Origin of the sequence: Burkholderia sp. Tr-20355 (assembly GCF_017104685.1) — a bacterium.
Classification (GTDB): domain Bacteria; phylum Pseudomonadota; class Gammaproteobacteria; order Burkholderiales; family Burkholderiaceae; genus Burkholderia; species Burkholderia seminalis.
The window spans coordinates 1-42,162 of record NZ_JAAGPK010000066.1 but is presented as its reverse complement, the minus strand read 5'-3'; the positions used below and the strand labels follow the sequence as shown (position 1 = coordinate 42,162).

At 67.8% G+C, this 42,162-nt stretch carries 44 protein-coding genes and 4 pseudogenes; 21 read left to right on the top strand and 27 right to left on the bottom strand.

Annotated elements, in window-relative coordinates; genetic code table 11:
• From G3N62_RS18670 to G3N62_RS18645, 6 genes are all read right to left on the bottom strand, one after another.
• Positions 1 to 475: alpha/beta fold hydrolase (locus G3N62_RS18670; protein WP_206141277.1), on the bottom strand; the 475-nt coding region annotated here is incomplete at its 3' end.
• Positions 476 to 493: 18 nt separating this feature from the next.
• A complete protein-coding gene (locus G3N62_RS18665; RefSeq protein ID WP_034189947.1) occupies positions 494 to 1,021 on the bottom strand; it encodes a cupin domain-containing protein in 528 nt (175 codons plus the stop codon).
• A 29-nt stretch (positions 1,022 to 1,050) separates the two neighbouring features.
• Positions 1,051 to 1,821 (bottom strand): SDR family oxidoreductase, encoded by a 771-nt coding sequence (locus G3N62_RS18660; RefSeq protein ID WP_034189897.1) that lies wholly within the window; start codon positions 1,819 to 1,821, stop codon positions 1,051 to 1,053.
• The gene (locus G3N62_RS18655; protein ID WP_034189898.1) at positions 1,814 to 2,884 is read right to left on the bottom strand and encodes an aromatic ring-hydroxylating dioxygenase subunit alpha; all 1,071 of its coding nucleotides are present in this window, start codon (positions 2,882 to 2,884) and stop codon (positions 1,814 to 1,816) included. Before G3N62_RS18655 ends, G3N62_RS18660 begins: the two co-directional genes overlap by 8 nt.
• Positions 2,885 to 2,938: 54 nt before the next feature.
• Positions 2,939 to 3,250 carry a recombinase-like helix-turn-helix domain-containing protein gene (locus G3N62_RS18650; protein WP_034189899.1) on the bottom strand — a complete coding sequence of 104 codons (312 nt, stop codon included), beginning with the start codon at positions 3,248 to 3,250 and terminating at the stop codon, positions 2,939 to 2,941.
• A 1-nt stretch (position 3,251) separates the two neighbouring features.
• Positions 3,252 to 3,569, bottom strand: coding sequence for a non-heme iron oxygenase ferredoxin subunit (locus tag G3N62_RS18645; RefSeq protein ID WP_006489883.1), 318 nt, complete (start codon positions 3,567 to 3,569; stop codon positions 3,252 to 3,254).
• A gap of 446 nt (positions 3,570 to 4,015) precedes the next feature.
• On the opposite strand from G3N62_RS18645, the gene G3N62_RS18640 reads away from it, so the two are divergent.
• Positions 4,016 to 5,095, top strand: a complete 1,080-nt coding sequence (locus tag G3N62_RS18640) for a porin (protein WP_034189900.1) — start codon at positions 4,016 to 4,018, stop codon at positions 5,093 to 5,095.
• Between the two features lie 101 nt (positions 5,096 to 5,196).
• Here the strand turns inward: G3N62_RS18640 and G3N62_RS18635 are convergent, their stop codons facing one another.
• From G3N62_RS18635 to G3N62_RS18615, 5 genes are all read right to left on the bottom strand, one after another.
• Positions 5,197 to 6,090, bottom strand: coding sequence for an IclR family transcriptional regulator (locus tag G3N62_RS18635; RefSeq protein ID WP_034189901.1), 894 nt, complete (start codon positions 6,088 to 6,090; stop codon positions 5,197 to 5,199).
• Positions 6,091 to 6,359: 269 nt separating this feature from the next.
• On the bottom strand, positions 6,360 to 6,839 hold the full coding sequence (tecA, locus tag G3N62_RS18630; RefSeq protein WP_049035372.1) for a type 6 secretion system effector deamidase TecA: 480 nt from the start codon (positions 6,837 to 6,839) through the stop codon (positions 6,360 to 6,362).
• Positions 6,840 to 6,938: 99 nt separating this feature from the next.
• A complete protein-coding gene (locus G3N62_RS18625; RefSeq protein ID WP_059557587.1) occupies positions 6,939 to 7,124 on the bottom strand; it encodes a hypothetical protein in 186 nt (61 codons plus the stop codon).
• Positions 7,125 to 7,259: 135 nt separating this feature from the next.
• Positions 7,260 to 7,466, bottom strand: a complete 207-nt coding sequence (locus tag G3N62_RS18620; RefSeq protein ID WP_034189904.1) for a hypothetical protein — start codon at positions 7,464 to 7,466, stop codon at positions 7,260 to 7,262.
• Positions 7,467 to 7,769: 303 nt separating this feature from the next.
• Positions 7,770 to 8,366 carry an alpha-ketoglutarate-dependent dioxygenase AlkB gene (locus G3N62_RS18615; RefSeq protein ID WP_034189905.1) on the bottom strand — a complete coding sequence of 199 codons (597 nt, stop codon included), beginning with the start codon at positions 8,364 to 8,366 and terminating at the stop codon, positions 7,770 to 7,772.
• A gap of 237 nt (positions 8,367 to 8,603) precedes the next feature.
• On the opposite strand from G3N62_RS18615, the gene G3N62_RS18610 reads away from it, so the two are divergent.
• The gene (locus tag G3N62_RS18610) at positions 8,604 to 9,191 is read left to right on the top strand and encodes a malonic semialdehyde reductase (protein ID WP_059557610.1); all 588 of its coding nucleotides are present in this window, start codon (positions 8,604 to 8,606) and stop codon (positions 9,189 to 9,191) included.
• 49 nt (positions 9,192 to 9,240) lie between these two features.
• Here G3N62_RS18610 and G3N62_RS18605 read toward each other — a convergent pair whose 3' ends face one another.
• A complete protein-coding gene (locus G3N62_RS18605; protein WP_124610030.1) occupies positions 9,241 to 10,386 on the bottom strand; it encodes a metallophosphoesterase in 1,146 nt (381 codons plus the stop codon).
• Positions 10,387 to 10,920: 534 nt separating this feature from the next.
• Between G3N62_RS18605 and G3N62_RS18600 the strand changes: the two genes are divergently transcribed.
• The 5 genes from G3N62_RS18600 (at position 10,921) to G3N62_RS18580 (ending at position 16,817) form a co-directional block, all read left to right on the top strand.
• The gene (locus G3N62_RS18600) at positions 10,921 to 11,214 is read left to right on the top strand and encodes a hypothetical protein (protein WP_034189907.1); all 294 of its coding nucleotides are present in this window, start codon (positions 10,921 to 10,923) and stop codon (positions 11,212 to 11,214) included.
• A complete protein-coding gene (mdtN, locus tag G3N62_RS18595; RefSeq protein WP_034189908.1) occupies positions 11,211 to 12,260 on the top strand; it encodes a multidrug transporter subunit MdtN in 1,050 nt (349 codons plus the stop codon). Before G3N62_RS18600 ends, mdtN begins: the two co-directional genes overlap by 4 nt.
• Positions 12,241 to 14,271, top strand: coding sequence for an FUSC family protein (locus tag G3N62_RS18590; protein WP_124671087.1), 2,031 nt, complete (start codon positions 12,241 to 12,243; stop codon positions 14,269 to 14,271). Before mdtN ends, G3N62_RS18590 begins: the two co-directional genes overlap by 20 nt.
• Positions 14,258 to 15,802 (top strand): TolC family protein, encoded by a 1,545-nt coding sequence (locus G3N62_RS18585; RefSeq protein ID WP_034189910.1) that lies wholly within the window; start codon positions 14,258 to 14,260, stop codon positions 15,800 to 15,802. Before G3N62_RS18590 ends, G3N62_RS18585 begins: the two co-directional genes overlap by 14 nt.
• A gap of 307 nt (positions 15,803 to 16,109) precedes the next feature.
• A complete protein-coding gene (locus G3N62_RS18580; RefSeq protein WP_006483946.1) occupies positions 16,110 to 16,817 on the top strand; it encodes an MgtC/SapB family protein in 708 nt (235 codons plus the stop codon).
• 42 nt (positions 16,818 to 16,859) lie between these two features.
• On the opposite strand, the gene G3N62_RS18575 is transcribed toward G3N62_RS18580, so the two are convergent.
• Complete coding sequence (locus tag G3N62_RS18575; RefSeq protein ID WP_034189911.1) at positions 16,860 to 17,579, bottom strand: autoinducer binding domain-containing protein; 720 nt, start codon at positions 17,577 to 17,579, stop codon at positions 16,860 to 16,862.
• 73 nt (positions 17,580 to 17,652) lie between these two features.
• Between G3N62_RS18575 and G3N62_RS18570 the strand changes: the two genes are divergently transcribed.
• From G3N62_RS18570 to G3N62_RS18560, 3 genes are all read left to right on the top strand, one after another.
• Positions 17,653 to 18,096: a DUF4902 domain-containing protein gene (locus G3N62_RS18570; RefSeq protein WP_124610025.1), complete on the top strand. Its 444-nt coding sequence runs from the start codon at positions 17,653 to 17,655 to the stop codon at positions 18,094 to 18,096.
• A gap of 209 nt (positions 18,097 to 18,305) precedes the next feature.
• Entirely contained in the window at positions 18,306 to 18,914 is a 609-nt protein-coding gene (locus tag G3N62_RS18565; RefSeq protein WP_049035377.1) for an acyl-homoserine-lactone synthase, read from the top strand.
• A gap of 51 nt (positions 18,915 to 18,965) precedes the next feature.
• Positions 18,966 to 19,730, top strand: a complete 765-nt coding sequence (locus G3N62_RS18560) for a hypothetical protein (protein ID WP_206141276.1) — start codon at positions 18,966 to 18,968, stop codon at positions 19,728 to 19,730.
• 175 nt (positions 19,731 to 19,905) lie between these two features.
• Here the strand turns inward: G3N62_RS18560 and G3N62_RS18555 are convergent, their stop codons facing one another.
• The gene (locus G3N62_RS18555; RefSeq protein WP_124671086.1) at positions 19,906 to 20,196 is read right to left on the bottom strand and encodes a hypothetical protein; all 291 of its coding nucleotides are present in this window, start codon (positions 20,194 to 20,196) and stop codon (positions 19,906 to 19,908) included.
• 296 nt (positions 20,197 to 20,492) lie between these two features.
• Between G3N62_RS18555 and G3N62_RS18550 the strand changes: the two genes are divergently transcribed.
• On the top strand, positions 20,493 to 20,879 hold the full coding sequence (locus G3N62_RS18550) for a VOC family protein (RefSeq protein WP_124671085.1): 387 nt from the start codon (positions 20,493 to 20,495) through the stop codon (positions 20,877 to 20,879).
• A gap of 21 nt (positions 20,880 to 20,900) precedes the next feature.
• Here G3N62_RS18550 and G3N62_RS18545 read toward each other — a convergent pair whose 3' ends face one another.
• Both G3N62_RS18545 and ribA read right to left on the bottom strand, forming a co-directional pair.
• A complete protein-coding gene (locus G3N62_RS18545; RefSeq protein ID WP_124671084.1) occupies positions 20,901 to 21,467 on the bottom strand; it encodes a GNAT family N-acetyltransferase in 567 nt (188 codons plus the stop codon).
• A gap of 156 nt (positions 21,468 to 21,623) precedes the next feature.
• Entirely contained in the window at positions 21,624 to 22,274 is a 651-nt protein-coding gene (gene ribA, locus G3N62_RS18540) for a GTP cyclohydrolase II (RefSeq protein WP_034189918.1), read from the bottom strand.
• A 178-nt stretch (positions 22,275 to 22,452) separates the two neighbouring features.
• Here ribA and G3N62_RS18535 point away from each other — a divergent pair, with 178 nt between their 5' ends.
• Positions 22,453 to 22,911, top strand: a complete 459-nt coding sequence (locus tag G3N62_RS18535; RefSeq protein WP_034189919.1) for a CBS domain-containing protein — start codon at positions 22,453 to 22,455, stop codon at positions 22,909 to 22,911.
• A 156-nt stretch (positions 22,912 to 23,067) separates the two neighbouring features.
• Here the strand turns inward: G3N62_RS18535 and G3N62_RS18530 are convergent, their stop codons facing one another.
• Positions 23,068 to 23,397 carry a DUF4148 domain-containing protein gene (locus tag G3N62_RS18530; protein ID WP_034189920.1) on the bottom strand — a complete coding sequence of 110 codons (330 nt, stop codon included), beginning with the start codon at positions 23,395 to 23,397 and terminating at the stop codon, positions 23,068 to 23,070.
• A gap of 514 nt (positions 23,398 to 23,911) precedes the next feature.
• On the opposite strand from G3N62_RS18530, the gene G3N62_RS18525 reads away from it, so the two are divergent.
• Positions 23,912 to 24,310 carry a GreA/GreB family elongation factor gene (locus G3N62_RS18525; RefSeq protein ID WP_034189921.1) on the top strand — a complete coding sequence of 133 codons (399 nt, stop codon included), beginning with the start codon at positions 23,912 to 23,914 and terminating at the stop codon, positions 24,308 to 24,310.
• Positions 24,311 to 24,488: 178 nt separating this feature from the next.
• On the opposite strand, the gene G3N62_RS18520 is transcribed toward G3N62_RS18525, so the two are convergent.
• Positions 24,489 to 25,604, bottom strand: a complete 1,116-nt coding sequence (locus G3N62_RS18520) for a porin (protein ID WP_034189922.1) — start codon at positions 25,602 to 25,604, stop codon at positions 24,489 to 24,491.
• 587 nt (positions 25,605 to 26,191) lie between these two features.
• Between G3N62_RS18520 and G3N62_RS18515 the strand changes: the two genes are divergently transcribed.
• Complete coding sequence (locus G3N62_RS18515) at positions 26,192 to 26,563, top strand: YXWGXW repeat-containing protein (protein ID WP_049036644.1); 372 nt, start codon at positions 26,192 to 26,194, stop codon at positions 26,561 to 26,563.
• 293 nt (positions 26,564 to 26,856) lie between these two features.
• Here the strand turns inward: G3N62_RS18515 and G3N62_RS18510 are convergent, their stop codons facing one another.
• The gene (locus G3N62_RS18510; RefSeq protein ID WP_124671083.1) at positions 26,857 to 27,243 is read right to left on the bottom strand and encodes a helix-turn-helix domain-containing protein; all 387 of its coding nucleotides are present in this window, start codon (positions 27,241 to 27,243) and stop codon (positions 26,857 to 26,859) included.
• Between the two features lie 332 nt (positions 27,244 to 27,575).
• Here G3N62_RS18510 and G3N62_RS18505 point away from each other — a divergent pair, with 332 nt between their 5' ends.
• The 3 genes from G3N62_RS18505 (at position 27,576) to G3N62_RS18495 (ending at position 31,001) form a co-directional block, all read left to right on the top strand.
• Positions 27,576 to 28,052 carry a nuclear transport factor 2 family protein gene (locus tag G3N62_RS18505; RefSeq protein WP_049036643.1) on the top strand — a complete coding sequence of 159 codons (477 nt, stop codon included), beginning with the start codon at positions 27,576 to 27,578 and terminating at the stop codon, positions 28,050 to 28,052.
• A 128-nt stretch (positions 28,053 to 28,180) separates the two neighbouring features.
• The gene (locus G3N62_RS18500; RefSeq protein WP_226104071.1) at positions 28,181 to 28,996 is read left to right on the top strand and encodes a helix-turn-helix transcriptional regulator; all 816 of its coding nucleotides are present in this window, start codon (positions 28,181 to 28,183) and stop codon (positions 28,994 to 28,996) included.
• 379 nt (positions 28,997 to 29,375) lie between these two features.
• Complete coding sequence (locus G3N62_RS18495) at positions 29,376 to 31,001, top strand: amidohydrolase (protein WP_124671082.1); 1,626 nt, start codon at positions 29,376 to 29,378, stop codon at positions 30,999 to 31,001.
• A gap of 19 nt (positions 31,002 to 31,020) precedes the next feature.
• Here the strand turns inward: G3N62_RS18495 and G3N62_RS18490 are convergent, their stop codons facing one another.
• From G3N62_RS18490 to G3N62_RS18480, 3 genes and pseudogenes are all read right to left on the bottom strand, one after another.
• Entirely contained in the window at positions 31,021 to 31,632 is a 612-nt protein-coding gene (locus tag G3N62_RS18490) for a cysteine hydrolase family protein (RefSeq protein WP_034189928.1), read from the bottom strand.
• A 175-nt stretch (positions 31,633 to 31,807) separates the two neighbouring features.
• On the bottom strand, positions 31,808 to 33,058 hold the full coding sequence (locus G3N62_RS18485) for an MFS transporter (RefSeq protein WP_059557560.1): 1,251 nt from the start codon (positions 33,056 to 33,058) through the stop codon (positions 31,808 to 31,810).
• 151 nt (positions 33,059 to 33,209) lie between these two features.
• Positions 33,210 to 33,353 (bottom strand): annotated as a pseudogene (locus G3N62_RS18480) (MFS transporter); the annotation flags it as partial.
• Between G3N62_RS18480 and G3N62_RS18475 the strand changes: the two are divergent.
• Complete coding sequence (locus G3N62_RS18475) at positions 33,354 to 33,515, top strand: hypothetical protein (RefSeq protein WP_226194291.1); 162 nt, start codon at positions 33,354 to 33,356, stop codon at positions 33,513 to 33,515.
• Positions 33,516 to 33,542: 27 nt separating this feature from the next.
• A pseudogene (locus tag G3N62_RS18470) lies at positions 33,543 to 33,671 on the top strand (SDR family oxidoreductase); the annotation flags it as partial.
• 99 nt (positions 33,672 to 33,770) lie between these two features.
• Here the strand turns inward: G3N62_RS18470 and G3N62_RS18465 are convergent.
• The 5 genes and pseudogenes from G3N62_RS18465 to G3N62_RS18450 form a co-directional block, all read right to left on the bottom strand.
• Complete coding sequence (locus tag G3N62_RS18465) at positions 33,771 to 35,288, bottom strand: cytosine permease (RefSeq protein WP_124610017.1); 1,518 nt, start codon at positions 35,286 to 35,288, stop codon at positions 33,771 to 33,773.
• 197 nt (positions 35,289 to 35,485) lie between these two features.
• Positions 35,486 to 35,641: pseudogene (locus G3N62_RS36425) on the bottom strand (glutathione S-transferase); the annotation flags it as partial.
• 15 nt (positions 35,642 to 35,656) lie between these two features.
• Positions 35,657 to 37,168, bottom strand: coding sequence for an efflux transporter outer membrane subunit (locus tag G3N62_RS18460; RefSeq protein WP_124671080.1), 1,512 nt, complete (start codon positions 37,166 to 37,168; stop codon positions 35,657 to 35,659).
• A complete protein-coding gene (locus tag G3N62_RS18455; RefSeq protein WP_124671079.1) occupies positions 37,165 to 40,338 on the bottom strand; it encodes a multidrug efflux RND transporter permease subunit in 3,174 nt (1,057 codons plus the stop codon). The genes G3N62_RS18460 and G3N62_RS18455 overlap by 4 nt, the downstream gene beginning before the upstream one ends.
• Before the next feature lie 13 nt (positions 40,339 to 40,351).
• Positions 40,352 to 41,548 (bottom strand): efflux RND transporter periplasmic adaptor subunit, encoded by a 1,197-nt coding sequence (locus tag G3N62_RS18450; RefSeq protein WP_049036575.1) that lies wholly within the window; start codon positions 41,546 to 41,548, stop codon positions 40,352 to 40,354.
• 79 nt (positions 41,549 to 41,627) lie between these two features.
• Between G3N62_RS18450 and G3N62_RS18445 the strand changes: the two are divergent.
• Both G3N62_RS18445 and G3N62_RS18440 read left to right on the top strand, forming a co-directional pair.
• Positions 41,628 to 41,978, top strand: a pseudogene (locus tag G3N62_RS18445) (MerR family transcriptional regulator); the annotation flags it as partial.
• A 2-nt stretch (positions 41,979 to 41,980) separates the two neighbouring features.
• The coding region (locus G3N62_RS18440; protein WP_206141275.1) for a hypothetical protein at positions 41,981 to 42,162 on the top strand (182 nt) is incomplete at its 3' end.

Here is a 42,162-nt window from a genome sequence, read left to right as displayed (position 1 = left end):
TATCGGCCGGCGCGCTGCCGTAACCGCCCGCGGGCGATACCAGCAGCAGGCCGGCGATCCGCGCGGGCATCGCGCGGGCGAGACCGCCCGCGACGATCGCGCCGAGCGAATGACCGACCAGCACGCAGCGTTCGATGCCGAGTGCCTCGAGCCACGCGTTCAGCGATGCCGCGTAATCGGCGGCATCCGGCGACGCGCCGTGCACGGGCGTCGACACGCCGTAACCGGGCGCATCCCATGCGAGCACGCGCCGCGACGCGCCGAGCGTGTCGAGCTGGCGAACCCACGATGCGGCGCCCGAGCCGATCCCGTGCAGCAGCACGACGGGCAGCGCGCGGCCCGCATGCTGCGCGCCGGCCTCGCGGTAACCGATCGTGCCCGCCGCGCCGGCCGCGCAACGCTGCTCGGGAAACTGCCCGAGCAGCGCGGCGAACGCCGCGGTGCGGTCGCGTTCACGTTTGTCGATGACACTCATTGCTTCACCGGCTCCGTCTCAACGCTTGATCTTCGCGAGCGGCGAATCGGGCGGATACGTCGGCGTGATCGGTTTCGGCGAACCGAGCATCACGCACATCAGCGCATCTTCCTCGCCAACGTTGATTTCCGTGCGATACACGCCCGGCGGCACCGAGATCAGGTCGCGCTCCCCAAGGATCGCTTCCCATGTCTCGCCGTCGCGCTCGCAGATGACCTTCATCTTGCCGCGCAGCACGAAGAAGATTTCCTCGACGTCGGTGTGGATGTGGCTCGGGCCGATGTTGCCGGCCGGAATGACCATCGTCGAGAACGTGAAGCCGCCGGCCGGCACCGTGTTGACGTCCTTCGCGACGCCCGTGCCGCCCGTGCCGACGTAGCGCATCTGCGCGCGGCGGTACTTCGGGTCGTAGTCGGCCTGGAACTTCAGCGCGTCCCAGTCGTAGCGCCGCGTCGCGTAACGCGCGACACGCCCTTCCATCCAGTCGTTGAAGCTTGCGCCTTCCGGCTGGTCCCACGACTTGCGTTCGAGATCGGCGTCCGCCATCGTCCACTCCTTCATTCAGTGTGAAAACATCAATTCATTACGAAGCCGCCGTTCACCGGCAGCAATTGACCCGTCACGAAGCGCGCGCCGTCCGACAGCAGGAACAGCACGGGGCCCGTCACGTCGTCGGGCACCTGCGCGCGCGTCAGCGCGCGGCCCTGCAGGTAGAACGCGTGACGCTCGGCCGGCACGTAGGCGGTCGCCTCGACTTCGGTGAGCCCAGGCGCAATCGCGTTGACCGTCACGCCGTGCGCACCGAACTCGCGTGCCTGCGCATGCGTCATCGCGATCACCGCGCCCTTGCTCGCGACGTACGCGAGCAGCTTCGGCGCGCCCCACAGCGCGGTGTCCGATGCGAGGTTCACGATCGCGCCGCGGCCCGACTGCGCGAGGTGCGGCAGCGCTGCATTGCTGACGAGCCACACGCCGCGCACGTTCACGTTCATCACGGCGTCCCACGTCGACACGTCGAGCTCCGTCGACAGCTTGCCGCCCGAGTTCGTGATCGCCGCGTTGTTGATCAGCGCATCGATGCCGCCGAGCGCCGCGGCACCTTGCGCGACGAACGCGTCGATGCTCGCCGGATCGGCCAGGTCGAGCGCGAGGAAATGCGCGGCGTGGCCCGCTTGCGCGAGTTCCGCGGCCAGCGCGCGGCCCTCTTCGACGAGCACGTCGCCGAACGCGACCTGCGCGCCCGCGGCGGCGAGCGCCCTCACGAACGCCGCACCGAGACCGCGTGCGCCGCCCGTGACGAGCACGCGGCGCCCCGGCAGCGGCACGACCGGAGCGAGCTCAGCCATTCGCGGGCTCCGAAGCGGCGTGTGCCGCGCGATGCGCATCGAGTGCGGACAGGTGTTCCTGCGCACGCTGGCGCAGCATCCGGCGCACGCGCGTGATGCCGACGTCGTGCTGGTACAGGTATTCGTGATCGCGCGCGTGCGGCGCGAGGCTTTCGAGGACGTAGCGGTCCTGCTCGAGCACGTCCCAGTGCAGGCCCTCGAGACGGTTGCGGTACATGAAGCGCCACACGTCGCGCTGCCAGCCGCCGACCTTGCGCGTCCGCCAGAAATAGACCTGGCAGTTGTCGCCGTCGACCGGCGTCGCGAAGCCGATGATCCCGAAGTTGCCGCCCGGGCCGAACTTCTGCTTGTACGGAATCGCGAGGCGCATCCACAGGCAACCCGTTTCGCCGAGCTCGACCCAGTCGAAGTTCACGTCTCGCTGGCCGGTCTTCTCGAACATCAGGCCCGTTTCCGTCTTGCGCACGCGCATGTCGGCCTGCTTGTCGCCTTCGGCCATCGAGTGCGACGTCGCGTGCAGGTACGCGCCGTGCATCGGGTCCATCACGTTGTCGATCGCGTACTGGTAATTGCACTTCCAGTTCGACACGCACAGGAAATGGGCGTACTCGTCGGCGACCAGTTCCTCGGGCAGGTTCAGCGGCGCCGGCTCGCCGTGCGCTTCGTCGCCGAACCACAGAAAAATCGCGCCGGCCTTCTCTTCCACCGGGTACGACTTCACGCACTTCGTGCCTTCGAGCGGACAGTTCGATACAGCCGGCACGCGGTTGACGGTGCCGCCGCCGTCGACTTCGATGCCGTGATACCAGCACGCGATGCTGCCGCCGAGGTTCCAGCCGAGCGACAGGCGCGCGCCGCGGTGCGGGCAGCGATCCTCGAGCGCGTGGACCTTGCCGTCGTGATCGCGCCACAGCACGATCTGCTCGGACAGGCGCGTGAGGCCGACGGGTGCATTCGACACCTGCCAACTGGGTGCAACGGGATACCAGTAGTTCTTGATGCCGCGGTCGAGATAGTCACGGACCGGGTCGTGTTGGACTGCGTGTTGTACGGGGGACGTCATCAGTGTGCTCCGGATGCGGTTGTCGTCGGGTCGGCGTTCACGCGCGCGGCGCGCTCATTCCGCCAGCGCGGCCATTTCGGCGCGGAAACGTTCGGCGGTCCACGCAGTGCCGTCCGGTGCGCGGAAGCCGATGCGGTTCAGGCCCGCGACGACGTCGTCCAGCTCGGTCGCGCCGGCCTCGAACACGCGCTCGAGCGCATCGCCGAGATCGTTCTCGTACTGCGTCGGCGCGGCCTTGCGGTTCTGCCAGACCTGGTTCTCGACCTGGCCGGGGATCTCGATCTGCCCCTTGCCCGCGACGTTGTTCGGCTGCGGCGCCACCCACGGCTTCAGGAAGGGATTGAAGTTGACGGTCGCTTCTTTCATGTCATTCCACCTTGATCTGGATTTCCTCGCCGGCGAGGCGCACCGCGTACTGCTTCAGCGCGCGCCCGCCCGGACCCTTCAGGCATTCGCCCGTCTTGATGTCGAACACGGCCTCGTGCAGCGGGCATTCGACCGTGCCTTCGTCGACGAACCCCTGCGTCAGCAGCGCGTACGCATGCGGGCACACGTTTTCGAGCGCATACACGTCGTCGCCGACGCGATAGATCCCGATTTCGACGCCGTCGGTCCGCTTGAACTCGATCGGCGTGTCTTCCGACAGCGCGCCGGCGTGACCGGCGCAAATCCATTGCTCTGACATCTCACACCCTTCCTTCTGATCGACTCTCGGTTTGTTCCGATTTGTTCCATATCAGGAACATCAGTTTATGGATGGTGATTATAGGAGCGACCTTCCGTGAGTAAAATAAAAAGCTGCATGTCCTAGGGAAAACACTGACCGTGCGATCGACGATCGCCTTCGATCACCTTGTCAAATGTAATTTTTTGTTGTGTGACGGGCATTTATCGTCATTTTCGGGGCATCACGCACCGATGCCGGGCATCTTCGGAAAACCCTTCCGGCCCGAAAAATTTATTTTTGATACGGTGCTTGACGACTCTATACTCCATTCCATCAGAGGCACATCGTTCCTTCTATGGAACATAAAAATGCCCACCAAATGGCGAACCCCTGTGCGACGGCCGGCCGTCCCCGCACATGCCGCCATGGCACGTTTTCATCAGGTTGGAGATTCAGGAGATCAAATGGTCAAGCATGCGGTAGCAGCAGCAGTGGTCGGATTGGGCGCCGCGTCGGGCGCGTGGGCACAGAGCAGCGTGACGCTGTACGGCAGCCTGGATGCGGGCGTCGCATACGTGAACAACGTCGGCGGCCATGCAAAGTGGGCGATGATCCAGGGCAACACCCAGCCCGACCGGTGGGGCCTGAAGGGCAAGGAAGATCTCGGCGGCGGCCTGTCGGCGATCTTTCAGCTCGAAAACGGCTTCTATACGAACAACGGCCAGTTCGCGACCGCGAACACGATCTGGAACCGCGCGGCATTCGTCGGCCTGAGCTCCGACCGCTACGGCACGCTGACGCTCGGCCGCCAGACGCCGCTGTCGTTCGACTATCTCGATCCGCTCAGCACGGCCTACCTCGCGTTGAGCTGGTACGCGTTCCACCCGGGCAACATCGACGGGCTCGCCGCGACCGGCAACGTGCCGTACAACAACGCGGTCAAGTACCGCTCGCCGACCTTCGCGGGCTTCTCGGCCGCGGCCACGCTGGCGCTCGGCAACACGACGAACTTCTCGACCGGCAAGTCGGTCGGCGTCGCGCTGAACTATGCGAACGGGCCGTTCAAGGCGTCGGCCGTGTACTCGAACGAGCACGACCGCTCGATCCTGATCAGCCAGACCGGCATTACGTCGTTCCAGGGGCAGAACACCGCGAACGGCTATCTCGCGAACAAGGTCGAGAACATCGGCGCGGGCGCGTCCTACCAGTTCGGCGACTTCCTCGTGCATGGCCTCTACACGCGCACGAAGATGCAGTCGAACGGCTATTCGGATACGTTCCAGAGCTACGACGCGGGCGTGAACTACCGCAGCAGCGCGTTCAACACGATCGCGGGCGGTGCGGCGACCACGACGCTGGCCGGCCGCCGCTGGACGCAGGTCGAGCTCGGCGACATCTATGCGCTGTCGAAGCGCACGCAGCTCTATGCGAACGTGCTCTACGAACACGGGTCGGGCGGCGCGAAGGCCGCGTTCTTCACGGCCGGCGTGTCGAGCACCGCGAACCAGGTGATCGTCCTGACCGGGATCCATCACTCGTTCTGAGCGGTGCCGGGCGTCCGGCGCCTGAAACGAAAAGAGCGGCCCGCGGGCCGCTCTTTCTTCTGTGCGCGGCCGCGTGCGGCGGCCTGCCCGAAGCGTCGATGTCAGAACATCGCGACCTTGTGGCGCGCGTGCGCGAACGTCGGATCGCTTTCGAGCGGACGATAGTTCAGCCGCTGCGACAGGTCGACCGCCGCGCCGCACACGGCTTCGACGAGCCGTTCCTTCTCGCCGGCCTCGCCGATCTCCGAACGCGGCACCGTCGCGGTGATCGCCGCGACGATCGAGCCCGACTGATCGCGCACGGGCGCGGTCACCGCCGAAATGCCGCTCTCGAACGCCGCCTCGCTGACCGCGTAGCCGAGCCGCGCGTAGTGGCGCACGCGTTCGTACAGCTCGTCGACGCTGCCCGGCGTGCGCTCGGTGAACTGCTCGAGTTTTTTCTCCGGATAGAGCTGACGCAACGCGTCGCGCGTGAGGTCGCCCATCAGCACGTGGCCGTGCACGGTGGCGTGCGCGGGCAAGCGCGTGCCGACGTGTACCTTCACCGAACCGAACATCGACGTATTGCTCTGCGCCTTCGCGACGAACACGACGTCGCGCTGGTCGCGGATCAGCAGATGCGTCGACAGGCCGGTCGCATCGCGCAGCCGTTCGAGCACGGGCGTACCGAGATCGGTCAATTCAAGCGAGTTCAGGTATTCGAAACCGAGCCGCAGCACGCCGACGCCAAGCCGGAAATAACGGTCGCCGTTCACGCGCTCGAGGAAGCCGAGCGCCTCGAGCGTCTGCAGCAGGCGGAACGTGGTCGTGCGCGGAATGCCGATGCGCTTCGACAGTTCCGGCGCGCCGAGCACGGGCTCGCGCGCGGAGAATTCGGCCAGGATCCGCAGCCCGCGTTCGAGCCCCGGCACCAGGTAGGACGACGCGCCGCCGGACGATTCGTCGTCGCCGGGCGTCGCCGGATCGGGTGCACCGCTCATCGTTGTCTTGACCATGTGGACATGGACGAAAGGAAATCAGTCACGAAACAGGTCATGGATCATCGTGGATATTCAGTCATGCTACCTCAGCGCGCGCGCCGGATCGCACCGGCACGCACGCCGTGACGCAACATGCGCATCCACACCGCGATGCGGTGTCATTCAAGGTCGAGAGGATAGCAGCGTTGGACGGCGCGACGCCATGCGGGAATCGCCGAACGGCGGGCAGCCGGCCGCACCGCCGAGGTGCGGCCGCCCGTGTCCGGCGTGGCGCGCCGGATCGCCTACAGGCGCGACAGGTAGACGCGAATGTTCGCGCGGTCGTAGGTGAAGCCGCCGGCCGGATCCGGCTCCAGCACCCGCGCGAGATCGACCGCATACATCCAGCCGCTGCCCAGCAGGCCGCCGTTGATCGCGCGGATCCGGCTGCCGCCGACGGCGATCGCCGCATGAAACACGTTACCGTTTCTGGAGAAGCCGACCGCGGTGCCCGCCGGAATGCTCGCGCGTCCGTCCCATTGATCGCCGGTCTCGAAGTTGAACCGAGACTTCCACAGCTGGCCGATCGTGTCGAGCAGCGCACCGGGCGCGATCAGCGCGTCGGCACGCAGCAGATACCGGACATAGGCCGCGGCGTCGTAGCAGACGCCGCCGGACACGTACTCGTTGATGTTGGCCATCCCGAACATCAGCGCCTGCGCGTGTTTTTGCCTTTCGCCGAGGCCGGATTGGGCGACATGCCCGCCTAGCTGGGTCAGTTGCATGGATAGCTCCTTGTGAGGAAAACGGACGCCGTCGTCCCGCCGGCGCGATAACCTCATATCTTATTACGATATCCGCCGGCGCCGACCCTGCTCCCGGTGTCACGGCGTGCGCGCCGCCGCCAACGTGTCGGGATTCGGCGCGAGCCGCGGGCGCACCCGCAACGGCTGCGGCATGTCGGGCCGCGGCTCCGCCAGCGGGCCGGTCATGAGCAGTTGCCGCAGCGTCGCATCGGCACCGGGATCGCCGAGCGACACGAACTCGACGCGCGTGACGACGTCCCGCATGCGGTGTCGCGCGATGCGCGCCGCGCGGCGGACAAAAAGCTGAAAACGGAAAGGAATCGGGCAAGCACCGCCCGGCAGCGGGCGGCGAAAGGGGGACGGCGAGAGGCGATCCTCGGGCGGACCGCCGCGACGGCGTCAGGCCGTCACGGCTGCGTCATATTCGGCGCGGGCAAGCTGGCCGGCGGCGTACGCCTCGGCCTCGCCGCGAAAGCCTTCCTGGCTGAACGCAACGACTTTCACACCGACGCCGGTCGCCCGCTTCACCGTCAGCGCCCATTGCCATCCGCCGTCTTGCTCGAAGACGTGCAGCGAGGGTTCGAAGGAAGGGTCGAGTACGGTCACGCGTTTTGCTCCTGCCCCTTGCGCGCCGCATAGGCCACACTCGAGGCATGTCGAAAGGGTCGCGCCGGTGTGCCGACGCGCTTCTGCCATTCGACAGTCTAGTCAATAATTGTTGCGACGCACCATCAGAGGTTTCACTCATCTATCGGAACCGGCCGGTCGATCGAAACTGACTGAAACCCATACGGCACGGGCTTCCGCACCGCGCCGGGCGATGCGGCATCGCATTCGTGCGGCAACGTGCCGCACACGCGAACGATTGCTTGCGTCGGCCATTCGTGGATCGCATAAACGGGGCGCGACCTATCCGGCGGACATCACGCGCCGAAAAGTCAGGTTGACGCGCTCGCCCTGCACACCCGGCGCCTTCGGCACGCGGTGCTGCCATTCCGCCTGCGTGCGCCCGCGCATCACGAGCAGGCTGCCGTGCACGAGGCGATACGCATGCGTGATGCCGGTCGCGCGGTGGCGCAGATCGAACACGCGCATCGCCCCGAGGCTCACCGATGCGATCACCGGTTCATCCCCGAGCGCCGGCTCGTTGTCCGCATGCCAGCCGAGGCCGTCCAGCCCGTTCCGATAGCGATTGAGCAGCACGCTGTTGAAGCGCGTACCGCACGTCGCCTCGACCGCCTGCTTCAGGTCGAGCACGGCCGGCGTCCACGGCGCGGGCACGTTGCGGATCCCCGAGTACACGTAGACGGCATCCGGTTCGCCCTGCCACGCGGTCAGCCTCGGCAACGGAATGCGGCCGCGCGGCGTGCGGATCGTGTCCTGCCGCCAGGCGACCTCGCCGATCAGCGCGGCCAGCGCGCGATCGGCATCGGGTTGCGCGAGCCAGTCGGGATACCAGTCCACGTCGGGCACGGGCGTGTCAGCGAAGAAATCGGGGGTCGACATGTCGGAAGGAACGGGCGAGAAACGGAACGAACGAGGCCTGTCTGCATACTAGCCAACGGCGCCCCGGCCCGCCATGCGCTGTCATTCGCCGATGAAAGGAAGCGGCCGCGTGCCGCGATGCGCATTCGCGCATCACGCTATCATCGCGGCGTGTCGCGGCACGCCCCGCCGAGGGCCGCCGCTTTTCTCCGCCATGCCGGCCGGCGCGACCCGGCCGCATTCTTCCCGGATCCCATCATGACGACGCTCTCCGATTCCGCCCTCGATCAACTGTTTCGCTCCGCCCGCACGCACAACGCGTGGCAGGACAAACCCGTCGACGACGCGCTGCTGCACCGCCTGATCGACCTGACGAAATTCGGCCCGACGTCGGCGAACTCGAGCCCCGCGCGCTTCGTGTTCGTCAAGTCGCCCGAAGCGAAGGCGCGCCTGAAACCCGCGCTGTCCGACGGCAACCTCGCGAAAACGATGGCCGCGCCCGTCACCGTGATCGTCGGGATGGACTACGCGTTCTACGAGCACCTGCCGCGCCTGTTCCCGCACGCCGACGCACGCAGTTGGTTTGCCGGCAACGATGCGCTGATCGAGGCCACCACGTTCCGCAACGCGTCGCTGCAAGGCGCTTACCTGATCCTGGCCGCACGCGCGCTCGGCCTCGACGCGGGCCCGATGTCGGGCTTCGACGGCGCGAAGGTCGATGCCGAATTCTTCGCGGGCACCGCGATCAAGAGCAACTTCCTCGTGAATCTCGGCTACGGCGATCCGGCCGGCCTGTTCCCGCGCAGCCCGCGCTTCGATTTCGACGACATCGCCCGCATCGAATAACGGTTGCGAGCGCGGGCCCGTTCACGCCGATAACGGGCTTGCGCCGGCCTCAACCACGCGTCAAGCGGATCAGCGCGATCTCGGACGGCACGCCGAAGCGGTTCGGCGGCCCCCAGTATCCGGTGCCGCGGCTCGTATAAAGCCACATGTCGCCGAAGCGGTTCAGCCCGCCGATCACCGGCTGCTGCATCCGTACGAACGGCGGCCACGGCAGGAACTGGCCGCCGTGCGTATGGCCCGACAGCTGCACGGTGTAACCCGCGCGATTCGCCGCTTCCGCGCTGCGCGGCTGATGCGCGAGCAGGATCTTCGTGCCGACGTCGCGCGGTGCACCCGCCAGCGCCTGCTCGGGGTCGCTGCGATGCGCGGGATCGAACCCGCCGGCCGTGAAATCGGTCACGCCCGCGAGCACCGCGCGCGCGCCGTCATGCTCGATCAGCACGTGCTCGTTCAGCAGCACCGTCAGCCCGATGCGGCGGAATTCGTCGATCCACTCATGCGCGCCCGCGTAATACTCATGGTTGCCGGTCACGAGGAAGCTGCCGTGCCGCGACCGCATCTGGCCGAGCGGCGCCGTGTGGTCGCGCAGGCGCTTGACCGAACCGTCCACCACGTCGCCGGTCACGACCACCAGGTCGGCGTCGAGCGCATTGACCGCACGCACGATCCGTTCGATGTACGGCCGCTTGATCGTCGGCCCGACGTGGATGTCGGACAGCTGGACGATCGTCAGCCCGTCGAGCGCCGCCGGCAGCCCCGCCACCGGAATCGACACGCGCTTGACCGCCGCCGTGCGGCGCGCGCCGACGAACCCGATCGCGGTGACGAGCACCGCGGCCGCCAGCACGCCGAGCGCCGTGTCGGTCGCGGCGCCGCGCCACGCGCCGTCGTGCCCGAGATACCGCCACGCGACCACGCCGAGCAGCACGAACTCGCGCAGCAACGTCAGCACCAGCAGCGACGAAAAAAAACCCATCACGAGCGCGCCGGCCCAGCCGACCAGCGTCGCCGCCCAGCCTTCGTCGAAGCGGCGCGAGAACATGCCGACCGGAATCAGCACGACGAAGCTCGCCAGCACGAGCGCCGCGATCGTGCGCGCGACCGGCGACGCGAATGCATCGGGAATGATCCGCATCCCGACGTACAGATGGAACAGCACGCCGATTGCAATGAACCGGACAAAGAAACTTCGCATGGAACACTCACCTTCGTTGCGATACCGCTTCCGCGACGCGCGGCACGGGGTTGTCATGTCCGGTACCGCGCTTCGCGCCATACGCACGATGGTACACAGATCCCGGCCGTGACGACCGGTCGCGGCCGCGGGTGGAGGGCCGCGCGGCTTCACGCGATAGCCGGCCGGATTCGCGCACGGTCAGGCAGCAATCGATCGTTTCCACCGTCATTGCACTGCGTCGGCATGGCAAAAGCCGCCTCCCTTCTTTCATCTGACGATCCTTTACAGTCCGTTAGCAACCCTACGCGAGCGTGCACTGGCAGAATCGCGGCGGGCCAGCCGTCGTTGCGGAAACGCGCGGCCGGACGGACCGGCACGACCGTCGGCGCGTCCGCGAGCGCGCACCGCCCGTGCCGTGCACGCGCGCCGGATAGCTGGCGATCCGCATCGCGCTGATTTATGATCGGCTCCGTACCCTGGAATCGTCGTCGCGGCGACGATCCGCATTGCGCCGCGCCCGGCATCCACCCCCAACGTCGAGCTCGTCACACCATGAGAAAAACAATGCCGCGCGCGCCCCTGCGCGTTGCCGCCGCCCTGGCGCCCGCCCTGCCGCTCGCGGGCTGCGCGTCGCGAGGCGCCCCGTCGTACGTGCTGTTCGGCGCGTATTTCCCGCTCTGGCTCGTCAGCGCGATCGTCGGCGTCATCGGCGCGATCGTCGCGCACCGCGTGTTCGTCGCGACCGGCTGGGCCGCCACCGTGCCTTACCAGCTCGCCGTCTGCACCGCGATCGGGCTCGTGGTCGCCGTGATCGTCTGGCTCACCGGCACGGGGCCGTTCGCATGAAGGCCGCCGGACTCCCCCGCCCGTCCGTGAAAGGCCGCGTGATCGCGCTCGCGATCGTCGCGCTCGGCATCGCCGCGCTCGTGTATGCGTACTACCGCACGACGGCCTACCCGTCCACCGACGACGCGTCGATCGACGCGGACGTCGTGCACGTCGCATCGCCGGTCGGCGGCCGCATCGTGCAACTCGCGGTGCACGAGAACCAGCGCGTCGCGAAGGGCGACCTGCTGTACGAGATCGATCCCGTGCCGTACCGGCTGTCGGTCGCGCAGGCGCAGGCCGACGTCGAACTCGCGCGCGCATCGCTCGACACGCGCCGCCGCTCGCTGATCGGCGAGCGTTCGAACGCGGCGGTCGCCGCCGAGCAGGTCAAGCGCGCGACGCAAAACTACGATCTCGCGACGCGCGACGTGAACCGCCTCGCGCCGCTTGCCGCGCAGGGCTACGTCAGCGCGCAGCAGTTCGACCAGGCGAAGGTCCGCCAGCGCGACGCGTCCGTGTCGCTCGCGCAGGCGCAGGAACAGCAGCACGCATCGGCCCGGACGATCGGCGACGAAGCCGACGCGATCGCGACGCTGCATGCGCGCGAAGCCGCGCTCGCCCGCGCGCAGCATGCACTCGACGATACGGTCGTGCGCGCGCCGCACGACGGGCTCGTGACGGGCCTGACCGTGCTCGCCGGCGAAACCCTCGCGCCGAACCAGTCGATCTTCACGCTGATCGACGCGCGCGAATGGTTCGCCGTCGGCAACTTCCGCGAGACGGCGCTGAGCCGCATCGCGGTCGGCGATTGCGCCACCGTCTATTCGATGATCGACCGCAGCCGCCCGCTGACGGGCAAGGTCGTCGGCATCGGCGCCGGCATTGCGGACAGCGCGCGCATCAACCTGCCGCGCTCGCTGCCGATCGTGCAGAACTCGGTGAACTGGGTGCACGTCGCGCAGCGCTTCCCGGTGCGCGTGAAGCTCGACGAGCCCGACGCCGCGCTCGTACGCGTCGGCGCCAGCGCGATCGTCGAGGTCCGGCATGGCACTGCCTGCCGCTGACGTTCGCGCGCCGGGCCCGCGCGAAGTCCTGCGACTGCTCGCGCCGTTTCCGGGGCGCACGGCCATCGCCGTGCGCGTCGCGCTCATCTGCGCGCTGACCGCGCTCGTGACGGCCGCGAATGGCACGCCAGAAGCCGCGCTGTCCGCGTACGTCGTGTTCTTCATGATCCGCGCCGACCGCGTGACGAGCATCGTGCTCGCGGCCGCGCTGCTGCTGATCGTCACGATCGTGATCGGGCTCGTGCTCGGCATCGCGATCTTCAGCATCGACTATTCGATCCTGCGGGTCGCCTGCATGGCCGTGCTGTCGGTCGCCCTCCTGTATCTGACTTCCGCCAGCAAGCTGCGCCCGGTGGGCGCGATCCTCGCGATGATCGTCGGCTTCGGGCTCGACCAGCTCGGCCTCGCGCCGTTCGGCGAGGCCGCGACGCGCGCGTTGCTCTACATCTGGCTGACGATCGCGATCCCCGTCGGCGTGGCGATCGTCGTCAACCTGCTGATCGCGCCGTCGCCGCGCAAGCTCCTGCACGCGCAACTCGCGAAGCGGCTGCGGCTCGCCGCGCGACGACTGCGCGGCGGCGACGATGCACGCGCCGCGTTCGACGCGAGCCTGCGCGAAGGCGACAAGCAGTTGCTCACGTGGCTCAAGCTGTCGAAACTCGAAGGCTCGTCGAGCGCCGCCGACGTCGCGGCGCTGCGGCAGGCCATCGCGTCGAGCACCGCGCTGATGGTCGGCGTCGCGCTGGCCGATCGCGAACCGGACGCACGGCTGCCCGATGCGTTCGCCGCGCCGATCGCCGCGACGCTCGACGACATGGCCACCATTCTCGAACGCGGCGGCTACCCGGTCGACGTGACGCTCGCGCTGCCGCCCGCCGACGCGCTGCCGCCGCTCGCGCGCATCGCCGCGACCGACCTCCATGCCGCGATCACGCGTTTCGCGGAGCCGGGCGCGACGGCCGATGCCACGCCCGCCGCCCCTGCCGCCATACCCGAAGCCCCCGCGCCGGCCGCACGCGGCGGCTTCTTCCTGCCCGACGCCCGCACCAATCCCGACCACATCCGTTATGCGCTGAAGACGACCGCCGCGGCGATCTTCTGCTACCTGCTGTACTCGCAACTCGACTGGTCGGGCATCCATACCTGCGTCGTCACCTGCTACATCGTGTCGCTCGGCTCGACGGCCGAGACGGTCGAGAAGCTCACGCTGCGGATCGTCGGCTGCATGGTCGGCGCGCTGCTCGGTACCGCCGCGCTCGTGTTCGTCGTGCCGGTGCTGTCGTCGGTCGGCCACCTGATGGCGCTGGTATTCGCCGGCGCATGGCTGTCCGCGTGGATCGCATTCGGCTCGCCGCGCATCGCGTATGCGGGTTTCCAGATCGCGTTCGCGTTTTTCCTGTGCGTGATCCAGGGCGCCGGCCCCGGCTTCGACCTGACGATCGCGCGCGACCGCACGATCGGCATCCTGCTCGGCAACGTCGTCGTGTATCTCGTGTTCACGCGCATCTGGCCCGTCAGCATCGGCAAGCAGATCGACGTCGCGCTCGCCGCGCTGCTCGACCAGTGGCGGCGGATCGCGCGGATCGCGCAGCCGGCCGAGCGGCGCACGCTCGCGGCCGAAGCGTTCGCGCGCCATGGCGCGATCACGCAGGAGCTCGGCCTGGTCCATTACGAACCGTCGTGGGTCCGACCGGCCGCGACGTGGCTGGCCACGCGGCGGCGCGCGCTCGCGGAACTCGGCGCGCTCGAAGGCCCGCTGTTCCTGCTCGCCGAACGCCAACCCGGCGACATCGCGATCGACTCGCAACTCGCGCGCGTGACCGAACCGGGCGGCGACAACGCCGTGCCCCGTCCGGACGCCCGCGCACCCTCGGCCGCGCCGCCGGGCGCCGCCCCCACCGACCCCGCACGCGACGCGCTGCTGAACCTGATCGACACGCGGCTCGCGCAGATCGCCGACGCCGCCCGTCCAGCCACACCGAAGGAGCCTGCCCCCCATGCGTCGACCTGAACCGCCGGCCGCCTCGATCGCCGTAGCCGCCCTCGCGACCGCCGTCGCACTGGCCGGTTGCGCGACGTCGTCGATCGACCTGGCGCCGGAGGCATCCGACCGCCCGTGGCAGCCGCAAACGTCGGCCGCGGGCGACATCGTGCCGGGCCCGCCGCGCGCGTCCGCGCCAGGCGCGCACGACTACACGCTGCCCGCGTCGCCGGCGCTCGCGTCGGTCTCGCCGCCGGCCGTGCTCGATGCCGCGCATCCGTACACGCTGCCCGAGCTGATCGATCTCGCCGAATCGGCGAACCCGCTCACCCGCATCGCATGGAACGACGCACGCAATGCGGCGCTCGCGGTCGGCCTCGCCAAGGCCGCCTACCTGCCGCGCCTGTCGGCGACCGCGATGGGCGCGTACCAGACGAGCCACGGCTCGACGTCCACGATCCTCGGCGATTCGTCGAGCGACACCACCGTGCACGGCACGATTTCGGCGCTGTCGCTGCAATGGCTGCTGTTCGATTTCGGCGGCCGCGCGGCGCGCGTCGAAGCGGCCGAACAGGCCTCGATCGCGTCGAACGTCGCGTTCACGGCCGTGCACCAGCAGGTGATCCACGACGTGACGGTCTCGTACTACCGTTACGAAGCCGCACGCTCGCGCGCCGTCAGCGCCCAGCAGGGTCTCGCGAACGCGGACGCGATCCTCGCGGCGTCGCGCGCGCGGCTCAAGCACGGCGTCGGCACGGTCGTCGAGCTCGCGCAGGCGACGCAGAACCGCGCGCAGGCGAACCTCGCGCTCGTCCAGGCAAACGGCGCGGAAAGCGACAGCTACCTCGCGCTCGTCTCCGCGCTCGGCATCTCGCCGCTGTCGAAGCCGACGATCGCCGCGCTGCCGAAGCGGCCGCTGCCACCCGCGCTCGGCTCGTCGGTCGATGCGATCGTGTCGGATGCGATCGCGCGCCGCCCCGACCTGCAGGGCGCGTTCGCGCTCGAAAAGGCCAATCGCGCGAAGATCAAGGCCGCCGAAGCCGCGTTCATGCCGAAGATCTTCCTGTCCGCGTCGACGTCATACGCGAGTGGCGGCACGGCCATTTCCGCATTACCCGCGATCGGCGACCAGGCGCCGACCGTCAACCTGAACGGCAGCCGCTACGGCGGCGGCGTGTTTCTCGGCGTGACGATTCCGCTGTACGACGGCGGCCTGCGCTCGGCCGTGCTGATGCAGGCGCGCAACGATGCGGAAAGCGCGTCCGCGCGCCTCACGCGGACCAAGGAGGAAGCCGTGCGGCAGGTCGTCGCCGCGCAGAACGCGGTGCAGACGAGCCTCGCGTCGCACGACGCGGCCAAGGCGCTCGTCGATGCCGCGCAGACGAGCTACGACGCGGCGCTGACCGCGTACCGCAACGGCGTCGGCTCGGTCACCGACGCGACGATCGCGCAGAGCCAGCTGCTCGCGGCCCGAAACGCGGAGGTCGACAGCTATGCCGGCGCGCTGTCGGCCGCCGCCGCGCTCGCGCTCGCGACGGGCACGATCGGCGCCGCGCAGTAGCACGGCCGCCGCAAGGCGGTTGACGCCTGCGCGCGCCGCCCACTAGAATGCCGCCCATTCTTCCTTCAGGAACCATCGTGGACAGTAGCAGCACTCCGTTGCGTGCGCCGCTTGCCGCCTGAACGCCTGTCCGACGCAGTTCTCCTGCCCCGGCTCGCGTTCCGCGAGCCCGCACGCCCCCCGTTACACACTGAATGACGCATTCGCGCGGTACAGTACCGCGCGATGACGGCCGTCCATGCGTCGCCCATGGCCTTGCGCCGCGGCGACGACGGCCGGCGCGCGCTTCTTGCACGGCAGGACAACCATGACTTTCGATTTCGCACTCCGTCTTTTCACCGCGTTCGCCTGCGGCGTCGCCATCGGCCTCGAGCGCCAGATGCGCCAGCGCACGGCCGGCCTGCGCACCATCACGCTCGTCGCCAGCGGCGCGTGCCTGTTCGTCACGCTCGGCGTACTGACCGGCAATGGCGTCGCGGGCGTCACGCAGATCGCCGCGTACGTCGTGTCGGGCGTCGGCTTTCTCGGCGGCGGCGTGATCATGCGCGACAAGGGCTCGATCCAGGGCATCAACACGGCCGCGACGCTGTGGTGCTCGGCCGCCGTCGGTGTGCTGGCCGGCTCCGGCCATTACGTGCCCGCACTGGCCGGCACCGGCGTCGTGCTGCTCACCAATACCGTGCTGCGCGGTGTCAGCCAGGCGATCAACGCGACGCCCGTCTCGAACGCCGATCTCGTGCGCGAATACCAGATCACGGTGATCTGCCTGGCCGCCGACGAAGTGCACATCCGCACGCTGCTGTCGAACGCGATGTACGCGAAGCCGCTGTCGTTCCAGAGCCTGACGAGCGAGGACGTACCCGATCAGCCGGACCGGCTGAAGGTGACCGCGACGTTGAAGCTGCATCCGAAGGATCAGCAGAAGCTCGAACAGATCGCGAGCCGGATGAGCATGGAGAAGAGCATTTCCAGCGTGAGCTGGACCGCGAAGGAAGCGGAACCGATGATGGAGTGAGCGGCGTGGCGGCCGCCGCATCCGGCGCCGCCCTCGCCTGCGTCACGGCGCGTCGATGAGCCCGGCCGAAATCGCCTTCACGACCGCCTGCACCTTGTTGGTCGCGCCGAGCTTCTCGAGGATGTTGTTGACGTGGAAGTTGACCGTCCGCTCCGAGATGCTGAGGATCTGGCCGATTTCGCACGCGGTCTTGCCCTCGGCCGTCCAGCACAGCACCTCGCGCTCGCGCGCGGTCAGCGTGACGCCCGCCGCGGGCGACAGCTTCGGCACCATGAAGCGGCTCATCAGCGAATGCGACAGGTTCGCGAGCCAGTTCGTCTGCAGCGTCAGCATGTTGATTTCGGCAGGCGTCAGCCGGTCGGCATGGCGTGCGATGCTCAGCAGGCCGAACGCGCCGCGGGCCGCCCAGCTCGACTGCGCGACGCCCACCGACAGCCCGAAATCGCGCGCGTCCTGCCACAGCGGGCACGGGTCGATCCGGTCGACATCCGGCCAGACGATCATGTTGGTGCTCAGCGCGCCGTCGCGAACCGTCGAATCGATCTCGATGTAGTTTTGCGCCTGGTAGTGCGCCATCCAGCCGTCGGGATAGGTATTGAAGATGGCGACCGACGGCTTCGATACAGGCAGCGGTACGCGAATGCCGTAGCAGCAGTATTCGAATCCCAGCCGCCTCGAATAGGCGGCGATCCGCTGGAAGAGCTGCTGCTCGTCTTCCGCGGCGCTGAATTGTTGATAGGCATCCTGCCAGCGCAGTTCCATTCGTTCTCCGACAACGTCACGCTGTCATACTTGTCAGGTTCCAGCACCCGTTCGAGGCTGATACATTCCGCGCATGACCTCACCTTTGCTGCACCCGGTCCCCGGCCCGTCCCCGGACGGCTACGTACGCCTGTCAAAAGACGCACTGGCCGTGCTTGCACTCGACCATGTCTCGAGCGGCCTCGACGCATCCTTGCTGGCCGAACTGCGCGACAGCGCGATCGACGCACGCCTCGCCGGCTACACCGAATGGCACCGCGCGGCCAGTGCCGGCGCCCCTTACGTGACGGTCGGCTGGGACTGGTACCTCGAACGCGCGACGGGCACGTTCGTGATCGCGGGCGGCGACGTCCGCAGCAACGTGATGGTCGTCGATGCCACCGGCGCCGACATCGGCATGGTCCGCACGGCCGCCGCGCTCGCCGCGCGACTTGCCGGCATGGACTGGCCCGCCGCGGTCGCGTCGGCCGTGCTCGGTCGCAACGACGCCTATCATGCCGGTCCCACGCTCCAGTGACAACCTGCCGCGCATTCCTCTGATCATTTCGCAAGACTGGCGCTCTTTATAAGCAAAAGCCGTCCAGTTTTCAATCCCGTCGATCAAGAAACCGTTACCACGCCGCAAATGGCGCCTTTGGGCCGCCACCCTGTAAGAGTTACCAGTTACAGCTCCCTCGTGCCGCGCGATGTAATGCACGCATACAAAAGCACAGATCCGAGGACACCATGCGGACCTTCGTTCACGAGGAAGGGCGGTTGCCACACGAACTTGCAGCGGATCTAGGGCGCTATCGGCGCCGCGTATTCGTCGAACAGCTCGGTTGGGCGCTTCCGTCGGCGAACGAAAGCTTCGAGCGCGACCAGTTCGATCGCGACGATACCGTCTACGTGTTCGCGAGGAACGCCGGCGGCGACATGTGCGGATGCGCGCGCCTGCTGCCCACTACGCGCCCGTACCTGCTGAAGTCGCTGTTCGCCGACCTGATCGCCGAAGACATGCCGCTGCCGCAATCGGCCGCCGTCTGGGAGTTGTCCAGGTTCGCGGCGACCGACGACGAAGGCGGCCCGGGCAACGCCGAGTGGGCCGTGCGCCCGATGCTGGCCGCGGTCGTCGAATGCGCGGCGCAGCTCGGCGCGCGCCAACTGATCGGCGTGACGTTCGCGAGCATGGAGCGGCTGTTCCGCCGGATCGGCATTCACGCGCACCGCGCAGGCCCGCCGAAACAGGTGGACGGTCGTCTGGTGGTCGCGTGCTGGATCGACATCGATCCGCAAACGTTTGCCGCGCTAGGAATCGAGCCGGGGCAGGCAACCCGGCAAGCCATCGCCGCCTGAGCCGGAACGCGCGTGTCCGTCCGGGCGGCATCGTAACGAAGGAGAACCAACGTGGACCAGTCTCAGGTCTTTCGCGCGATGATGCCCGGCTTGACGAGCGCCGGCGGCGCCCGCATTGCGGTCGCCTATCCGTCGTTTCCCAGGCCGCTGCCGCTCGTGCGGCTCGACCGCCGCGGGCTCGTGTTTCGCGCCGCCGGCGCCGCGCCGCTCGTCTGCGGGCTGCCGCGCGCAGCGACGCTGCTGGTCGCGGACGAGCCGCTCTGCTCGCTGCGCCTCATGATTCGCGGCACCGCTCCGGCCGGAGGCGGCCAGCACGACCTGACGATGCAGCCGTCCGGCGCCGCCGGCGACGAGCTGCTGTGGCATGCGCTGCGCGATCGCGCACCGTACCGGCACATTCGGCACCCGCTGGCGCCCGTCGATACGGCCCGCGCCGCCGACAGCGCGCCGCTCGCACCGGCCGGCGAGGCCGCCCCGCGCCCGTCGCGCAGCACGGCCTTTCGCCTGCCGTGCCACAGCGACGCGCTGTTCTTTGCCGACTGGCTCGAATATCACTTCGACGAGCTGCGTGCGCTGTCGCAGCAGCACGGACCGCAACTGCAGCTCAATCAGCTCGAGCGCCAGGTGGCCGACGACGAGGTCGGCGTACGCTTCGTCTACGACATCGACGGCCATGCGACGCGGCATGCGCTGACCGACTGCGCACGCGAGGCCTGTGCATGGATCGAGACGGAAATGCGCGACAAGTACGCGCTGCCCGTCGCGCAGGAGCGGTTCGGCGCGTTTGCGGCACATGCGCGGGCCGGCGGCATGTGAATGGATCACGCGGCTGCCAGTTGCATGGATACAACTAGCGCTTGCAAACGTCCGGGTTTTCCCTTAAATTGACGTCTGTCTCCTCCATGTCTCCAAACATGGATTCAGCCCGCTCAAGCAGCGGGCTTTTTTATTGCCTGCGCGGATCTCGGGGCCACATCATTTTCCGCTCCGGCTAACCCGCCGGACGTGCGCCGGCCGGGTGCAGCCAGTAGTGATGCACCACGAATATCAGCGCGAGCGCCACGACCAGGATCAACAGCAGGGATAGCCAACCCTTCCTGGTCGACGGCAGGTCCGTCACGACGCCGACGTCACCCGTCAGTGCCATCAACGCGACCATCGCCAGCCCGGCCAGTACCAACGTGCCCTTGGCCACCCATCCAAAGGCGGCCTCCAGTCCGGCCGCCCATCGCGATTGGCGATAAGGTCCGGCAACCGGCCGACGCAGATCGGGCTTACTCATTCCTCATCTCCCGTCCGACCTGCACGAATCCGCACGTCGAACAGCAGGCTGCTGCGGAAGGCCGGGATTTGGCAGACATGCGCCGGCGGCGGCCGCAGTGCACACACTGAATCTGAAGCGTCATGTTTGTTGTATCTTGAGCGAGTCGGGAGTCGCCCCTCCGCTTCGTTTGGCCGAAACGAATCGATATCGTTCGACACGACGAGCATGCGCCGCGACACGATCCGCTCGCCTCACGCCATCCTGATCGGTCCGCTTATCATTGACCGGGCCCGCCACTCTTCGCCGAGGTCATCTTGCACGCCCACTTGCGTATTGCCCGCCCGGTCAGCAACCTCGCCCGCACCGAGCGCATGTATCGCGACGCCCTCGACCTGTCGGTCCTCGCGCGCTTCGACGATCACGACGGCTTTTCCGGCGTGATGCTCGGACGCGAAGGCCTCGACTATCACTTCGAATTCACGCACTGCCCGGATCATCCGATCGCGCCGTCGCCCACACCCGAAGACCTGATCGTCTTCTACCTGCCCGATCGACCGGAATGGGAAGCCGCGTGCGAGCGCGCCGCCGCACATGGCTTCATGCCCGTGACGTCGTTCAATCCGTACTGGGAAATATCCGGCCAGACCTTCGAGGATGCCGACGGCTACCGAATCGTGCTGCAGAACGGCACGTGGCGCTGACACGCGCAGACGCGTGAGCCGTTACGCGCCGGCAACGCCGCCGGCGCGCGCGACATACACGACGTGCGGCCGCAGCGGATGCCCGTCCGGCAACGCGGGATGATCGAAGTCGCGCGCGGATTGGCGCAGCATGCCGAGCTGCTCCATCACACGCCGCGACCGCACGTTGGTGTCGGCCGTCCACGCGAAGATTTCGCCGAGCCCGGCCCGGCCGAACCCGTCGGCCAACGCGGCGGCAGCCGCTTCGAGCGCGTAGCCCTGCCCCCACGCGTGGCGCGCCTGCCGCCACATGATCTCGACGCTCGGCGCCATCGGATGGGTTGCACGCGCTTCATGCGACAGACCGCAAAGCCCGATCAGCGTCGCGTCGGCACGACGTTCGACCGCCCACACGCCGAAGCCGTGTGCATCGAAATGCGCATCGAAGCGCGCGATGAGGTCGCTCGCCTCGTCGACGGACATCGGGCCGCGCGCGAGCCACGCGATCACGTCCGAATCGGCATGCATCGCCGAAAGCGCACCCGCATCCGACGCACGCCAGCGACGCAGCATCAGGCGTTCGGTTTCGATCTTCGAGAGGGTGGACATGGGTGACGAGGATCGCACGGGCGGCAGCGGAACGCTGGTGACATCACGAACCCGAAGGCGGGGCGGCTGACGAAGGAGGAAGCTCGATCGTCGCGTCCGGGCGCGACGATCGATGGAACAAACAACGAGAAACGGGCACGGGTGCGCCCATCGCGATTACTCGTTTTCCTCGAAGTAATGCCCGAACTTCGTCTGCTTCGTGCGGATATAACGCTCGTTTTCCTCGCGCACGGGCACCGCCAGCGCCACGCGCTCGCAGACCGGAATGCCGTGCTTCGCGAGCGTGTCGAACTTCTCCGGGTTGTTGCTCATCAGCCGCACCGACGTCACGCCGAGGATCCGCAGGATCGCGGCGGCCGAATCGTATTCGCGGGCATCGTCGGGCAGGCCGAGGTCGAGATTCGCCTCGACGGTGTCGCGCCCCTGCTCCTGCAGCGCGTACGCGCGGATCTTGTTGCTCAGGCCGATCCCGCGCCCTTCATGACCGCGCAGGTACAACAGCACGCCGCGGTCTTCCGCCGCGATATAGCGCAACGCGAGGTCGAGCTGCTCGCCGCAATCGCAGCGATACGAGCCGAACACGTCGCCGGTCAGGCATTCGGAGTGCAGCCGCGTCAGCACCGACTGCTCGCCGGCCACGTCGCCCATCACGAGCGCTAGATGTTCGGCATCGCTGCCCGATACGCGAAACGCGTATGACTTGAACGTACCGTAACGCGTAGGCAGCGACGCGGTGGCGACGAGTGTCACGCACTCGTCGGCCTGGTCATTGCCCGGCGCGGGCGATTGGGGACGCGAAGACATCATGAATTGAATCGAAACGTTCAGGAATGTAGGAGTTGTGTGGATAGTGCGTGACGGGAGTTTACCGCTAATCTGGAAACGTCACGCGACTGCCACTGCGCGCCCGGCTATACTGGGCTCAACGGGTGTCGCGCACCAACGCCCTGCCTTCCCTGTATCGACCTGCACACGGAGAAAGCGAATGAGCACGACTGTCGCGCAGATTCTCAAGGCCAAGCCTGATTCGGGCCGCACGATCTACACCGTCACGAAGACCGATTTCGTCTACGACGCCATCAAGCTGATGGCGGAAAAGGGGATCGGCGCGTTGCTGGTCGTGGACGGCGACGACATCGCGGGTATCGTCACCGAGCGCGATTACGCGCGCAAGGTCGTCCTGCAGGACCGTTCATCGAAAGCGACCCGCGTCGAGGAAATCATGACGGCGAAGGTACGCTACGTCGAACCGTCGCAATCCACCGACGAGTGCATGGCGCTGATGACCGAGCACCGGATGCGCCACCTGCCCGTCCTCGACGGCGGCAAGCTGGTCGGCCTCATCTCGATCGGCGACCTCGTGAAGAGCGTGATCGCCGATCAGCAGTTCACGATCAGCCAGCTCGAACACTACATTCACGGCACGCCGGTCGCTTCGACCTGATCCGCGCAGCAAAAAAGGCCCAAACGCGTCAGCGTCTGGGCGGAAAGCCGCCGACATGCGGCGACGGAGGTTCTGCTCCAGCGGGCGAACGACGCGCGCAAACGGCGCGCGTCTCGTCGATTGAATGGTGCGCTCGGGCAGACCGGGGACGTTCGATTAGTTGCCGAAGTAGACCGAATTCACCGGATTCGGTGCTTCCCGCGTCACGCGGCGGCCGGCTTGGCCCGCGCCCGTCGCGACGGCGCCGTAGCCGCTCGTATCGGCCTGCGCGAGCATCGGCTGGTTCGGCTGGATCCGTTGTTCGGCTGCCTGGATGTTGCTCGGGTACTGCGCATCGCTCGCCAGCGGCTTGTAGCCGTTCTGTTCGAGTTGCACGAGTTCGGCCTTGACCTGGTCGCGCGTCAGCCCCTGTTCGGACTGTGCAAACGATGCGATCGGTGCGGCAAGGACGGATGCGGCGATGGCTGCGTAGATGATCGACTTCATGATTTACCTCCGGAATATGTTCTCTTTTGACGTCGCCTCGGCAGGACCCTGTCTGAAGCGAATGAATCCAGTGTAGTGCGCGTCACTCCAAGGGGAAACCCTTAGTTGGAACATACAGCGTTGCAATTTTGGAAAAAATCACCAAATATTTCCGCACACAGCCCGCGCAACTTGCGTTATGTGCACAACAATCGCTGACGAAACGCCAACAGCCGGATCACATATCCCGAAGGTTGTGTTGTAGAATCGTAAGGTTTTAATCGCCAGCCGATATTCCATCCACCATGTACGCGCTCACGCTCCTTTCGGTTTCGCCGTCCGGCCCGGCCGGCGTGCGCGCGCACGCCGGCCATCCGGCGCATCCCCTCGCTCGACGCACGGCCCAGGCACCGCTCGCCCCTGCCCGGCGCCTGATCTGACGGCTTGGTCTCCTCCCGGAGCCAGGTCAGACAGGCTCCGGGCGATCCCCATAGGCACGCCACGCCTGCCCTTGCCGATCATTTGGAGAACTGCCATGAAACAACGCCTTTACCAGTTGACCGAACTCGACGTTGCTCGCCTCGAGAAGCACGCCGAACAGAACCCGCGCTTCCAGACCATGCTCGACACGCTGCTCGAGCGTGCCGACATCGTGCAGCCCGACGCCATCAAGGCCAATGTCGTCACGATGAACTCGCAGATCACGCTGCTCGACGAAGCGACCCAGGAACAGGCGACCTGGACGATTGTTTATCCGGACGCCGCCAATCTCGAACTCGGCCGCCTGAACGTCTTCTCGCCCGTCGGCATGGCGCTGCTGGGCACGCAGCGTGGCCAGATGGTCAAGGTGATGCAGCCGAGCGGCGCCGAAAAGCAGATGAAAGTCTCCGCGATCGTGTTCCAGCCGGAAGCCAACGGCGAGTACACGCGCTGACGTCACCGGCGGCCAGTGCCGCGCGCAACACCGACGCACAACGAAAAAAGCGAGGCACGCGCCTCGCTTTTTTGCATCCGGACGACGCGAATCGTCGACATCACATTCCGCAGACAAAAAAAAGGCGCCCGAAGGCGCCTTTTTTGATGCTGCGAAGCGGGTTACCCCGCCGTCACGCTTAGAAGCGGTGACGCAGACCAACCGTTGCTGCGGTTTGGTTGATCGACGAGCTCGGCAGCGTGCTGACGTCGCCGTTGTAGATCGATGCGCCGATGCCGTTCTTCGCTGCACGCTGGTACACAGCTTGTGCGTAGACGTCCGTACGCTTCGACAGTGCGTAGTCAGCTTGCAGACCGAACTGGTTCCAGTGCGTGCTGCCGTTGTTGATCTTCGCGTTCGTGTACGTGTAAGCAGCACCCAGGCCGAGAGCCGGCGTCAGGTTGTACTTTGCGTTGACTTCGTAGTTGTCGGTGCGCAGCGTGCTCACACCAACAGCATTGTTGTCGAGACGCGCTTGCGTCCACGCTGCGCCGACTTGCGCCGGGCCGAATGCGTAACCAGCAGCAGCGCCGTACGTACGGACGCGGCCTTGGCTAGCGATGCCACCGATCGCCGACGACGTTGCGCCGTTTGCGTTCGTGCCGTCACCCAGGTTCGCTTGCGAGTATGCAGCTGCGAGCTTCAGACCTTGGAACTGGTATGCAGCGCCCGCGCTGTATGCACGGTTGTTGCCGAAGTTCGTGTTGTTCGAGAACGAGTACGTACCGCCGAATTGCAGGCCAGCGTAGTTCGCGCTCGTGTACTTGATCGTGTTGTTCTGTGCGACGTCACCGTTCGTGCTCAGACGGTCGAGGTTCAGCGGGTGCGCGAAGTACGTGCCGCCCCACGAGCCCGTTGCCGTCAGCGGCGCCAGGTAGTCTTGCGTTGCGTCATACTGCTTGCCCAGCGTGACCGTGCCGTACTGGCTCGACAGGCCGACGAAAGCCTGGCGGTTGAACATGCCGCCGTTGCCGTTCGCGAAGCGGCCGTTACCGATGTTGAAGCCGCTTTCCAACGTGAAGATTGCCTTCAGGCCGCCACCGAGGTCTTCCGAACCACGCAGGCCGAAACGGCTCTGGTCAATGCCCGAACCCATCGACCAACGCGACTTGCCAGCTTGGCCCAGTGCCGGTTGGACGTTGCTTTGGTAGGTGATGCCTGCGTCCAGCACGCCGTACAGCGTGACGCTGCTTTGCGCGTGAGCGACGGTAGCGAACGATGCTGCAGCTGCTGCAACGATCAGAGTCTTGTTCATTCGTGGAGCTCCCTTCTAAAAAGAGGCAGGTCTCGCGACCTTGTTCATAAACGGTCTTCAACCGCCCGGGAGTGCCATCGGTCCTGCTGGCCACGCCCGGATAGTTGCCCGTTTGGGAACCGTGAGTTTAGGGGTGTACCCTAGGGGAGCGATCCGCAAATAAAGAAATAAGCTTTTCCAGAACTAGAAATAATGAAAGTGGGGACTAGTCATAAGTATTTGTTTTAACGCTTGTTTTTGACCTCTTGACGACAGCATTTTGGAGGCCTTCATCGCACCATTCTTACATGTCATCGTCTTGACGGTTGCATAGAAACAACAAACGGATCCGGCCAAGCGCCCCAAAACAGTAATTTTTACCTGCTTTGATCTCGATCTTCAGGCGTCGGGCGCCTAAAACACGGGCAACCATCGGTAAACAGAATGCGGCGGCCGCGTCGCGGGCGACATCCCCGTCAGCCGGCAGAAAGGAACAGGCGGTTTGCGCCTGCCGTGACACGCAGTAACAGCCTTAACCGCTCACGTAACCCGGCGGGCGTACCGGCAGGCTAATGTAAGGCAGCCTTCAATACTGCACAGGACACGCCATGAATCGACGCTCGTTGTTGCGCGCCATCGGATTGACCGCCGCGGTTGCCGGGACCGGCTGGCTGCGCGCCGCCTCGGCCCAGCCCGCACCGCCCGTGTATCGGCCGTCCGGCCCGAACCGCGTACCCGGCGGGCCGCCGTACGACGATCGCCCGCATCTCGCGCCGCCGGCGGCCCGGCACGACCGCCGGCCGCCGCCGCCCCGGCCGCACGGCTATATATGGACGGATGGCTACTGGCGCTGGCAGCGCGGCCGCTATATATGGGTGTCCGGCCGCTGGGTCGCACGACGCCCCGGACGTCGCTGGGTACCCGGCTACTGGCGCCGCCAGGGGCCGGTATGGGTCTACGTCGACGGCTCGTGGCGATAGGCCGCCGCGCGGCGCCGGGCGACGACGGTCCGGCGCCGGACGGCATGCGGGAAGCGGCACCGTTCGCGCCGTCGCATCAGGACGCGTGGCCCGCCATCAACGCACCGTCCCGCCCACGCCCGGGCACCTTCGCGACGCATACATCGACGCATCGTCCCGGTTATTCATCCTGACGGCACCGTTCGGATAACGAAATCAATCGATGCCGATGCAAACGCATCCGGCCGTGCGTCACCCCATCGCGCACCTTCCGCGGCACGCCGTGCATCGACGCAACGGTCCGTGCATTCCGCTCAACGCCCGCTACCGTCCAGTTCTCGCGCACGACGGCGCGCCGCGCAGATCGCGCGATGATGTTCGTCGGCCCACCGGATCATCGCCTGCATCGGCGTCAGGAACGAGCGCCCGAGCTCGGTCAGCGCATATTCGACGCGCGGCGGCACTTCGGCGAACAGCGTGCGGCTGACGAAGCCGTCCTGCTCGAGCCGCTTCAACGTACGCGACAGCATCTGGTTCGACACATCGCCGATCGCGCGGCCGAGTTCGTTGAAACGCATCGTTCCGCCGGACAGCGCCTCGAGCACGAGCAGGCTCCACTGGTCGCCGATGCGATCGAGGACATCGCGGATCGGGCACGGCTGATCGAGTTCGACGGATTCGTCGGCGGACGGCAACGGCATGACTGGACTCTCTTTCACGGGCAACGCATGGTCATCGCGGTGTGACCTGTTCACACCGCGATGACTTCTTGTGACGGGTTCGCGGCAACTGTACCATTCGATCGCCCCGACAACTGCCGGGATTCGCCAGTTCAACGAAACATGACGATGGCGCGGCGCCGCCGTATCGGCCGCAGTAACGATGCATGCGTTGCGTCCGATCGCCGCGCATCGGCCGGCATGCGTGCCGGCGGTTTCGCGCGACCGACCGTCGTCGATCGTCACGAGCGTCGCCCCCGCAGTCGCGTATCACATGCGCGCATCCACGAACCGTCAGACAAGGAAACCGCTACATGTCATCGTTCCGCTCCCCCGCTCGCGTCGTTGCCGCATGCGTGTTGCTGGCCGCATCGGCGGCCGCGCTGGCTGCCGCCCCGGCTCCCCGCGACCTGGCCGCTGAGGAGGCCAACCGCCAGCTCGTGCTGACGTTCTACGACCGCTTCTTCAACAAGCATGAAGCGGTCGAGGCCGCCACCGTCGTCGCGGACGACTACAAACAGCACAACCCGCACGTGCCCGACGGCAAGAAACCGTTCGTGTCGTATTTCGTCGGCGCATTCCAGAAGAACCCCGCCTCGCGCGCACGCATCGTCCGCAGCGCGACCGACGGCGACCTGGTGTACCTGCACGTGCACGCGACCGAGCGTCCGGGCGATCGCGGCGAAGCGGTGGTCGACATCTTCCGCGTGAAGGACGGCAGGATCGTCGAGCACTGGGACGTGATCCAGCCGGTGCCCGAAACGGCCGCGAACCGGAACACGATGTTCTGACGCGCGGGCGGCGGGCAAGCGCGGGTGCCCTGCGCGCGCGAAGTCCCCTACAATCGTGCTTCGCCGCCGCTCCGGTGCAGGCGAAGCACGGCCCGCCAAGGCGGCCGTTCGCGAAGACGGTGTCAACGATGAACCCCGCCCACATCTCCCTGAGCAACGCCGGCGACCTGGTCGCCAGCCTCGGCAGTCCGCAGTTTCCCGCCCGGCTTTGGGCGTGGCTGCGCGAAACCGTCGATCCGCAATCCCATTACAGCGTCGCGACGCGTTACCGGCGCGACGCGCCGTCCCACTCGGTCAACAGCGTCGACGTGCTGTTCTTCGCCGGCGGCGACGATCCCGACGGCACGCGCCACGCACTCGATCTGTATACACAGGGCGACTGGCGCGACGACACGCTGCTCCCGCATATCGAGCGCGCGACCGATTCGCAGCTCGTGTTCTCCTGCAATGACGAAATCGACACGGCGACCGAGTACGGCCGCCAGTTCGCGCTCGGCGACCTCGGCGAGGACTGCACGCTGCTCGGCAGCGAGCGCGACTATGTCTATGCATTCTCGCTGTTCCGCCGGCGCGGCCAGCCGTCCTATACGCTGGCCGAACTGGCGCTGCTGCGGCAGCTCGGCGATTTCGTGCTGCCGCTGCTGATCCAGCATGCGCGGCTCGCCCGCCTGACGCCGCGCTCGGACGACGGCGCGCTGCTGCTGCGCTTCGAACAGCGGCTGTCGGCCAGCGGCGCGGCGCTGTCGCAGCGCGAGCGGCTCGTCTGCCGCGCGGTGCTGCAAGGCCGGCCCGTCCCGCAAATCGCCGACACGCTCGCGCTCAAGGCCAGCAGCGTGCGCACCTATCTCGGCCGCGCGCTCGCGAAGCTCGGCGTCGCGAACCGCGCCGGGCTGTTCGCGTGGTGCGTGACCGAAGACGAAGCGCAGGAAGACCGCAGCCGGTAAACGCCGCCTTTGTCGCACGTTGTCCTCAAAACGACGACAGACAGCCGGCCGCCCCGCTCCTAGTATCTGACTCACCCGACGGCAGCAACGCGTCGGATACCACGGAGACACGGCATGCCGATTACCGGATCGACGCCGGCCTGCACGGCCGCAAGCGCGTCGCTCACCGATTCGCCGATACGGGCCCGTCGGCGAAACCGGCATGACGCTCCGGCAGCCGTTGCCGACCTTCGCCACGGCGCAGCAGCGCCGCCACGCGGCGCCGGCACGTAACCCCTCTCATCCCGTTCCACCCCGACCGGGCGCACGCGACCGGACGAGCCGCACGGCCCGCCCGCCGGACACGCGCGCCCGTCGATCCCCTACCCGGAGGAGACACATGCAACACGCCGATACCGTCTATCTGAACGGCCTGCTTTACACGGGCGACGCGCAGCGCCGCTTCGCGCAGGCGCTCGCCACCCGGGACGGCAAGATCGTCGCGGTCGGCCGCGACGACGACATCCGCCCGCTGGCCGGCCCCGCGACGCGAAGGGTCGATCTCGCCGGCCGGCTGATGCTGCCGGGCCTCATCGACGGTCACGTGCACCCGCTCGAAGGCCATCAGATCCTCGGCGACTTCGACCTGTCCGGCATCAACGATCCCGGCACGATCCTGCAGCGTATCCGCGCGTGCGCCGATGCGACGCCGAACGAGCCGTGGGTCTATCTCGGCGGTGCGAACCTCGCCGCGTTCGGCACGTATCCGACCCGCGAACTGCTCGACCAGATCGTGCCCGACCGGCCGCTGCTCGTGGTCGGCTTCGACGTGCACAGCGGCTGCCTCAACACGAAGGGACTCGAAGCGGCCGGCATCCGGGCCGATACGCCCGATCCGTCCGGCGGCGTGATCGAGCGCGACGCCTCGGGCGCGCCGAACGGCGTCGTGCACGAAGCGGCGTTCTACCGCGTGTGCCCGCTCATTCCGCAACTGAGCCCGGCCGGCTACCCGAAATCGCTCGCCAAGGCGCACGCGATGGCGCACGGCTACGGCATCACCGGCTGGTTCGATGCACGCGTCGACGAAGCCGAGCTCCAGGCCTATGCCGACGCGCAGCGCGCGGGCACCCTGAAGGCGTACATGAGCGCGGGGCTCTACGCAAACCCGCGCCGCGACCCGCGCGAGCAGATCGAGCGCTTCGCCGCGTGGCGCCGCGAATACGAGCGCGACAACCTGCGCCTGCACACGGTGAAGATCTTCGTCGACGGCGTGCCGGAATCGAAAACCGCCGCGCTGCTCGAGCCGTATGCGGGCACCGACGACTGCGGCCTCGCGCTGTGGAGCCAGGACGCGCTGAACGAAATCTGCCTGCTCGCCGATACCGCCGGCTTCGACCTGCACTTCCACACGCTCGCCGACCGCGCGGTGCGCATGACGCTCGACGCGCTCGAACATGTCCAGCGCCGCAACGGCATGCGCGACCGGCGCGCGCAGCTTGCGCACCTGCAGCTCGTCGATCCGGCCGACATGGGCCGCTTCAACCGGCTCGGCGCGATCGCAAGCGTGCAGACGCTGTGGACGGCCGCCCGCGAGGAGCAGCAACAGCTCTATCGCGACCTGCTCGGCGCCGAGCGCACCGCGCGCAACTATCCGTTCCGCAGCCTGCGCAACGCGGGCGCGATGCTCGCGGCCGGCTCCGACTGGTCGGTCAGCACGATGGACCCGATGCAGATCATCCAGACGGGTGTCACGCATCGGCTGATCGACCAGCCCGACAGCCCGCCGTGGAACCCGCACGAACGGCTCGACCTGCTCACGATGCTCGAGGCCTACACGGTGAACACCGCCTACGCACTGCGTTTCGACGACTGCACCGGTTCGCTCGAAGCGGGCAAGGACGCGAGCTTCGCGATCCTCGACCGCAATCCGTTCGCGCACCCGGTCGAGACGTTCGCGCAAACCCGCGTGATCGAGACGTGCTTCCGCGGCGAAGTCGTGCACGCGGTGCCCGGCTGGGCCGACTGAGCGCCGGCCCGCGCCGTCGTCAGGCGACGTCGAGCGCCAGGACCTGTTCGGTCGTCAGCACGTCGCCGAACGTGTCCGACAGCGCGGCCAGCGTCGCGCGATGGAGGTCGCGGTGCGGCACCGTGCCGCCGTCCGCGACGTCGAGATCGCGCGTCGCGCACGCGTCGTCGACGACGATCACCGCATAGCCGAGCGGCACCGCATCGCGTGCCGCGCCGGCCACGCACGCATGCGTCATCAGGCCCGTGACGATCAGCGTGTCGACGCCGGCCGCCTTCAGGCGCGCGTCGAGGTCGGTCGTCGGGAACACGCTCACCGACGTCTTCTTCACGACCGCGTGGTGCGGCGCCGGCTGCAGGTCCGCGTGGAAGCGAAACCCGTCGCTGCCGTCGGCGAAGATCGGGCTGTCGGCCGCATCGACATGCTGGACGTGAAATACCGGAATGCCCGCGCGGTCGGCGAACGCGATCACGCGCCGTGCATTGCCCAGCGCGCGCGGCCCGTCCGGAATCGGCAGGCGGCCGCTGAAGTATTCGTTCTGGAAATCGATCACCAGCAGCGCGCTGCGGGCGGCGTCGATCGACGTCGGCGCGGTCGCGCCGGCCAGGGTACGGATGGTCGGGTGTTGCATGGGTCGCTTCCTTTCGGTTCGCATATTGACGAGACGGCGCGCCGGGCCGGCCGGCGCCGCCGGACGCGGCCCGATCCTTCCGCGGCCGCGAGGCGCCAGTGTCGGGCCGCGCGGCCTCGCGCGACAGCCGCACACGGGACAACGTCCGACAGGATCGGGCCAACGTGCGTGCCGCCTACGACAGCGCGGCCGTCCGGGCGCCCGGTCGCGTCCGCCCGTACGCGGCCATCATCACGAAGCTGAGCAGGAAGCCCGCGCCGCCGATCAGCAGCAGACCGGTCTCGCCGAACACGGGCAGCAGGTTGGTCAGCGCGCCCGTGACGACCCACGCGACAGCCATCACCGAGCCCGCGACGCCGAGCGCCCAGCCCTGCCGGTCTTCGCTGACGGCGTCGGAGAACGCCGTATACATGGTCGTGTACGCCACCATGTCGAAACAGCCGACGACCATCGCGAGCGCCCACAGCACGGGTTCGTGCGGGAACCATGCCGACAGGATCTGGCCCAGCCCGGCGACGAGCAGGCCCGTCTTCGCGATGTCGATCACGCGCCACACGCGCAGCATCAGCCGCACGACGAACAGCAGGCCGAACACGAAGCAGATGCCGATCACGCCGCTGAACAACCCGAGCCGCGCGCTCGTATAGCCGAATTTCGCCTGCAGCAGCAGCATGATGGTCTGCAGGTACAGCCCGTAGCCGACCTGCATCAGGAAGAACACCACCGACAGGAACGCGACGTTGCGCTGGCGCGCGGCTTCCCAGATGATCCGCAGCGGCAGCAGCGGATCGATGCGCGTATCGCCGCGCGGCGCGGCCGAGTCGCGATACGATGCCCAGGTCCAGCACGCACAGACGAGCGACAGCGCGGCGACCAGCACGAACGGCGTGCCGTAGTCGAACAGCGGCGAGATCGTCCGGTCGGACGTGACGCCGCCGAGCACCGGGCCGACGATCACGCCCGCGCTGAACGCGAGCGACATGATGCTCATGTTGTACGCCTTGTTCTCCGGCGTGCTCAGGTCGGTGATCGCCGCCTGCGCGATGCCCTGGCAGCCGGCCATCAGGCCGGTGAGCCCGCGGCCGGCCAGCAGCAGCGCAACGCTGGCGTGCCACGCACCGGCCGCCATCATCGCGTAGCCGGCCGCCAGGCCGAGCACGCACAGCAGCAGGATCCTGCGGCGGCCGTAGCGATCGGACAGCTCGCCCATCAGCGACGAGCCGAAGAACATGCACAGCGGGTAGATCCCGTAGCCGAGACCGAGATAGAAATTGCGCAGATGCGGGCCGGCGTCGGCCGGCAGGATGCCCGCGTGCGGATCGCTGAAGATCGCGGACATCATCGGGTAGACGAGCCCGAATCCCATCGCGTCGAGCGCGATGGCGAGCAGACAGGGGCCGAGCAGCGTGTAATCGAGCCGGGACATGGCGACCTTCCGGAAGGAGTGGATGATCGCCCAAGCGTAATGACCGGGCGGCCGCCGCGGTAGGCCGCCGCCCGCGATGCTAACCATCGGCTGCGCCGCTACCCGGCACGGCGCCCGCGCCGATGGGTCACCGGGGCGCGGCCGCCGGCCGCTACCTGGCGCTCAGCGGTTCGCCCTGGAATTGCCGGCGTGCGACCACGCACGGCGCGCCGTCGCGCATGAACACGCTCGCGAGCAGCCCGAACGATGCCGCGAACAGCACGTACCAGTCGGGCGCGACGGGCGAGCCGGCCGCGTGCGCGACCTGTTCGCACACAAGATCGCGCTCGTGCCGCTCGCCGGCCCCATGATCCGCCAGACGATCGGCCTGAGCTTCCTGCACCGCCACGAACGCGATCCGAACCAGCTCGCGACCGCGTGCCGGCGGCTGGCGGTCAAGGGGCCGACCGCACGGTAGCACGTCGATCGCCACGCAGCCCTTGCCGCGCGCATCGGCGAGCCCGACGAAGCGGGCAGCCTCGTGCTGTTCCTCGCGTCCGACGAATTCGCGTATTGCACGGGGTCGGAATTCATCGTCGACGGCGGGATGCTCGCGGGCTGCACACTCGACTGATCGGCCGCACTGCCGGAAACGGAAACGCCAACGCCGCCAGCGGCTCGACCCGCGCGGCGGCGTTGGCGCTTCAAGACATGGAGCAAGAGGCCACGCCGCTCAATACCCCTTCGGCTGGATCGCCGGCGCACCGGCACCGCGCGCGCCGTGCCTGCCGCCGCGCACGAAGCGGCGCCCGCGCGGGCCGTACACGCCGTCCGGCTCCGGATACAGTGTCAGCAAGACGAAGTACAGCATCCCGCCCACCGCCAGCGACACCGGCACGCTCAGGTCGAGCCCGTCCGCGAGGTGGCCGAGCGGCCCGACGAACTGGCCCGGCAGGTTCACGAACGCGAGCCCGGTGAAGGCGGCCGGCAGCCATGCGCCCATCGCGCGCACGTTCCAGCCGTGCGTGAACCAGTAGTGGCCGCCGCGCAGCCCGCGATTGAACACCTGCAGGTCGTCGGCGAGATAGTAGCCGCGGCGCGTCACGTAGCCGATCACCATGATTGCCATCCACGGGCAGCTGAACGTATCGATCAGCGTCGAGAACGTCGCGACGCTTTCGACGAGGTTGAACCAGAAGCGGCCGACGAAGATGAACGCGATCGCGATCGTGCCGATCAGCAGCGTCGCGCGGACGCGGTTCAGGATCCGCGGGAACATGCTCGAGACGTCGAGGCCGGTGCCGTACAGCGCGGTCGTGCCGGTCGACATCCCGCCGATGATCGCGATCAGGCACATCGGCAGCAGGAACCAGCGCGGCGAGATCGCGAGCAGCCCGCCGACGTAGTCGTTCGACGCAATGAACGCGGGTGCCTTCGACGCGATGATCGTCGCGGTCGCAAGGCCGAAGAAGAACGGCACGAACGTCGCGACCTGCGCGGCGAACACCGCGCCCATCACGCGATGCCTCGGCGTGTGCTGCGGGATATAGCGTGCCCAGTCGCCGAGCGTCGACGCGAACGACACCGGATTGCTCAGCGCGACCAGCACCGCGCCGACGAACGCGGCCCAGAAACCCGCGCTGCCCCGTTGCAGCGTGCCCGCATAGTTCATGTCGAACAGGCCGGCGAACGCGAACAGGCCCGCGACGAACAGCACGCTCGCGGCCCACACGGCGATTTTGTTGACCCACAGCATGAAACGGAAGCCGTAGATGCAGACGATCAGCACGAGCACCGCGAACACCATGTACGCCGCGCCGAGCGTGAAGCCGTTGACGGGCACGCCGACCATGTCGTGCGCGCCGCCGACGAGCGCGTCGCCGGAGCTCCACACCGCGAGCGAGAAGAACGCGATCGACGTGAGCAGCGCGAGGAACGAGCCGACGATCCGGCCGTGGATGCCGAAATGCGCACCGGACGACACGGGGTCGCTCGTGCCGTTGCGCGGGCCGAACAGGCTCATCGGCGCGAGGATGCACGTGCCGGCGAGCACGCCGAGCACGATCGCGCAGACACCGGCCTTGAACGACAGCCCGACCAGCACCGGAAAGCTGCCGAGCACTGATGTGGAAAACGTATTGCAGCCGCCGAACAGCAACCGGAACAGATCGATCGGCCGCGCATAGCGCGATGCATCGGGAATGCGCTCGAAACCGAACGACTCGACCTGCGTAATCCTGCCTTCACCCATGTTGTCTCCCACTCCTCTGGTGCGCCTGTAAGGCTCTGCGGCCATACGACGCATCGTCATCGATTCGCGGCCACTCTAAACCGGATCGGCGGCCGCAAATATCACGCATTCGAGACGTTTACGACGAAGGAGAGCAATGTTTCCCGGCGGGCAGGCGGCCGGTGCCCGCGCCGTCCGTACGGCGCGGGCGATGCGAGTCAATGCGCCGCCACGGCCGCCGGCGCGCGGCAGGCGATCAGGCCCCGCTGAACGGCCGGCCGCGCGGCGATGTCGGCCAGCCAGCGTTCGACGTGCGGGAAACCGGAAACGTCGAGATCGAGCCCGGCCGCCGTGCGCAGCCACGGAAACGCCGCGCCGACCGCCTCGCGCTACTTCCCCGACTGCGCAAGCGGGCCTTGCGCCCCCTGCCCCGTGCCCGACGGCCAGCCGCCCGCGAGCGCCTTGTACAGCGCGACCGTCGACGCCGCGCTGCGCATCCGGCCGTCGGCCGCCGCGTCCTGCGCCTGCAGCAGCGTCCGTTGCGCGTCGAGCACTTCGTAGTAGTCGATCGCGCCGGCCGAAAAGCGGGTCTGCGCGAGCTGCGCGGCGCGCGCGCTGTCGTCGGCCGCGCGTATGAGGTGCGCGGTCTCGTCGCGCGTGCGGGCAACGCGCAGCAGCGCGTTCTCGGTTTCCTCCAGCGCGCCGAGCACGGTCTGCCGGTACTGCGCGAGCTGGCCAGCCGCTTCCGCGTCGCTCGCGGCGATCCGCGCGCGCACACGGCCGACGTCGAGGAACGACCAGTCGATGCCGAGCGCGATCAGGTTCGTGTCGCTGCCCGCGCGGAAGAACCCGTAGCTGCTCGTCGCGCTGCCGAGCAACCCCGACAGCGTGAAGCGCGGAAACAGGTCGGCCGTCGCGACGCCGACGCGCGCGGTCGCCGCGTGCAGCCGCGCCACGGCGGCCGCGACATCGGGACGCCGGCGCAGCAGGTCGCCCGGCGTGCCGGGATCGAGGTCGGCGGCCAGCGCCGGGAGCGGCACCGGCGTGCCCGGCGACGCACCGGTTTTCGGCGGATCGAAGCGACCGATCAGCGCATCGGGCGTCTGCCCGGTCAGCACCGCGAGCCGGTGCTCGTCGACGCCGATCGCGGCTTCGTACACGGCGATCCGCGACGTCGTCGATTCGTACTGCGCGCGTGCTCGCGCCGCATCGAGGTCGGAGCCTCGCCCCGCGCCGACGCGCGCATTGATCAGCGCAAGCGTCTGCTGCTGGTTGTCGGCGTTCTCGCGTGCGATTCGCAACCGCTCCTGCGAGCCGCGCAGATCGACGTACGTGCTCGCCACTTCGCCCGCGATCGCGACGCGCACCGCGCGCACGTCGGCCGCGCTCGCGGCCGTTTCCGCGCGCTGCGACTCGATCGAGCGCCGCACGCGGCCGAACAGGTCGAGCTCCCACGCGGCGTTGATGCCGATGTTCGACGTCGGCGTGTCGCGCTGGCTGCGCGGCGCGCCGAATGCCTGATCCTTGCTCATCAGCTGATGGCCGATCTGGCCGCTCGCGGTGATCGTCGGATAGCGGTCGAACGTTGCTTGCGACAGCAGCGCGTTCGATGCGTCGTAGCGCGACACGGCCACTTGCAGGTCCTGGTTCGCCGCGAGCGCCGCATCGATCAACTGCGTCAGCACCGGATCGCCGAAGCCGCGCCAGAACGCGGCATCGGCGGCGGCCGACGCATCGGGCGGCATATCGGGCGGCGACGCGTCGCGCGGCGTCGCCGGATGGCCGTCGCGCGCGAACCGTGCGGCCGTAGCCATATCGGGCCGCTTGAAATCGGGGCCCACCGCGCACGCGGCAAGCGTCAACGACATCGCGAGCGCGGAAAGTCGAAAAGCGGCGCTCATCGGTTTTCTCCTTCGAGGGTGCCGTGCTGTTCGCTCCAGACGGCCGGCGTGCCGCCCGCGAGCTTGCGGATCGCCACATAGAACACGGGCGTCAGGAACAGCCCGAACAGCGTGACGCCCAGCATCCCCGCGAACACGGTAATGCCGGTCGCCGCCCGCACCTCGCTGCCCGCACCGCTGCCGATCAGCAACGGCACCGAGCCCGCGATGAACGCGACCGACGTCATCACGATCGGGCGCAAGCGCAGCTTGCATGCGTCGAGCGCCGCCTCGATCACGCCCTTGCCCTGGATTTCGAGTTCGCGCGCGAATTCGACGATCAGGATCGCGTTCTTGCACGCGAGCCCCATCAGCACGACGAGACCGACCTGCACGAACACGTTGTTGTCGCCGCCCGACAGCCACACGCCGAACAGCGCCGCGCACATGCACACGGGCACGATCAGGATCACCGCGAGCGGCAGCGTCCAGCTCTCGTACAGCGACGCGAGCACGAGAAACACGAGCATCACCGCGAGCGGGAACACGACGATCGCCGCGTTGCTCTGCGTGACCTGCTGATAGCTGAGGTCGGTCCATTCGAGCGTGATGCCCGGGGGCAGCACGTCCTTCGCGATCTGCTGGAGCTGCGCGATCGCCTGCGACGACGACATCATCTTCGGATCGGCATCGCCGATCAGGTCGGCGGCCGGATAGCCGTTGTAGCGGACGACCGGGTCGGGCCCATACGCGGGCCCGACCGTCACCATCGAGCCGATCGGCACCATCTCGCCCTTCGCATTGCGCGTGCGCAGGTTCGCGATGTCGGCGGCCGTCTGCCGGTGGCCGGCGTCGGCCTGCGCCATCACGCGATACACGCGGCCGAAGAGATTGAAGTCGTTCACGTACATCGAGCCGAGATACACCTGCAGCGTGTTGAACAGGTCGGTCAACGCGACGCCTTGCGCCTTTGCCTTCAGCCGGTCGACCTTCACCTCGAGCTGCGGGATGTTCGCCTGGTACGAGCTGACGGGATAGCTCATTCCCGGCGTCTTCGCGACCGCCGCCTGGAACGCGGACAACGCCTTCTGCAACTCGCCGTAGCCGAGCCCGCCGCGATCCTCCAGGTACAGCGCGTAGCCCGAACCGTTGCCGAGACCCTGGATCGGCGGCGGCATCAGCGCATAGGTCATGCCGCCGTCGATCGCCGCGAAGCGCGCGTTCAGGTCCGCGTTGATCTGCGCGGCGCTGCGGTGACGCCGGTCGAACGGCTTCAGGATCACGTACGAGTTCGTGATGTTCGGCGTGTTCACGCCCTGCAGCGCGTTCAGCCCCGCGAACGCCGGCACCATCTCGACGCCGTCGGTGTCGAGCGCGATCTTCGTCATCTGCTCGGTCACCGCGCTGGTGCGCGCGAGCGATGCGCCTTCCGGCAGCTTCGCGCCCGCGAACAGGTACAGCTTGTCCTGCACGGGGATGAAGCCGCCCGGCACCGCGTTGAACAGCAGCGCGGTCGCCGCGAGCAGCGCCGCATAGACCGCGAACACCACGCCGCGCCGCTTCAGCGTGCGGCCGACGATGCCGTGATAACGGTCGGAGCTGCGCTCGAAGAACCGGTTGAACGGATGAAACAGCCAGCCGAATGCGCGATCGAGCGCGCGCGTCAGCGCATCCTTCGGCGCGCCGTGCGGGCGCAGCAGCTTCGCGGCGAGCGCCGGCGACAACGTCAGCGAGTTGATCGCGGAGATCACCGTCGAGATCGCGATCGTCACCGCGAACTGCTTGTAGAACTGGCCCGTGACGCCCGACATGAACGCCATCGGCACGAACACCGCGCACAGCACGAGCGCGATCGCGACAATCGGCCCCGACACCTCGCGCATCGCCTGGTGCGCGGCATCGCGCGGGCTCAGCCCCTGCGCGATGTTGCGCTCGACGTTTTCGACGACGACGATCGCATCGTCGACGACGATCCCGATCGCGAGCACGAGCCCGAACAGCGTCAGCGTGTTGATCGAATAGCCGAGCAGGTAGAGCCACGCGAACGTGCCGACGACCGACACGGGCACCGCGACGAGCGGAATGATCGATGCGCGCCACGTCTGCAGGAACAGGATCACGACGAGCACGACCAGCACGACGGCCTCGATCAGCGTGTGCTGCACCGCGCGGATCGACTCGCGCACGAACACCGTCGGGTCCCACACCGGGCGGTACGCGACACCGGGCGGAAACCGCTTCGACAACGCGTCGAGCTTCGCATACACGGCCTTCGCGACATCGAGCGCGTTCGCGCCCGGCGACAGGAAGATGCCGACCACGGCCGAATGCCTGTCGTTGAAATACGAGCGCAGCGTGTAGTCGCCCGCGCCGAGCTCGATGCGCGCGACGTCGGACAGCTTCACGACCTGGCCGTCGTCGCCGTTGCGCAGCACGATGTCGCCGAACTCCTGCACCGTGCGCAGGCGGCCGCGCACGTTGATCGACACGAGGAAGTCGTTCCGCTTCGGCGACGGTTCCGCGCCGAGCTGGCCGGCCGACACCTGCACGTTCTGCTCGCGCACGGCCGCGATCACGTCGCTCGCGGTCAGCCCGCGCGACGCGAGCCGGTTCGGGTCGAGCCACAGCCGCATCGCATAGTCGCCGGAGCCATATACGCCGACGTCGCCGATGCCGGTGAGCCGCGACAGCTCGTCCTTCACATGCAGCGTCAGGTAGTTGCGCAGATACAGCGAATCGCGGCTGTTGTCCGGCGAGTAGAGGCTCACGTACATCAGCGGCGTCGGCGACTGCTTCTGCGTGGTCACGCCGTACTGGCGCACCTCTTCGGGCAGGCGCGACAACGCCTGGCTCACGCGGTTCTGCACGCGCACGGCGGCCGTGTCGGGATCGACGCCCTGCAGGAACGTGACGACGACCTGCAGGCTGCCGTCCGATCCCGCCACCGACTTCATGTACATGATGCCTTCGACGCCGTTGATCGCTTCTTCCAGCGGTTCGGCGACCGATTCGGCGATTTCCTTCGGGTTCGCGCCGGGATAGGTCGCCCGCACGACGACGCTCGGCGGCACGACTTCCGGATATTCGCCGGCCGGCAGCATCGGAATCGAGATCAGGCCGATCGCGAAGATGACGATCGACAGCACGACCGCGAAGATCGGCCGGTCGATGAAGAATCGGGAGAAATCCATTGCGTCGCTCCCGTCAATGCGCGGCAGGCGTGCCGGCGTCGGCCACGGCCTGCGCGGCGCGACCGGCCTCGGCGCGCGCGGGCAGCGCCTTCGGCTTCACCTGCGCGCCCGGATAGTAGATCCGCTGCACGCCGTCGACCACCACGCGGTCGCCTGCCTGCAGCCCCTTCTCGACGATCCGCTCTCCCTCCAGCTCGCGGCCGATCGTCACGTCGCGGCGCAGCGCCTTGTCGCCCGGGCCGATCACGTAGACGTACTTGCGGTCCTGGTCGGTCAGCACGGCCTTGTCGTCGACGAGCAGCGCATCCTCGTCGCGGCCGCTGACGAGCTGCACGCGCGCGTACAGGCCCGGCGTGAACGTATGGTCCGCATTCGGCAGCCGCACGCGTGCGCGGATCGTGCCGGTCCGCGGATCGAGCCGGTTGTCGAGGAAATCGACGGTGCCCGCGTGCGGGAAGCCCGTCTCGTTCGCGAGGCCCACGCGCACGGGATCGGCGCCGATCGCGCGATGCTTCGGATCGGCGCGGCGCGCGTTGTAGCGCAGGTAGCTCTGCTCGTCGCAGTCGAAATACACGTACACGGGATCCTGCGACACGACGGTCGTCAGCAGCGTGTCGTCCGCGCGCGCGAGGTTGCCGACGGTCGCGACCGCGCGGCCGACACGCCCGGCGATCGGCGCGCGCACTTCGGTGAAGCCGAGATTGAGCTTCGCGTCGGCGACGGCCGCATCGGCCGCCTGCAGGTCCGCGCGTGCCTGCTCGGCGGTGGCGCGCGCGTTGTCGAGTTCTTCCTGCGACGTCGCGTGCGCATCGATCAGCGTCTGCACGCGCTTGAGCTGCACCTGCGCGAGGCTCGCGGCCGCACGGGCGCGCTGCTGCTGCGCGCTGGCGCGGTCGAGCGCGATCCGGTACGGGCGCGGGTCGATCTCGAACAGCAGCGCCCCCTGCGCGACCGCGTCGCCTTCCTTGTACGCGACACGCTGCAGATAGCCGCTTACGCGCGGCCGCAGTTCGACCGCATCGACCGCTTCGACGCGCCCGTTGAACGCGTCCGCGAGGCGGACCGTGCGCGGCGCGACCGTGGCGACGCCGACTTCGGGAAGGGGCTGGGCCGACGATGTGCCTTTGCCGTCGTGACAGCCCGACAACGCCAGCAACAGTGCGCAGGCGGCGCTCAAAGGCGACGTCCTGCGTAGGGATAAGGAGAGCATGATGCCTCGCGACGGGTTAAACTGCCGCGTAGCATAAAAGTTGAAGTTAACTTCAAGTCAAGCTTTCCCGGAGGACATCATGGGTATCCAGGAAACCCCGCAATGGCCGCTGATGTCGATCCGCGAAGTGGCCGCGCGCAGCGGCGTGCCGGCGTCGACGCTGCGCTTCTACGAAACGCGCGGGCTGATCAGGTCGCACCGCAACGGCTCGAGCCACCGGCACTATTCGCGCGCGGTGCTGCGGCTGATCGCGTTCATCGTGTTCGCGCAGAAGATCGGTTATTCGCTCGACGAGATCGCCGAGCAGCTCGTCAGCCTCCCCGAGGACACCGCGCCGAGCAACAAGGACTGGCAGCGGCTGTCGCGCGGCTGGAAGCAGCGCGTCGCGAGCCGGATCGAGGAGTTGCAGCGGCTCTACATCAACATCCACTAATGCATCGGCCGCGGCTGCCTGTCGCTGACGCGCCGCCACCCCCCCCGCCCCCCCCCCCGCCCCCCCCCCCCCCCCCCCGCCGCCCCCCCCCCCCCCCCCCCCACCCCCCCCCCCCCCCCCCCCCCCCCCCCCCCCCCCCCCCCCCCCCCCCCCCCCCCCCCCCCCCCCCCCCCCCCCCCCC

What these genes read in the sequence shown, in the direction of transcription:
- G3N62_RS18665 (WP_034189947.1), bottom strand. Translation starts at nt 1,021, where the DNA reads ATGGCGGACGCCGATCTCGAACGCAAGTCGTGGGACCAGCCGGAAGGC.
- G3N62_RS18660 (WP_034189897.1), bottom strand. Translation starts at nt 1,821, where the DNA reads ATGGCTGAGCTCGCTCCGGTCGTGCCGCTGCCGGGGCGCCGCGTGCTC.
- G3N62_RS18655 (WP_034189898.1), bottom strand. Translation starts at nt 2,884, where the DNA reads ATGACGTCCCCCGTACAACACGCAGTCCAACACGACCCGGTCCGTGAC.
- G3N62_RS18650 (WP_034189899.1), bottom strand. Translation starts at nt 3,250, where the DNA reads ATGAAAGAAGCGACCGTCAACTTCAATCCCTTCCTGAAGCCGTGGGTG.
- G3N62_RS18645 (WP_006489883.1), bottom strand. Translation starts at nt 3,569, where the DNA reads ATGTCAGAGCAATGGATTTGCGCCGGTCACGCCGGCGCGCTGTCGGAA.
- G3N62_RS18640 (WP_034189900.1), top strand. Translation starts at nt 4,016, where the DNA reads ATGGTCAAGCATGCGGTAGCAGCAGCAGTGGTCGGATTGGGCGCCGCG.
- G3N62_RS18635 (WP_034189901.1), bottom strand. Translation starts at nt 6,090, where the DNA reads ATGGTCAAGACAACGATGAGCGGTGCACCCGATCCGGCGACGCCCGGC.
- tecA (WP_049035372.1), bottom strand. Translation starts at nt 6,839, where the DNA reads ATGCAACTGACCCAGCTAGGCGGGCATGTCGCCCAATCCGGCCTCGGC.
- G3N62_RS18625 (WP_059557587.1), bottom strand. Translation starts at nt 7,124, where the DNA reads ATGCGGGACGTCGTCACGCGCGTCGAGTTCGTGTCGCTCGGCGATCCC.
- G3N62_RS18615 (WP_034189905.1), bottom strand. Translation starts at nt 8,366, where the DNA reads ATGTCGACCCCCGATTTCTTCGCTGACACGCCCGTGCCCGACGTGGAC.
- G3N62_RS18610 (WP_059557610.1), top strand. Translation starts at nt 8,604, where the DNA reads ATGACGACGCTCTCCGATTCCGCCCTCGATCAACTGTTTCGCTCCGCC.
- G3N62_RS18605 (WP_124610030.1), bottom strand. Translation starts at nt 10,386, where the DNA reads ATGCGAAGTTTCTTTGTCCGGTTCATTGCAATCGGCGTGCTGTTCCAT.
- G3N62_RS18600 (WP_034189907.1), top strand. Translation starts at nt 10,921, where the DNA reads ATGAGAAAAACAATGCCGCGCGCGCCCCTGCGCGTTGCCGCCGCCCTG.
- mdtN (WP_034189908.1), top strand. Translation starts at nt 11,211, where the DNA reads ATGAAGGCCGCCGGACTCCCCCGCCCGTCCGTGAAAGGCCGCGTGATC.
- G3N62_RS18590 (WP_124671087.1), top strand. Translation starts at nt 12,241, where the DNA reads ATGGCACTGCCTGCCGCTGACGTTCGCGCGCCGGGCCCGCGCGAAGTC.
- G3N62_RS18585 (WP_034189910.1), top strand. Translation starts at nt 14,258, where the DNA reads ATGCGTCGACCTGAACCGCCGGCCGCCTCGATCGCCGTAGCCGCCCTC.
- G3N62_RS18580 (WP_006483946.1), top strand. Translation starts at nt 16,110, where the DNA reads ATGACTTTCGATTTCGCACTCCGTCTTTTCACCGCGTTCGCCTGCGGC.
- G3N62_RS18575 (WP_034189911.1), bottom strand. Translation starts at nt 17,579, where the DNA reads ATGGAACTGCGCTGGCAGGATGCCTATCAACAATTCAGCGCCGCGGAA.
- G3N62_RS18570 (WP_124610025.1), top strand. Translation starts at nt 17,653, where the DNA reads ATGACCTCACCTTTGCTGCACCCGGTCCCCGGCCCGTCCCCGGACGGC.
- G3N62_RS18565 (WP_049035377.1), top strand. Translation starts at nt 18,306, where the DNA reads ATGCGGACCTTCGTTCACGAGGAAGGGCGGTTGCCACACGAACTTGCA.
- G3N62_RS18555 (WP_124671086.1), bottom strand. Translation starts at nt 20,196, where the DNA reads ATGAGTAAGCCCGATCTGCGTCGGCCGGTTGCCGGACCTTATCGCCAA.
- G3N62_RS18545 (WP_124671084.1), bottom strand. Translation starts at nt 21,467, where the DNA reads ATGTCCACCCTCTCGAAGATCGAAACCGAACGCCTGATGCTGCGTCGC.
- ribA (WP_034189918.1), bottom strand. Translation starts at nt 22,274, where the DNA reads ATGATGTCTTCGCGTCCCCAATCGCCCGCGCCGGGCAATGACCAGGCC.
- G3N62_RS18535 (WP_034189919.1), top strand. Translation starts at nt 22,453, where the DNA reads ATGAGCACGACTGTCGCGCAGATTCTCAAGGCCAAGCCTGATTCGGGC.
- G3N62_RS18530 (WP_034189920.1), bottom strand. Translation starts at nt 23,397, where the DNA reads ATGAAGTCGATCATCTACGCAGCCATCGCCGCATCCGTCCTTGCCGCA.
- G3N62_RS18525 (WP_034189921.1), top strand. Translation starts at nt 23,912, where the DNA reads ATGAAACAACGCCTTTACCAGTTGACCGAACTCGACGTTGCTCGCCTC.
- G3N62_RS18520 (WP_034189922.1), bottom strand. Translation starts at nt 25,604, where the DNA reads ATGAACAAGACTCTGATCGTTGCAGCAGCTGCAGCATCGTTCGCTACC.
- G3N62_RS18515 (WP_049036644.1), top strand. Translation starts at nt 26,192, where the DNA reads ATGAATCGACGCTCGTTGTTGCGCGCCATCGGATTGACCGCCGCGGTT.
- G3N62_RS18510 (WP_124671083.1), bottom strand. Translation starts at nt 27,243, where the DNA reads ATGCCGTTGCCGTCCGCCGACGAATCCGTCGAACTCGATCAGCCGTGC.
- G3N62_RS18505 (WP_049036643.1), top strand. Translation starts at nt 27,576, where the DNA reads ATGTCATCGTTCCGCTCCCCCGCTCGCGTCGTTGCCGCATGCGTGTTG.
- G3N62_RS18500 (WP_226104071.1), top strand. Translation starts at nt 28,181, where the DNA reads ATGAACCCCGCCCACATCTCCCTGAGCAACGCCGGCGACCTGGTCGCC.
- G3N62_RS18495 (WP_124671082.1), top strand. Translation starts at nt 29,376, where the DNA reads ATGCAACACGCCGATACCGTCTATCTGAACGGCCTGCTTTACACGGGC.
- G3N62_RS18490 (WP_034189928.1), bottom strand. Translation starts at nt 31,632, where the DNA reads ATGCAACACCCGACCATCCGTACCCTGGCCGGCGCGACCGCGCCGACG.
- G3N62_RS18485 (WP_059557560.1), bottom strand. Translation starts at nt 33,058, where the DNA reads ATGTCCCGGCTCGATTACACGCTGCTCGGCCCCTGTCTGCTCGCCATC.
- G3N62_RS18465 (WP_124610017.1), bottom strand. Translation starts at nt 35,288, where the DNA reads ATGGGTGAAGGCAGGATTACGCAGGTCGAGTCGTTCGGTTTCGAGCGC.
- G3N62_RS18460 (WP_124671080.1), bottom strand. Translation starts at nt 37,168, where the DNA reads ATGAGCGCCGCTTTTCGACTTTCCGCGCTCGCGATGTCGTTGACGCTT.
- G3N62_RS18455 (WP_124671079.1), bottom strand. Translation starts at nt 40,338, where the DNA reads ATGGATTTCTCCCGATTCTTCATCGACCGGCCGATCTTCGCGGTCGTG.
- G3N62_RS18450 (WP_049036575.1), bottom strand. Translation starts at nt 41,548, where the DNA reads ATGCTCTCCTTATCCCTACGCAGGACGTCGCCTTTGAGCGCCGCCTGC.